Below are 56618 nucleotides of genomic sequence, written 5' to 3' on the forward strand. Positions count from 1 at the left end.
ATCGTCAAGGCCCAGCACTGGACCCGCGACCACCGCGCCGAAGCCGCAGCGCTGCTGTCCAAGGCCGGCCCCAACAAGTACACACCACACGAGCCTGCGGTGCTGGCCAAGGTGCTGGCCCCGGCCGCCGAGGACCGCGCCGCCTACATCGCCAGCGGGGCCATCCAGCACCAGCAGTGGGACGAGAAGCGCATCGACTTCCAGCCGTACCCGTTCCCCAGCTACACCGAAGAACTGGTCAAACGCCTGAAAGGCACCCTGATCGAAGGGGAGAGCGGTTTCCTTGCCGGCCTGGACCCGGCGCAGACCGCGCGCGACCTGGTCGACGACCGCTTCGTGCGCAATGCCATTGCCGCCGTAGGCGGCCCGTCGGTGTTCGGCATTGCCGACAACTTCGAGCGTAGTGAGGAGTTCGCGGTCTGATGCGCAAACATGTTGTACATGCCGGCCTTGGGTTGGCCGGGCTGCTGGGGTTGCTGCTGCTGTGGTGGGCCGGGGTGCGGTTGTTCGGCGAGGCCGATGGCCTGTCGGCGCGCTTTTCGCCCCAGGCGACACTGGCCAGCCTGGTGGAGTTGCTGGGCGAAGGCGAGGTCTACGGGCACGTCTGGGTCAGCCTCAAGCGGATTCTTGTCGGCCTGTTGCTGGCGTTGCTGATCGGTGTGCCGCTGGGCCTGCTGGTGGGCAGCTACCGGCACCTGGAGGCGGCAACCACGCCGGCGTTCCAGTTTTTGCGGATGATCTCACCGTTGTCGTGGATGCCGGTGGTGGTGATGCTGATGGGCGTGGGCGACCAGCCGATCTACTTCCTGCTGGCGTTTGCGGCGTTGTGGCCGATCCTGCTCAACACCGCCGCGGGCGTGCGCCAGCTCGACCCGCGCTGGTTGCAGTTGAGCCGTAGCCTGAGTGCCACGCGCTGGGAAACCTTGTGCAAGGTGATCATCCCCGGGGTGATCGGCCATGTGCTGACCGGCGTGCGCCTGGCCATCGGCATTCTGTGGATCGTGCTGGTGCCGTGCGAAATGCTTGGCGTGAGTGCCGGGCTTGGGTATTTCATTCTCGATACCCGTGACCGGCTGGCTTACTCGGAGCTGATGGCCATGGTGCTGCTGATAGGGGTGCTGGGGTTCATGCTCGATGCACTGGCGCGTGGGCTGCATCGGCGCTGGGTGCATGCCTGAAGGGCCAGTGTGGCCTCATCGCCGGCAAGCCGGCTCCCACAGTTGCCCCACAGCATTCTGGACTCGTGGCTTACCTGTGGGAGCCGGCTTGCCGGCGATGAGGCCGTCAGGTCAATGCACGGTCTTGCGCTGGCGCACGCAGTCGCGTGCCGATTCTGCCAACTCATCCAGCCACTCATCGCGCTGCTGCTCGGCCTCGATCATCGCATCCTCACCCTGCTGGTTGAGCAGGTAGGTGTGAATCTGATGCACTTCGGTGGTCTGGTAGATCGGCGCAATGTCCAGCCGGCCGATCAGCGCAGCGCTGGCCTGGCCGGTGCTGCTCATCAGCACCTGTGGCCCGCTGGCCGCCACCACCTGCATGCCCATCGCTTCGAACCAGGGCACCTGGTGGGCAAAGGCATTCAGCTCGACACTGGCAAAACGCGCCTGCACGTCACCCAGCAATGCGCGGGCGATGCCCTGGCGGCGGTGGTCCGCGACCACGGCCAGAAACGCCACTGCGCAAGCCTGGTCGTTGTCCTGGGCGGGCAAGGTCAACGCAAAACCCAGCATCTGGTCCGGCGCATCGGCGTCCAGGGCCAGGGTCAGCTCCACGGCCAGGCCGCGCGTGCCGTCCATGGCCTGCAGGTATTGGTGGACCTCCATGCCGACACCGTACTGATACAGCGGGTACAACGGGTTTTCGGCACGAATGGCGACACTGCTCAGTTCGCCGACGTGGTGGATCACCAGTTCGCGGATCTGGTTCTGGAAGGATTCGGGCGGCACGCTGTCGAGGCGGCTCAGGATGAACATCGGTGGACGGGCTCCGGCTGCGGTTTGATCACCCCGCGCCGGATTGGCGCGGGGTGCACAGTCTAAACCCTTTTTGCCGTGTCAGCCTTGTGCGTGCATGGCCGCAAGCATCAGGTCGAGGTTTTGCACCGCCGCGCCCGAGGCGCCCTTGCCCAGGTTGTCGAACACGGCCGTCAGCAGCACCTGGCCGTGCTCTGGGTTGGCGTACAGGGCCAGGCGCAGGTCGTTGCTGTCGTTCAGCGCCTCGGGGTCGAGCGGCGTGGCCGGGCCGTGCTGGTGCAACGGTGCGACTTGCACGTGGCGGGCGCCCTGGTAGTGCCGTTCAAGGCACGCCTGCAGCTGTTCGGCGGTGGCCTGGCCAGGCAGCAGGCGCAGTTGCAGCGGGATGCTCAGGACGATGCCCTGGCGATACGCGGCATAACCGGGCAAGAACACCGGCCTTGCCGACAGCCCAGCGTGCAGCTGGATTTCCGGCACATGCTTGTGCGCCAGCTCCAGCCCGTACATCTGCAGGGTGGGTGCCTGTTCGGCGCCGGGCTGTTCATGCTGCTCGACCGCCGCGCGGCCACCCCCGGAATAACCGGAAATGGCATGGATGCTCAGCGGGTAGTCGGCCGGCAGCAGGCCGGCCTGGACCAGCGGGCGCAGCAGCGCGATGGCGCCGGTCGGGTAACAGCCGGGGTTGCTGACGCGCTTGGCCTGGGCGATACGCTCGGGCTGCTGCTCGTTCAGCTCCGGTAGCCCATACACCCAACCGGGCGTGGTGCGGTGCGCCGAGCTGGCATCGATCACCCGAACCGCCGGGTTGTGGATGGCCGCTACGGCATCGCGGGCGGCGGCGTCGGGCAGGCAGAGCAGGGCGATGTCGGCGCTGTTGATCGCCTCGCGGCGGCGCTGCGGGTCCTTGCGTTCGGCTTCGGGCAGGGTGAGCAGGTGCAGGTCGTCGCGGCCGTGCAAGCGGGCGTGGATCTGCAGGCCTGTGGTGCCTTGGTCGCCATCGATGAAGACAACAGGGGTGTGCATGGTCAGGGTCCGGTCAGGAGGAGAAGAACCATGGTCGCCTCTGGCGGTGGTAAAGGAAATTTGAATATCATGACTGCGATGTTCATTTTTTCTGAATTACAGTTGTCGGTGCCTTGCCCCTGCGCAGTACCCGCGCAGAGGCCGTAGCTGCCACAACAGGACCGATGCCATGCGCGAAATCAGCCTCGACCGCCTCCGTACCCTGGTGGTCATCACCGACCTGGGCTCGTTCGCCGAGGCCGCCCGCCAGCTCAACCTGGCGCCCCCGACCATCAGCCTGCACGTGGCAGAGTTGGAGGCGCGGGTCGGTGCCCCGCTGCTTACCCGCAACCGCAACCAGGTACGGCCGACGGCCATCGGCGAAACCCTGCTGGCGCGTGCCCGGCGCCTGCTGGCCGATGCCGACCTGGCCCTGGACGAAGTGCGCCGGCAAGTCGAAGGCCTGACCGGGCGGGTGCGCCTTGGCGCCTCGACCGGCGCCATTGCGCATCTGTTGCCCAAAGCACTGGAACACTTGCGCACAGCGCACCCCGGCATCGATGTGCAGGTGCAGGTACTGACCTCGCAGGCGTCGCTGGCGCGCTTGCGTGAGGGCGCGCTGGACATCGGCCTGGTGGCCTTGCCGCAAGTGGCAGGCAAGGGCGTCAGGCTCACCCCGTGGCGGCGCGACCCCATCCTCGCCTACGTCCCGGCCGACTGGCAGCCACCGGCCAGGGTCACACCGGCCTGGCTGGGGCAGCGGGCGCTGATCCTCAATGACAGCAGCACGCAACTGTCGCGGGTGACCGCTGAATGGTTCGCCGCCGCCGGGCTGTACCCCGAGCCGCGGATCGAGCTGAACTACAACGATGCAATCAAAAGCCTGGTGGGCGCCGGGTATGGCGCCACCTTGCTGCCCCAGGAGGGCGAAGTGGCCGAACTGGACCGGCGCATCGCCCGCCGACCGCTGCGGCCGGGGTTGTGGCGGCAGTTGGGGATTGCCTGCAGGGAAGGGCCGCCCGAGCGGGCGACCGGGTTTGTGCTGGAGGCCCTGGAGCGGTTGCGGCAGTAAGGGGTATATGCCGCAGCGGGTCACGATCATCGGCCTGAGCAGAGGCGTCGGGGCGTTTGGCCTACTATGCTGTTGGCTGCGTCGAGCCAATGTCTCTCGATGAACCTTCCGATTTCCCAGGAGAACGCTCCATGAAATCCATCGCACTGCTGGTGATTGCGTCTGTGTTGAGTTTTGCGGCCCATGCGGACCCGGCGAGCAACTGTGAAGCCAAGATCAAGGAACTGGAGGACTTCCACAAGGCCAGTGGCCAGGCGATGCATGGTGGCATGGCCCATGACTTCAAGGTGCATCTGCAAAATGCCAAGGATGCCCAGAAGGCTGGCGACATGACCAAGTGCCAGGCTTCGGCGGACCAGGCCAAGACCATCTACAACAAGGCGCGAAGCAAGTGAGTGAGGGGTAGGGTTTGAGCGCTTGTCTTGATTATTGAGGCGGGGCGTAGATCGCGTGGCGCATCGCGAAGCGCTTGCCTTGGGATTTTCAGCGTCCTTGAGATCGAGCGCCGCCCGCGCGGCGCATCGCGGGCAAGCCCGCTCCTACATTTGTTGCAACGTGCCGTTCCAGTCAGGCCATGGTTGTTCGCCTTGGCGCATGGCTGAAGACAGGTGGGGCGCCGGCCACGCCAACCAAAAAATCGCGTCGTGCTAACAGGGCTGGCAACTATGGCCTATCAGGCCATGGCACGTTGCAACAAATGTAGGAGCGGGCTTGCCCGCGATGCGCCGCGCGGGCGGCGCTCGATCTACGCCCCACCACAACGCTCAAGGCATGCACCCCAATCTCACCACAACACTCAAGGCATGCACCCCAATCTCACCACAACACTCAAGGCATGCACCCCAATCCCACCACAACACTCAAGGCATGCGCCCCAATCAAGGCATGCGCCTCAACCCACCCTCACCCCTCAAAACCAGCGATCGTTCTTCTTCCGCCCACGGGTCAACGCCGGCAGGATCAACCCCATCAACAGCCCCGCACCGGCAATGCTGCCGCCGTACACCATGTAGCGCATCATCACCTGCTTGTTCTCGTCGCCCAGGCGCGCCTGGGTGTCGCGCAGGTTCGACTGGGTCTGGTCGAGCTGTTCGTTGAGCGCCTTGTTGCGCGCTTCCAGTTCGTCAACCAACTGTTTGCGTGAGTCGAGGGTTTCCTGCATGCCCTGCACGCGGTTCTTCCAGCTGTCGTCGATGGTCTTGAGCTGCCCGGACAACTCTGCCACCTGGGCATCGAGCTGCGGCAGCCGTTCATTCTGGCCGGGCACCGCTTGCAGGTCGCTGGAGAGGATCCATACCAGGTCGCCGTTCTGCCCGCGTACCTGGCTGTAGTTGCCCTGGCTGCCGACCAGGGTGAGCTTCTGCCCCGACTTGAGGGTGCCAACGATGCGGTGGCCATCGGTCGGGCCGCTGCGCACATAGGTGCTCAGGCTGTCACTGACCCAGCGCGCATCGCTGGCCGGCTCTTCGGCGTGCACGGGGGCGGCGAGGGCCACCAGGGCGGCGATCAGGCTGCCGCGCAGGGCAGGGAGGGCGAGGGAGGCTGGGCGGGATTCAGGCATGTGGGGTCTTCGCTGCAACGGGGAAAATAGGCCCCCTACGGTGGATCGTGGGTAGGCCGGCGAACCGGTCGGTTAATTGACCGTCAGCGAAAGACCGCATTTTTGTAGGCAGGTTCACTGCTTGGTATAGGAATTGTCTGCAGGATGTTGCAAAAGACAGGCTAGCGATGTCTAAACCGGACTCTCGCGGGCAAGCCCGCGCAGAGCCCGCTATTGCTCAACTTTCAGGCTGGGGAATGATGGCCAGCGCATCCGGCTCCGGCCCGGCCTTCCAGCGGGCCTTCTCGCTCCAGTTGGCAGTATCGATCACCGCCACCTGGTCACCGCCGCTGATCGCCACGTACGCCCGCTTGCCATCCGGCGACACCACCGCGCCGATCGGCAACGCCTCGGCACCCAGCAAGGTCTCGCGGTATTCGGCGCCTGCCTGCGCCAGGCCTATGCGCTTGATCTCGCGCTTGGCCGCGACGTCGATGACGGCCAGTTCCGCCGACTTGGCGCAGGAGACCAGCGCGTACTTGCCATCAGGTGTCATGGCAATGCGGATCGGGAAGCGGCCGGTACGAATACGGTCAGTGACCTCCAGGCGTTCGGCATCGACGATCACCACCTCATCGTCGTCATGGTTACTGACCCACACTTGAGTGCCGGTGGGAGCCACGGCAATACCTTCGCTGCCGTTGCCGGTAGGGATGTCAGCGATCTTTTTCTTGTGCAGCAGGTCGACCACCGACAGCGTGCCTGAACCCATATGGGTGACATAGGCGCGGTCGGCACCGGGAGACAGCGCGACCATGTGCGGCTTGCCACCACCGACGTCGATACGGTCCAGCACCTTGCCTTGGGCCAGGTCGACGATCAGCAGGCGTTCGCTGTCCTCGGTGGTCACCACTACCCGTTGGCTATCCGGCAGAAAACGGATGCCGTGGGGGCGCGAGTCCTTGCCCAGGTCGATGGTGCGCACCACCGCGCGAGACGGCCAGTCGATCACGCTCAGGCTGTTGTTGGCCGTGCCTTGCACGCCATAGTTGCCGACCACCGCCAGCTGCCCATTGCCGGCCACCACCACTTCATGCGGGCCGGTACCGACTGGCAAGCGTGCCAGCTCCTTGCCGTTGCTGATATCCAGCGCCGAAACGCTGGCGTCGGCCTTGTTGCCCACCAGCAGCACATCGGCGGCCAGTGCCGGTGCGGTACAAGCCAGCAGTGCGCTGGCCAGGGCCAGGCGGCGGATGTGCGGGATCATCGGGTTGTGAGGGAAGGGCATGTGCAGTCTCCTTGGGTTTGCAGTCCATGTTGCATGCTCAAGGCTGTGACCGGGCCTGGCCTCAGGCGTTTAGATTTTTTTCCCGTGGCTGGTGCCAGCCCCTAGGGCGCCGCAAGGAAGGTACGCGCCATGCAGTCCTTGCAATTGACGATGGTCTCTTTCGGGCCGTGCTGCACATGCACCAGGCGCGAGCCGCAGTGTGTGCAAAAGCGAGTACCTGCGCTGGTCGTGGTGCCCGCCCTGGCCCGCGGCAACTGCTCGATGTACTCGCCAATCTTGCGCCGCATACCGTGATCATCCTGTTTCAGCAACACGTCGAACAACACCCGGTTCAAACTACAGCGCGGGGCGTTGCTGTCGTAGCTGCACGGGTTGAACTGCCACTGTTCCCTGACGGCCCGTTCGGCCATCGCCAGCATGTTCCCGGGGATGGTATTGCTGGCATGAAGGCGGGTGACACGGCTGCGCGCAATGAATGCCAGCGCGCCGCGCACTGCGGTATTGGCAAGTGACTTGATAGCGTGCAGCGCATGCATCCCAAGCAGTTGAGTGGCGACCTCCGTGGCCTTTTTCCTGGCTTCGAAAGGCAGGCCATGCTCGGCACAGCGTGCGGCGATGAACGCGCAGACTTCTTCTACCGACAGCGTCTCGATGAGCTCGGCCAGCGCGTCGCGCCATTGCGGTTGCGGGCCGCTGGACAATGCCTCGTGCAGGGCCCGATACAGTGATGACAGGCTTGCACGTTGCCGGCCCTCCAGGCTGACATTGGCGACCCAGTACACCTTGTCGCGCCAGGCCTTGGGTGTGGGGTCGTCACTGAAGGCATCCTGCGGTGAATCGGGGTCGGCCAGCAGGATCAGGTCTTCGTGCAACGCCTGCAGGATTGCCGCATCCATGGCCGCGCTAGGGCTGACCCGCGCGTCACCGGTGGGTTGCTCGGCCGGGATCAGGCGGCTGCGCTGAATATCCATGCGCACTTCGAGCATGGCCATCAGTTGCAGCTTGCAGGTAATGGACAAGCTGTGAAGGGGTACAGGGTCCCGCTTGGTCAGGCACCAGTGCTCCTGGATGCGCTTGCGCTGCTGCGCCTGCTGCTCAAGCCGCGCCTGCTGACGCGCCTGCAGGCAGGGCGGGCACGCGCAGTCACGCCGCCAGCGGGCACGCCCGGGAAAGTAATGGCGATGTGCGCAGGTTTTGCAGAAGGCCATGTTGTCCGGGCGACTGGACGCGGTCTTGCTTTTGCGCCGCTCGTACAGGCTTGCGTGGCAGTAAGGGCAGCACAGGGTTGCGCATGGCACCGGCGGGAACGCCTTGATCAGGCTGCTGGGCGGCAGGTCGATGGCGTAGCGCTCCAGCAGCTGCGCAATTTTCTCTCCACCGATGTACTCGCTGTACAGCGTTTCGACCTGTTCAGCGGTGAGGTGCTGCAGTTTTGCTTCGAAATCCGACAAAGCTGAATCTCCCTGAGTAAAGTCGGTAATGACGCACTCCTGGCATGATCGTGCTTGTCAGCTAACCCTGTGAAGTTGGCAGCGGCTGGATAATTCTCTGATGCGTGTAGTCCTTTTCTGATTAGTGCCAAACCCTGCACTGTTTGCCATTGACGCCAGGCGACGAAGCGTGGGTAACCGCCATCGTCAGCCGAGGGCGAGGGGCTAGACTCAAGGTTCCCTGCTCACCCCTGGAGCCTTGCCATGACTGCCAAGAACACGATCTGCCTGTGGTTCGACCACGATGCGCAGGACGCGGCCAACTTCTACACCAGCACCTTCCCGGACAGCCAGGTGGTGGCGGTGCACCAGGCACCCAGCGATTACCCGTCGGGCAAGGCGGGTGATGTGATCACCGTAGAGTTCACCGTCATGGGCATCCCTTGTGTAGGCCTCAATGGCGGCAAGGCGTTTACCCATTCCGAGGCGTTTTCGTTCCAGGTGAGTACCGAAGACCAGGCCGAAACCGACCGTCTCTGGCACGCCATCGTCAGCAACGGTGGCCAGGAGAGCGTCTGCGGCTGGTGCAAGGACAAGTGGGGGATCTCCTGGCAGATCTGCCCGCGGATCCTCATCGAAGCGCTTGGTAACCCAGACCGGGCCGCGGCCAAGCGGGCGTTCGACGCGATGATGGACATGGGCAAGATCGATGTGGCCGCGATCGAGGCGGCGTTGCGCGGCTGAAGCAGGCTATGCCTGGGTCAGCCGAATGATCTGCCGTGCACAGAACGCGCCGGTCAGGATCACGCCAAACAGGCGCAACGTCTGCATCGCCAGCACCAGGCCGACATCGGCGTGGGTTTCAACCGCGATGATCGCCATGGCATCCAGCCCACCCGGGCTGGTTGCCAGATACATCGACAGGAAGTCCGTGCCCATCGCCAAGGCCAGCACCCAGGCACAGGCCGCGCACAACACGATCAATACCACCGCCCCGGCAATCATGGTCGGCAGGCGCTTGCACACATAGCGCACGGTCTGGCGGTCGAAGCGCAGGCCGATGTAGCAGCCGATGGCGCCGTAGGCGAGGGCCAGCAGCGGCTCTGGCAGGCTGATGGTCAGCAACCCGCTCAGCTGTAGCGCGCCGCCCAGCAGCAGCGGCATCAACAGGGCGCCTGCGGGCATGCGGCTACCGGCCAGTACGCCAACCGACACCACCCCAAGGCTGAGCAAGATGTCGCTCACATGCGCGCCTGTCATCACCACCGGAGCGCTGGCCGCAGCGCCAGCGCCCGGTGTGGCGCCGAGCAGGTGGCTGACCAGCGATCCGATCATCACCACGCACACCACCCGTACATACTGCATGGTCGCCACTACCCTGGCGTCGGCGCCGTTTTCCTCGGCCATCGACACCATGGCCGAGGCCGCGCCCGGGGCGGTGCCCCAGGCGGCGGTGCTGCCGGGAATGCCGCCGAAACGCACGGTGCCGAGGCCGACGAGAGCGCTCAGGGCAACGGTGATGAAGGTGGCCACCAGCATCAGGTGCCAGGACTGCGCCATTGACACCAGCACGGCCCAGCTCACCGAGTGGGCGACCAACAGGCCGACGCAGCCCTGGCCGAAGCGGAACACCTGGCGGTGCAGGTTCAGGCGCGCACCGGAAACAGCAAACACGATGGCCACCAGCATGGGGCCGAGGAACAACCCGGCCGGTACGGCCAGGGCATGCAGGAACTGGCCGAAGGCACCGGCGCAGGTCAGTAAAGCGAGCCATTGGAAGAGGGTTCTGGAAGAGCCTGAAAGGGCGGTTTGCAACGGCGATACTCCTTGCGCAGCGATAACGCGGGCTGGCAGCGCCAGCGCAGAAAATTATCGACGGAGCAATCGATCAAGTCTATTTTCTACTTTTGATGAATCCATAACTGAAATTCATGAATCATGGACCTGCGCGACCTCACCTATTTCGAAACCATCGCTGAGCTCGGCCATTTGGGCCGCGCTGCAGAGAAGCTCAACCGCAGCCAGCCGGCACTGACCAAGAGCATTCAACGGCTTGAGGAATCGTTGGGCACACGCCTGTTCCAGCGCGATGGCCGGCGCATCAAGCTCACCGATGTCGGCAAGCTGCTGCTGGCGCGGGGCAAGCAGCTGCAGTTGAACATTGCCGAAACCGAACGCGAGGTGCGCGACTTCGCCAGCGGGCTGGTGGGCAATATCCGCCTGGGCTGCGCGGCGAGCATGGCCGACCACTTGCTGCCTCACCTCACCGCCGCGTTGCTGGAGCGCGCGCCGGAGGTGACGTTGAAGCTGTCCATCGCGCAGGACGATGTGCTCAAGGAGTCGCTGCGCGCTGGGCGGTTGGATGTGATCATCTCGCCACAGATTGCCGTCGACCCGGAGTTCACCACCTACCCGATCCTCGAAGATGAGGCGATCGTGGTGGCCAGTGCCGAGCACCCGGTGTTCGCCGGCCCCATCGCACTCGAGGACCTCTGCCAGTACCGCTGGGTGCTGGCCGGGCCGACGGTGACTGCCCGGCGCTGGCTCGACAATGTGTTCATCGCCCATCAGCTGCCGGCGCCCCAGGTGCAGATCGAGACCAATGCAATTTCGCTGTTGCCGCGGCTGATCGCGCGCACCCAGTTGCTCAGTTTTGCCGCGCGGGAAACCCTGGAGCATGGGTTGGGGATGTCGTGGTTGCGCGAGGTGCCGTTGAAGGCGACCACCATGCGCCGGACCGTGGCGGTTTCGGTGCGTACCGACGGCTACCTGTCGCCTGCGGCGGGGGCATTGGTGGCTTTGCTCAAAGACAAGGGCAGCAGCTTTTTCGAGCGCGATTGAGCTAGCGCCCGCGCCGCCGCGAGACACGTGCCTCGATGTTCTTGCGGCCGATCAGCAGTGGCGGTTTTTCCACCACCGGCTCGTCGGCCAGCCACTTGTACATCACCAGGCAGTCGACCAGGCCCAGGCGGGCGTGGCGGTAGGCCTTGGGCAGGCGGCCGACGGTGTCGAAGCCCAGCTTGTGCCAAAGGGCCACGGCTACTTCGTTGCTGGCCACCACCGAGTTGAACTGCAGCGCCAGAAAGCCCTCCTGGCGCGCCAATTTCTGCGAGTGCTCGCACATCAGCCGGGCAACGCCACGGCCACGGGCAGCTTCGCAGACCATGTAGCCGCAATTGCCGACGTGGGCGCCCGGCCCTGTGGCGTTGGCCTTGAGGTAGTACGAGCCCAGCAGTTCGCCGTCTTGCTCGGCCACCAGCGTGCGCAGGGGCAGCTCCAGCCACAACTGGCGTGCCTGTTCGAGGCTCAGGGCTGGGTCGTAGGCGTAGGTTTCGCGGGCCTGGACAACGGCCTGGAAGGTGGGCCAGAAACGCTCGAAGTCGGCGGGCGTCATGGGGCGGATGTGGATCATGGCGGTACCTGCAATGGCTAGGCCGCCAAGTCTGGGTGGCGCGGCGCCGTCGCGCAAGGGTAACGACGCCGCGTTGGGTTAGCTGTTGGCCTTGCCGACGGCATCCATGGCGCGGGCCGAATAGACCAGCGCGGCACCCGCGTTCATCGCCACCGCCACACCGAGGGCTTCGGCGATCTCTTCGCGGGTGGCACCTTGCTTGACCGCCTGCTGCGAATGCACGGCGATGCAGCCGTCACAGCGGGTGGTGACGGCCACGGCGAGGGAGATCAGTTCGCGGGTCTTGGCGTCCAGGTGGTTGGTCTTGGCACCGGCGCCGCTGGCGGTCATGTAGCCGGCCACGGTGTCGGGGGACAACTGCTTGAGATCACCGATGCCCGCCATCAGCTGCTTACGGTAGGCATCCCAGTCCATCATGCTCATCGTCTTCACCTTGGGGGAGGTTGCGAGTGGAGCTATCAGGCTAGTTGAATATGTGGGGAAGGGTGATGGGCTTGCCTTGGGATCTTCAGCGCCCTTGAGATCGAGCGCCGCCCGCGCGGCGCATCGCGGGCAAGCCCGCTCCTACATTTGTTGCAACGTGCCATGGCCTGATAGGCCATAGTTGTTAGCCTTGGTGGCTCGACGAGATCTTTCGGCTGGCACTGCTGCCGCCCCACCTGTCTTCAGCCATGCGCCAAGGCGAACAACCATGGCCTGACTGGAACGGCGCGTTGCAACAAATGTGGGAGCGGGCTTGCCCGCGATGCGCCGCGCGGGCGGCGCTCGATCCCACAGGCGCCATCAACCGCCCGACATGCTCAGATATAAACAAACACCAGCACCAGCGCCGCTACCACCAGCCACTTCTCCAGGTAGTAACGCATGCGGTTGCGCTTCTTCAGCGCCTTGCCACGTTCACGGATCTTGTAGATGCGGGTGAACAGGCGGTTGATGCCGCCGGTCTTGTCGTTGGCATTGTTCGGCGCGGCCGCTGCGGCCATCACATTGCGGCTGAACCAGCGATTGAACGCGGTGGCCCAACGGTACTTCAACGGGCGCTCGATGTCGCAGAACAGGATGATGCGGTTATGTTCGGTGGTGTTGGCCGCATAGTGGATGTAGGTCTCGTCGAACACCACCGCTTCACCGTCGCGCCACGAGTATTTCTCGCCGTCCACGTCGATGTAGCAGCCGTCGTCGTTCGGCGTGTCCAGGCCCAGGTGGTAGCGGTAGGAGCCGGCATACGGGTCGCGGTGGCGTACCAGCTTGGCCCCTGGCGGCAGGGTGGCGAACATCGCTGCCTTGACGGTGCCGATGCCTTGCAGCAGTTCGGTGGTGCGTGGGCACAGGTTCATCGCCGACGGGTGGCTCTCGCCGTACCACTTCAGGTAAAAGCGCTTCCAGCCGGTCTTGAAGAACGAGTTGAAGCCTACGTCGTCGTAGTTTTCCGACTTCTTGATCTCGCCCACATGCAGCAACTGCTGGGCTTCCTGGCGGATTTCCTGCCAGTGGTCCTTCAGTGGTTGCAGCTCAGGGAAGGCCTCGACCGGCAGGTAGGGCTTGGCCGGGTGCCGGGAGAACAGGTAAAGGAAACTGTTGACCGGGGCCAGGAAGCTGGAGTGGTCACCCAGCTGGCGAGTCAGCTTGTGACGTACCCGACCGCGCAGGTGAACATAGGCGATCGAGAGGGCGAAGATCAGTACGAGTGCAATTTTCATGGACGATTACTTGTCGAAAAAATGGCCATGCGCCATGGCATAAGCCCGCCAGCATAAACAATCATTGGGGTAGTTTGTACATATTGTTACGTGAATTCCGGGCGACTTAGGTGTAATGCCCTGCAGACTGCGCAAACGTTTAAGGTCAAGGAGCACCCATGGTTCAGGATATCCGCCCCAGTGGCGCCCCCTTCAAACGGCTGTTTTTTGCGTTGCCCGTGGCGGACGCCCAGCGCCGCGCCATCGCTCAGTGGCGGCGTGGCCTTGAGCTGCGCAGCGGCAAGCCAGTGCCCAGTGAAAACTTCCACCTGACCTTGCTGTTTCTCGGTGATGTAGATGCGGCGCAAGTGCCGGCGATCTGCGCCGCGGTAGACAACCTGGCGCGCCCGGCTGCGCCGCTGCGCCTGCTGCTGGACCAGCTCAAGGCCTGGCCGCGCGCCAATGTGCTGGTGCTGGAGCCGCAGGATACGCCGGCGGCGCTGCGCCAGCTGGTGTATGGGCTGCAGCAGGCGCTGCTGCCCATGGGGGTTGCCGAGCAGGCCCGTGAGTACCGGCCACATCTGACCTTGTCTCGGGAGTTTCGCGGCCAGGCGCCTGAGGCCAGCGTGGCGCCAGACTTCTTCGTGACGGCCCGGCAGTTCACGCTTTATGAATCACGCAAGGGCCAGTACTGGCCACTGGCGCAGTGGCCGCTGGGGGCATGAGGCGGGTCAGAACTGCGGCGTGTACTTGACCGTGAACATGAAGTTGCGCGGCTCGCCGTAGTTGTTGCTGCCGTTGAGCTGGTTGAAACCGGCCACCCAGTACTTCTTGTCGAACAGGTTGTTGCCGTTGACCGCCAGGCTGACTTCAGGCGTCAGCTGGTAGGCCAGGCGCGCGCTCCACACGGTGTAACCGGGCACGGTATAGGTCCGCTCGTAGCCCAGGGTGTGGCTTTGGGTAGTGAAACCAAGGCCGGTGCTCCAGCGCTGGCCGTCCAGCGGCAGGGTGTAGTCGGCCCAGGCGCGCAGCATGTGCTTGGGTGTCCATTGGCTGAATACCCGGCCTTCCTCATCCGGGTCGTCGAGGAACTTGGTGGTGTTGTAGGTGTAGCCGGCAAACAGCTGCAGGCCGCTGAGCACTTCGCCACTGATCTCGGCCTCGATGCCCTGGCTGCGCACCTTGCCCGCTGCGGTGGAGCAGTACCAGTCGTCACAGGCAAAGCCTGAGGCCACGTCGGTAACCGCGCGGTTTTCCTGGTCGTAGCGGAACACCGCCAGCGAGGCGTTGACCCGGCCGTCGAACAGCTCGCCTTTCAGGCCCGTCTCGTAGTTGCTGCCGATCACCGGCTTGAGCGGCGCGTTGTTGACGGCGCGTTCGGTCTGCGGCACGAAGACATCGGTGTAGCTGGCGTACCAGGCCCACTCGCGGGTCAGGTCGTAGACGAAACCGGCATAGGGCGTGACCTCGCCCGACTCGGTCATGCGGCTGGTGGGGTAGCGGTTGCCCGGGTCAGTGCGGCTGTTGAAGTCGATCGAGTCCCAGCTGTAGTCGAACCAGCTGACGCGCGAACCGACGATCAGGGTCAGGTCGTCGATGGGCTTGACCCGCCACACCCCATACAGGCCTTTTTGGCGAATGTCGTAGCTGGCCCGGTTGGCGCGGGCGAGTTCGCCGTCGAACATGCTGTCACGGCTGGGCTCGGGGCGGTTGTGGTCGATGTCGAAGATGTTGTCGTCGGAGGCATCGAAGTTGCGCCAGTAGGCGTCGTCCGAGGTCAGCTTGGAGTAGTTGCCGCCTACGGTGATTTCGTGCGCCACGGAGCCTGTGTCGAAGTGGCCTGTCACGTTCATGTCCAGGCCCAGCTTGGTGTTGTGAAAATCGGTGATCCAATCGGCGTAGGTGATGCCGCTGCCGTCAGGCTCCACGCCCTGGCCGGTGGTCTGCACACGCTGGTGCGTGGAGGTGTTGGTTTCGTCCATGCGCACGGCGGCGGCCTTGAACGCCCAGTCGTCGTTGAAACGGTGCTCCAGGTCCAGGTAGTAGGTGGTGACCTCGTTTTCTGCCCGGCTCCAGCGGGCGCCGGTGTAGGTTGAGCGCGGCAGGTCGATGGGCTTGCCGTCGGCATAGCGGGGCAGGCCACGCAGCATCGGCCGCGACTGCTGGCGGTTGTAGCTGATGCCAGCGCCAACGGTGGTAGCGTCGTTCAGGTCGATGTCCAGCGCACCGTACAGGGAGTGGGACTTGCCCCATTGGTAGTCGATGAAGCTGTCGCTCTGGTCTTCGTCTGCCACCACCCGGCCGCGCACGCGACCGTCGTCGGTCAACGGGCCGCCGGCGTCCAGTTGCAGGCCATAGTGGTCCCAACTGCCGGCCTTGCCGGTGACGGTGACGGTCGGGGTGGCCTGGCCGCGCTTGCGCACCAGGTTGATCGCGCCGCCCGGGCTGCCGGTGCCCTGCAGCAGGCCGGAAGCGCCACGCAGCACCTCCACGCGGTCGAAGAACACCAGGTCCTGGGTTGCCCAGTTGCCCAGTGAGTAGTTGTTGCGTGGGATCGGCACGCCGTCGTACTGCCAGTCGTCGATCTGAAACCCGCGTGAGGTCACCACCACGCCCGGCCCGATACCTTGGGCGCCGACGATGCCGGTGGTGTGGTTGAGCGCGTCCTGCAGGTCGGTGATGCCTTGGTCGTCCAGCTGTTTGCGGGTAATCACCGTGATCGACTGGGGGATTTCCTTGAGCGTGTGGGTACCTTTGCCCAGGGTGACTGCGCGTGCGGCGTACGAGCCGCTGCCCTCGCTGGTGGCGTCCAGGTAGTCGTCGGTGATGCTGGTGCTCCCCAGCTCCAGCGCATCACCGCTCTGGGTGGCCGGGGCCACACTGAAATGCCCGCTGCCGGTGACCCGCAACTGCAGGCCACTGCCGGCCAGGGCCGCCTGCATGGCTTGCTCGGCGCTCATCTGGCCGACCACGGCGGGGGCCTGCTTGCCACGTACCAGCGCAGGTTCCAGGGCGATGATGGTGCCGCTCTGGCTGGCAATGCGGTTGAGCGTTGCCGCAAGGCTTGCCGGCGGCAGGTTGAACGCCAGGGTTGGCGCCTGGGCGAGGGCGTTGAAGCTGGTCAGGGCGGCGACCAGGGGCAGGGCGCGGGGCCAGAGGTTGTGCACGGAGTTCTCCCGATTGTATTGGCTTGTCAGGAGATAGGTGGGACGAGAAATGAAAACCGGACACGCTTGCGAATGATTTTCATGATTTTGTTGGCCGCGGGTGGGCTGGGCCGATCAAGGTCAGCCACGGGCCATAGTGTTCAATGCTGATCGGCAGGGTTTCGGCCAGGGCTTGCAGTGCCTCGCTGGGCTGGTCAAGCGGGAACACGCCTTGTACCCGCAGGGCGCGGATGGCAGGGGCCACCCGTACGTAGCCACGCTGGTACGGGCGCAGGGCATCGATCACAGCGTGCAGCGGTTCGTCGAGCACTTCCAGGCGCCCCTCTACCCAGGCGGCCCGCTGCTGTTGGTCGTCCTTCAGCGGCTCGATGGCATTGCTGCGCAGCAACGCGGCCTGGCCCTGCTGCAGGTCCAGCCAGCGGCCATCGGGCAGGCTGGTGCGCACGCTGTGTTCCAGCACCACGACACGGGTGGCGGTGTGCTCCTGGCTGACCAGAAAACGTGTGCCCAACGCCTGAACCTGGCCCTGGGCCGTGCGCACCCGCAACGGGCGGCGAGGGTCGGCGGCCACCTGGATCAGCAATTCGCCACGGCGCAGCACCAGCAGGCGTTGCCCGGCATCGAAGTGCAGGTCGACGGCACTGGCGCTGTTGAGGCTCAGGCGGCTGCCGTCGGCCAGGATGAAACTGCGCCGTTCGCCACTGCCGGTGTGCAGGTCGGCCCGCCAGTTCTGCGCGGTGTCACTGCGCCAGGCGCCCCACAACGCGCCACCTAACAGGCCAACGCTGGCCAGCGCGGCGAGCACTTCGCGGCGCGAGTGGGTAGGTTGCAGCAACACCTGGCGCGCTTCGGCGGCCTGGCCGGGGGCACGCTGCTCCAGCGCGCGCAAGGTGGCGAGCGGGCGGCCAAGGCGGCGCTGCAGGCGCTCCCAGGCCTGCTGGTGGGCGGGGTCTTGCTGCAGCCAGTGCGCCAGGCGCTGCAGCAGGGCGTCGTCGGGTGTGCGGGCGTTGACTGCCACCATCCAGTCGATGGCCTGTTCGCTGATCGCATCCAGCGGCCGGCTGCTCATGGCTGCACCTCGCACAGGTAGCACTGGCGCAGGGCCTGCTTCATGTAGCGGCTGACGGTGCGCTCGCTGATCTGCAGCTTGCTGGCGATGTCGACATAGCTCATGCCGTCCAGCTGGCTGTACAGGAACGCCGCCTTGACGATGGCGGGCAGGCCGTCGAGCACCTGGTCGATGGTGACCAACGCCTCGATCAGCAGCAGCTGTTCTTCAGCCGAAGGGGCCACCGGTTCCGGCAGCTGCCCCAAGCGCTCCAGGTAAGCCTGTTCCAGCTGGCGCCGACGGTGGCGGTCGAAAATAAGCCGCCGCGCGATGGTCGACAAGTAGGCACGAGGTTGCTGGATGCTGTCGGGGTCGACACGGGCGCCGAGCATCTGGCAGAAGGCCTCGGCAGCGGTATCCTCGGCATCGGCGCGGTTGCGCAGGCGCTTGTGGATGTGTTGAAGCAGCCAACGGTGATGGTCGCTGAAGAAAAAGCCCAGCTTGCGGGTCGAAGTGCTGTCCAACGCCTGGCATCCAGTTGTGAGTGTGAATCGTTCTCAATATTAGCCGGGTCGCTGGATGCCTCGCAATGGGGTGGCGCTGAACAGGTGTGCCCTCAGACAGGCAAACTCTGATACGGCAGTTCATCACCCGGGCTACGGGCAAACTGGCGCTTGTACTCGCGGCTGAACTGCGAGGTGCTCTGGTAACCCACCCGGTGCGCCGCCTGCGCCACCCCCAGGCCTTCGCCGATCAGCATCTGCTGGGCCTTGAGCAGGCGCAAGCGCTTGAGGTATTGCATCGGCGCCATGTCGGTGCAGCGCTTGAAGTGCTCATGGAAGGTCGACACGCTCATGTTCGCGCACGCTGCCAGTGCTTCGACGCTCAGCGGCTCGCTGTAGTGTTCGCGCAGGTGGGCGAGGGCGGCGCCGATGCGGGCGAAGTGCCCCTGCTGTTCGACCAGTGCCCGCAACACCCCGGCCTGTGGGCCACGCAGTGCCGTGTACAGCACCTCACGGACCCGCGCCGGCCCCAGCACCTTGGCGTCGACCGGGTCCTGCAGGCAGCGCAGCAGGCGCTCGACGCTTTCGCGCATCGGCTCATCGAGCGCTGCCGAGGTCATGGACTGCGGTGTTTGCGCCTGCACTGCGGCGTCGGGTGCCAACTCCATGCTCTGCACCAGTTCACCCAGCACGCCACGGTCGATGTCCACCGCCACGCCCAGCAGCGGTTCTTCTGCGGTGGCAAAGGTTTCGCACATGAACGGTACCGACAGCGCTTGCACCAGATAATGCCCGGCACCGTACTCCAGGGTGCGCGGCCCCAGGCGCGCAAGCTTGCTGCCCTGGGCCAGGATCATCAGGCTCGGCTCGTAGATCTGCGGGCTGCTGGCCACGTAATGGTCCCAGCTCAACACCTGCACCTGGGGCAGGTGCGTGGGCACGAAGCCCGGGCGGCTGGCGAGGCTGCGAATAAGGGTGCACAACGGGGCGTTGGCGTCGACGTGGCGGGTTAGCTGCATGATGAACCAGGGCAGAGAATCAGACAGTTGCATCATCGCAGATCGGCAGGCCAGCGCCAGATGGCGAATGCTAGGTTCGGAGAATCAGGCATGCATGCCGGAGAATCTGCCGTGGGCACCGCAGCCGAGGGCGCGCAGAATGCGTCGCCTGAATCGTTTCACTTCTCATGAGGTCCCGCATGTATACCGCCATCGGTTACGCCGCCCAAACCCCGACCAGCCCACTGGCCCCCATGACGTTCGAGCGCCGCAGCCCGCGCCCGGATGACGTCGCCATCGAGATCCTCTACTGCGGCGTGTGCCACTCCGACATTCACCAGGCCCGCAACGAGTGGGGCATTGCCGTTTACCCGCTGATGCCTGGCCACGAAATCATCGGCCGCGTAACCGCGGTGGGCGACAAGGTGTCGGCGCACAAGGTCGGCGACCTGGTCGGTGTCGGCTGCATGGTCGATTCGTGCCGCCATTGCGAGGCCTGCGCCAAGGACCTGGAGCAGTACTGCCTGGAAGGCCCGACCATGACCTACGCCACCCCGGACCGGGTCGACGGCAGCAACACCATGGGCGGCTATTCCAGCAGCATCGTGGTCAGCGAGCACTTCGTGGTGCGCATCCCGGCCGGCATGGACCTGCCTAGCGCTGCGCCCATCCTCTGCGCCGGCATCACCACCTATTCGCCGCTCAAGCACCATGGCGTCGGCCCCGGCCACAAGGTCGGCATTCTCGGCATGGGCGGCCTGGGCCATATGGGCATCAAGCTGGCCAAGGCGCTGGGCGCCGAGGTGACCCTGTTCACCCGCTCGCAGGCCAAGGCCGACGAAGCCCGCCGCCAAGGTGCGGACCACGTGATCGTCTCCACCGATGCCGAGCAGATGCGCGCCGCCGCCGGGCGCTTTGACTTCCTGCTCGACACCATTCCGGTGCAGCACGACCTCAACCCGTACCTGGAAACGTTGAAGTTCGACGGCGTGCATATTCTGGTGGGCCTGATCGAGCCGATCGACCCGGCGGTGCATGCAGCCAACCTGGTAATGAAGCGCCGAGTGCTGGCCGGTTCGTTGATCGGCGGCATCGCCGAGACCCAGGAAGTGCTGGATTTCTGTGCCGAGCACGACATCCGTTGCGACATCGAGATGCTGGACATCCGCAACATCAACCAGGCGTATGAGCGGATGATCGCGGGCGATGTGAAGTACCGCTTCGTGATCGACATGGCCACGCTGCAGGGCTGATTAGGGGGGGTGGCTGGCCGGCCTCATCGCGGGCAAGCCCGCTCCTACAGGAGCGTGCTTGCCCGCGATGAGGCCGGTGCAGGACTACCAGGCCATCGCCTTGTCCCAACCCTTCCAGAACAACCACCGCCGCACCTCGCCATGTGCCCCGGTGCCGATCTGCCACTCTGGCCGCCCGCTGCCCAGCGCGATCACCGAAATGAACCCGGCATGGCTCGCAGCAACCAGCGTGCGCCCGTCCGCGCTGAGGTCCATGGCGCTGATGGTCGAACCCAGGTAATGCTGCCAATGTTCCGCGCCATCCTCGCCAAACGCCCGCAGGTAACCGTAGGCATCGCCAACGATGTACTCGCCCTCACCGGCTACCCCGGCATAAACCCGCGCGCCATCCTGCAGCAACGGTGTGCGCGGGTCTTCGCTGTAGTATTCGGTATCCAGCCCCGGCAGGTCCGCCACGCGTACCCCCAGGGTGCCGCCGTTGTAGAAGTGGCAGGCATTGATGATCAGTTGGTCGCCGCTGCGGTTGAACAGGGCGAAATGCGGGTACTCGCCGCCTGGGCCGATCTCTGCCACGGCTTGCAGTTGGTCGTTCAGAACCAGATGGCGGCTGCTCTGTTCGCCGACCACGATCAGCCGGCCATCCGGCGACACCGCGCCATGCTCCATGGCCAGCCCCAGGCCGATATCGTCCGGGTCGGTGCCTTCGGCCAGCGCTTCGAGCACCTGCGACTCACGTGGCAGCAACCGCGTAGCCCCCTCGGCGGCAAGCAGGAAAATGCCCTCGGCGCTGACCAGCAGCACCCGCTGGCCGTCCGCGAAAGGCACCAGCGTGGTGGGTGTCGGCGGCAGGTCGAACGGTTCGAACGGGTAACCCGCTGGCAGGCCTTCCAGCCCGTTCGGCCAGGGCAGGCGAGCAACCTGCGGGCCGCCCCAGCCATCGGTAACCCGTACCCCCTCGGCGTTGGCCAAGGCAAAGTAGCGGCGCTGCGGGCAGCGGCCAAAGTGCTCGATACCAATCACCGGGGTCACAGCCTGTTGATCGATGCGCACCACCTGGCCCTTTTCATGCGGCATGCCGATGCGCGCCAGCAGGCTGCCATCGTCCAGCAGCAGGACGTTGCAGATGCCTTGCCCGTGGGCGTCGAGCAGGGGCACCAGCGGCAGGTGCGCTGGCGGCCAGGCCGCGCGGAAGGCCTGGCGTTGCTCTTCGTCGACACCCGGCCGGTTGACGGCCTGCAGGGCGTCCTGCCAGGCATCGAGCAGGTGCTCGGTGGCGGCGTGTTGCGGTTCTTCGAGGTCGTCCCAGCCTTGGGCGCAGCCTTGCGCGACGTAGCGGTTGATGGCCTGGGCATAGGCAGTGACCGCTTGCTGCCATTGCTGCTGGGCATGTTGATCGTTCATGGGCGGATCGGGCTCCTTGTTCCGCTTGCATTTCACACACAGCGCGCATGGTACCTGCAATACGCGGCGGGTTGTGAGGCACGATATTGACGCGTACCATGCGGGCATTCCCTCCAATAACAAACCCGTGCCTCAGCGCGGCCGATACTTGGCCCCTGACGCGCGTCCTTTCGCCATGCCTGCGGAGAACAGAATTCCACCCATGAACGGACCCATCCCCACCGACGTGCCAGCGGCCAGCGATGGCGGCAGCTGGCTGAGCGTGATCGCGCTGGCCCTGGCGGCCTTCATTTTCAACACCACAGAGTTCGTCCCGGTGGCGCTGCTCAGCGACATCGGCAGCAGTTTCGACATGACCACCGCGCAGGTTGGCCTGATGCTGACCATCTACGCCTGGGTGGTAGCCCTGGCCTCGCTGCCGATGATGCTGCTGACACGCAACATCGAGCGGCGGCGCCTGCTGTTGTTCGTGTTCATGGTGTTCATCATCAGCCACCTGTTGTCGTGGCTGTCGCAGAGCTTCGCCATGCTGCTGGTGAGCCGTATCGGCATCGCCCTGTCGCATGCCGTGTTCTGGGCCATCACCGCCTCGTTGGCGGTGCGCGTGGCGCCGCCCGGCCAGCAGGCGAAGGCGCTTGGCCTGCTGGCGACCGGCACCACCCTGGCGATGGTGCTGGGCATCCCGCTGGGCCGCGTGGTCGGCGAAGCGCTGGGCTGGCGCGTGACGTTCCTCAGCATTGCCGGGGTCGCGCTGGCCACCATGCTGTGCCTGATGAAATCGCTGCCGCTGCTGCCCAGCCAGAATTCGGGCTCGTTGCGCAGCCTGCCGATCCTGTTCAAGCGCCCGGCGCTGGTCATCACGTACGTGCTGGTGACGCTGGTGATCACCGCGCAGTTCACCGCCTACAGCTATATCGAGCCGTTCGCCTTGCACGTGGCGCAGATCGGTGGCGAGCGCACCACGCTGCTGTTGTTGCTGTTCGGTGGCGCCGGGGTGTTCGGCTCGCTGCTGTTCAGCCGCTACAGCGACCGCTTCCCGCATGGCTTCCTGGTTGGCTCGATCGGCCTGCTGGCGGCGTGCCTGCTGCTGCTTTTGCCGCTGTCAGGCAACTTCTACCTGTTCGCCGGGCTGAGCATGCTCTGGGGTATTGCGATCCTCAGTTTCAGCCTGGCGCTGCAGTCCAAGACCCTGAAGCTGGCGTCCGATGCGACGGATGTGGCCATGGCACTGTTCTCGGGCATCTACAACATCGGCATCGGTGGCGGGGCGCTGCTGGGCAGTATCGTCAGCAGCCAGATGGGCGTGGCCGATATCGGCATGGTCGGCGGCAGCGTGGCGGTGGTCGGGTTGCTGTTGGCGGTGGCCAGCACCCGGCGGTTTCGCGAGGCGCTGAGCCACTGACACTCGGTGCCAGTGGTGTTTTTTGTGGGTGCGGCGCGCAGCTGCCGCACCAGCGAACAGTGAAATCAGCCAAGCAGTGCAGCCCAGGCCGACACCAGCAGCAACCCCGCCAACCCGCGGTTGAACCACAGTAACCGCCCCGGCGCCTGCAACCAGCGCGCACTGCCCACCCCAAGCAATGCCCAGGCCGTCATGCACGGCAGGGCGATCAGCAGAAACACCAGCGCAAGTTGCCACACCGGCAAGGAAGGCGCCGCAAACACGCCGATCACCGCCACGGCCATCATCCACACTTTCGGGTTGACCACTTGCAGTGACGCTGCACTGAGGGCACCGAACGGCTCGGCTGCGCCTACATCCAGGGGCTGCCCGGCGCTGCGCAGAATGCGCCATGCCAGCCAGCTCAACCACACTACGCCGGCCCAACTCATCACCTGCCTGGCCAGCGGATGGCGCATCAGCACCTCGCCCAGCCCAAGCCCGACCAGCAGTACCACCGCCGCCGCCGCACCGCAGCCCGCCAGGATCGGTGCCACGCTGGCGCGCATGCCTTGCCGCGCGCCATGGGCCAGGATCAGCAGGTTGGTTGGCCCCGGGCTGATGCTGGCGACCAGGGCGAAGAGGATGAACGGCAACAACGAATGCGACATGGCGAAAGGCTCCGATTGAACAGAGGACCATGCTCGGGCATCGCCGCGCGTCAGTCTGGAAGGTTTGTGCAGCGGCGCCGGTAGTCTGCCGGGGTGAGCTGGTAGGCACGGCGGAACCAGCGGCCCAAGTGGCTCTGGTCGGCAAAACCCAGGGCCATGGCCACTTCGGTTGGTGTCTGGCCCTGAGCAAGCAGGCGCCGGGCGCGCGCCAGGCGCAGCTGGATCAGGTAGGCATGCGGCGCCAGGCCGAAGGCGGCCTTGAACGCGCGGGTAAGGCGAAAGCGATCGACGCCGCAGGCCAGCGCCAAGTCGTCCAGGCCGATGTCCTGGTCCAGGTGGGTGTGCAGGTAATCACGCGCCCGCTGCGCGGTCAGCGGCAGGCGCGGGTCGGGGTTCAGGCGCTTGCGCCAGTGCAGGTGGCCGGTCAGGCAGCCGAGCAGGTCATCGGTGGCGGTTTGCCGCACGATACGCAGCTCTTCGCCGTGCACGGCCTGGAAGGCGCGCGCGGTGGCGCCGACCAGGCGGGGGTCATGGCACAGCGGGGAGGCGATACTGGGCAGGCTGTCGCTCGGCGCCTGCTCGAACAACGCCCGCAGTTCGGCCTCCAGCCACTTCGGCTCCAGGTACAGCGTCGAATAGGTAAAGCCCTCATCTGTGGGGGCATGGCCGTTGTGGATATCACCGGGCTCGAGCAGGAACACATGCCCCGGCGTGCTGTGGTGGCGCACCCGCCGGCAATCGAACTGCTGCACGCCCTGTTCGGTGTAGCCGACCAGAAAACTGTCGTGCCAGTGCGGGTCGTAGGCGTGGCCAACGAAATGCGCGCGGACCGACTCGATGCCGGTGTCGGCGTCTTGCTTGAGGTCGATCCAGTTGGGCAGGGCGGCAAGGCTGCAGAGGGGTAGGGCAGTTCACCTTATCGCAGAAGCTGGCAGCGGTTTAGAACATTTGTGCAGCGCGGCGCTTCATTGCGGCTGCTGGGCGGCGAAGCGGTCACGCAACCAGATGTGCAACTGCGACACCGCAGGCGACAGCTGCTTGCGGTGCGGGCACACCAAGGTCACCGGGGTGAGTTCGCCCGGGTGCTCGGGCAGCAGCACTTCCAGCTCGCCTGAGGCGACGTTGGCACTCACATCCAGCCATGACTTGTAGGCAATGCCCTCGCCCAGCAGTGCCCAGCGCCGCACCACGTCGGCGTCGTCGCTGAACAGCGGGCCGCTGACCTGCACGGTGCGGTTGCCCAGCCGCCATTTGTCGTAGGTGCGCCCCAGTTGCAGGTACAAAAGGCAGGCGTGTTGTTGCAGGTCATCGAGTGCCTGCGGCCTGCCGTGGCGCGCCAGATAATCAGGCGATGCTACCAGCACACGGCGGTTCCACGGCGCCAGGGGCAGGGCGATGTAGTTGGCTTCCTGGTTGAGGCCATAGCGGATGGCCACGTCCACCGGGTCGCGGAACAGGTCGGCCACCTGGTCGGAGAGGTGGAAGCGCAAGGTCAGCTCGGGGTGTTCGCGGCGGAACTCGCTGAGCCACGGCAGCAGGATGTTGCGCCCAAGGTCCGAGGGCGCCGACACCTGCAGCACGCCGCGCAGGGTAGTGCGCGCACCGTGCAGGTTATCGCGGCCCTGACGCAGGCTCTCCAGCACGCTCAGCGCCGTGGGCAGGTACAGCTCGCCCTCGGCGGTCAGGCGCAGGCTGCGCGTGGTGCGGGCGAACAGGCGTACATCGAGGTCGCGCTCCAGGCGCTTGATCGCGGCGGCAACCTGGCCGGGCAGCAAGTCAGCCTCGTGGGCAGCGGCGGTGAAGCTGCCCAGCGCGCTGCTGCGCACGAACAGCTCGAGATCAGTGATGCGCAGCATTTTCATTCCGTGGGAGAAAGTGTTGCTGCATTCTGCCGCTTTTTCGAATTATCAGGAAAGATACTATGCGCTCCACATCCCGTTCCGTTTAATGGAGTTGCAGCATGGATACCGTCTCCCTGGCCAAGCGCCGCTACACCACCAAGGCCTACGATGCGGCCCGCAAGATTCCCCAGGCCACCGTCGATGCGCTGCTTGAGCAACTGCGCCATAGCCCGTCCTCGGTCAACTCGCAGCCTTGGCACTTCATCGTTGCCGACAGCGCCGAGGGCAAGGCGCGCCTGGCCAAGAGTACGGCCGAGGGTTATGCGTACAACACGCCGAAGATTCTCGATGCCTCCCACGTGATCGTCTTCTGCACCCGTACCGAAATGACCGAAGCGCACCTGGACAGCGTGCTGGAGCAGGAAGCGGCTGACGGGCGTTTTCGTGACGACCAGGCCCGTGCCGGGCAAAACAACAGCCGTCGTCACTACGTGAACCTGCACCGCTTCGACCAGAAAGACCTGCAGCACTGGATGGAGAAACAGACCTACCTGGCCTTGGGCACGGCGTTGCTGGGCGCCGCGGCCCATGGGCTGGATGCCACGCCGATCGAGGGGTTCGACAGCAAGATCATGGACGCTGAGCTGGGCCTGCGTGAGCAGGGTTTCACCAGTGTGGTGGTGTTGAGCCTGGGTTACCGCAGCGAGGCCGATTTCAATGCCGGGCTGAACAAGTCGCGCTTGCCGGCTTCGAAGGTGTTTACTTTTCTTTGATGCGGGGTGGGGCCTAGGTGCCCGCCGAGGTTCTTGCGGGGATATTGAGGCCGGGCGCCGCCCGGCGAAGCGCTTGCCTTGGGATCTTTAGCGCCTTTGAGATCGAGCGCCGCCCGCGCGGCGCTTCGCGGGGCAAGTCGGATCGCCGCACCGCCGCTCCCACATTTGTTGCAACGTGCCATGGCCTGATAGGCCATAGTTTTAGCCTTGGTGGCTCGACGAGGTTTTTCGGCTGGCACTGCTGCCGCCTCACCTGTCTTCAGATCATGCGCCAAGGCGGACAACCATGGCCTGACTGGAATGGCACGTTGCAACAAATGTGGGAGCGGGCTTGCCCCGCGAAGCGCCGCGCGGGCGGCGCTCGATCTCAAGGGCGCTGAAGATCTCAAGGCAAGCGCTTCGCAATGCGCCGCTCGGTTCCCAACCCGCTGAACCTCTAACAGCGAACCGCCCAAAATGTCACCACAACGCCACAGAACCCGCCGCCACCACCCGCCCGAACACCTCGATGGCTTTCTCCACCTCCGCCTGCTGGGTAAACCGCCCGATACTCACCCGCACACTCTTGCGTGCCCGCTGTTCATCCAGCCCCAACGCCAGCAGCACATGCGACGCTGCATTGCTCGCCGAGTTGCAGGCCGAGGTGGTCGACAGCGCCAGCTCGCTGGCCAACGCCGCGCTGTTGAAGCCTGGAGCCTCGATGCAAAGGTTGAGGGTATGCGGGATGCGCTGAGTCGCGCAGCCATTGAGGCTTACTCCAGGCAGCGCCAGCAGCCCGTCACGCAGGCGCTTGGCGAGCTGCTCGATGCGCTGGTGCTCGCTGTCGCCGGGCTGGCCGGCGAGGGCGAAGGCAGTGCCCATGCCGACAATCTGATGGGTCGCCAGGGTGCCGGAGCGCAGCCCGCGCTCATGGCCACCACCGTGAATCTGCGCGCGCATCAGCCCGCGTGCACGTGGCCCGACGAACAACGCGCCGATGCCTTTCGGGCCATACACCTTGTGCGCCGAGAATGACATCAGGTCGACCGCCATCGCTTGCAGGTCGATGGCCAGTTTGCCCACCGCCTGGGCGGCATCCACGTGCAGCAGGGCCCCGTGGGCCCGCACGCGCTGGCCAATGGCGGCGAAATCGGTGACGGTCCCCAGTTCATTGTTCACGGCCATCAGCGACACCAGGCGGGTATCGGCGCGCAGGGCTGCCTGCACGTCATAGGGCTGAATCAGCCCGCCGGCATCTGGCGCCAGGCGGGTTACTGCCCAGCCTTGGCGCTCCAGCTCGTTGACGGTATCGAGCACGGCCTTGTGCTCCAGTTGGCTGGTGATCAGGTGGCCCGGCTGGCCGAGGCCCTGGGCAATGCCTTTGAGGGCGAGGTTGTTGGACTCCGTGGCGCCCGATGTCCACACCAGTTCATCGGCACTTGCAGCGATGCGCTCGGCTACTTGCTGGCGGGCCTGCTCGACGGCGTCACGGGCACTCTGGCCATAGGCGTGGCCCATCGAGGCGGGGTTGCCGAAGTTCACTTGGCGGCCCAGGCAGGTCAGCATGGTTTCGATGACGCGGTCATCTACCGGGGTGGTGGCGGCGTAGTCGAAATAGAGTGGGGCACTGGGCATGGTGGGCGGGTCCTTGGCTGTGGCCGTGAGGGTCGGCGGTCGTTGCAGCAAGGGTACCGGTGGCAGTGAAGAAGGTTTTGCCCTTTTGTTTGAGCTAGTTGGCGTTGGTGGAGAAAAATATTCTCCATTTGCTGCGGATCTTAGAACTTTTCTTACGGCATGGGCTTTTCGCAAGCCCACGCAACGTAGCGGTTACTACACGGACGCACGCGCGCGGCGGCGCGGCTTCCTGATGCGATGGGGGATGAGCTGTCGACGGTAGCATGGGGCCTGGGTGCAGGCGGATAGTACGGGTGTGCTAGCGGCACCTGGCTGTGAGGGGCCTTACGCCGGCTCCAGCGCCCGTTCCTCCTCGGCCACCACCCGTTCGCACAGCTCGATGATCTGCTCGCGCATCCAGCGGTTGGCCGGGTCCTGGTCGGTGCTTTCGTGCCAATACAGGTGCGTCTCCAGCGCGGGTACGTCCACCGGCAGCGGCTGGTAGCGCAACTGATGGCGGCGGGCGAAGCGCTCCGGCACGGTCATCACCATGTCGGTCTGTTGCAGCACCTGCGAGGCCATCAGGTAATGCTGCGAACGCAGCGCGACCTTGCGTTGCACGCCCATCTTGCCCAGCGCCAGGTCGACGTAGCCCAGCCCGTTGCGCCGGCTGGAAATATGGATATGGGTCATGCTCAGGTAGTTGTCGAGGGTCAGTTTGGCGTCCGCCAGCGGGTGGCCCTGGCGCAGGGCGCAGACGTAGCGGTCCTGCATCAGCTTGACGTGGCGCACCTGTGGGTCGGTGTTCAACGGCGCGTCCACCGCAAAGTCCAGGCGCCCGGCGGCCAGCTCCTTGGTGGTCTCGCGGCGCTTGCACAGGAAGCTCTCGATCAGCACCGCGGGTGCCAGGCGGCGCAAGCGTTGGAACAGCGGCGGCAGGATCACCGCCTCGGTGAGGTCGGTCATGCTGATGCGGAAGGTCTTGTTGGCTTGCTGCGGGTTGAAGATGCGGCTTTCCTGCACCGACGTGCGCAGCAGCGCCAAGGCGTTGCGCACCGGGCCGATGATGTTTTGCGCCATGGGCGTAGGCACCATGCCTTGGGCGGTGCGCACGAACAGCGGGTCGTTGAAGGTTTCGCGCAAGCGCGACAGCGCGTTGGACACCGCCGGCTGGGTGATGCCGACGATCTGCCCGGCGCGGGTCAGGTTGGCTTCGGTGTAAATCGCATCGAAGACAATGAACAGGTTGAGGTCGACCTTGCTGAGGTTCATGGGCGCCGCTCTTTGTTGGAATTATTGCCCGATCATATATCGGTTATGAATGTTAATACACGCGGAAAATAGACTAGGTAGATCGAGGTGCGCTGCTCTAGGCTCTGCCCATGTACTTCGAACCGTGAAGGTAGCCCCGATGGATTTCGCCTATTCGCCCAAGGTCCAGGCACTGCGCGAGCGCGTCACCGCGTTCATGGATGCCCATGTCTATCCCGCCGAACCGGTGTTCGAGCGCCAGGTTGCCGAAGGCGACCGCTGGCAGCCCACCGCAATCATGGAAGAACTCAAGGCCAAGGCACGCGCCGAGGGCCTGTGGAACCTGTTTCTGCCCGAGTCGGAATACGGCGCTGGCCTGAGCAACCTGGAGTACGCGCCGCTGGCCGAGATCATGGGGCGTTCGTTACTGGGGCCCGAGCCGTTCAACTGCTCGGCGCCGGACACCGGCAACATGGAAGTGCTGGTGCGCTATGGCAGCGAGGCGCAGAAGCGCCAGTGGCTGGAACCGCTGCTGCGCGGTGAGATTCGCTCGGCCTTCGCCATGACCGAACCCGACGTGGCCTCCTCGGACGCCACCAACATGGCCGCCACGGCCGTGCGTGACGGTGACGAATGGGTGATCAATGGCCGCAAGTGGTGGACCTCCGGCGCCTGTGACCCGCGCTGCAAGGTGATGATCTTCATGGGCCTGTCCGACCCAGAAGGCCCGCGCCACCAGCAACACTCGATGGTGCTGGTGCCGACCGATGCACCTGGGGTGAAGATCGTCCGGCCCTTGCCCGTGTTCGGCTACGACGATGCCCCGCACGGCCACGCCGAAGTGCTGTTCGAAAACGTGCGCGTGCCCTACGACAACGTGATCCTCGGCGAGGGGCGCGGCTTCGAAATCGCCCAGGGGCGCCTCGGCCCAGGCCGCATTCACCACTGCATGCGCTCGGTAGGCATGGCTGAACGTGCGCTGGAGCTGATGTGCAAACGCGCCGTTGCGCGCACCGCGTTTGGCCGGCCGCTGGCGCGACTGGGCGGCAACGTCGACAAGATCGCCGACTCGCGCATGGAAATCGACATGGCCCGGCTGCTGACGCTCAAGGCGGCCTACATGATGGACACGGTTGGCAACAAGGTCGCGCGCAGCGAGATCGCACAGATCAAGGTAGTGGCGCCGAATGTGGCCCTGAAGGTGATCGACCGGGCTATCCAGATTCATGGTGGGGCAGGGGTGAGCGGTGATTTCCCGCTGGCGTACATGTATGCCATGCAGCGCACCCTACGCCTGGCCGATGGCCCGGATGAAGTGCACCGGGCGGCGATAGGCAAGTATGAGATTGGCAAGTATGTGCCGGCGGATATGTTGCGTAGCGGGCGGTAAGCCCTCGCGCGAGCCTGTGGTCCTGCGCCACTGGGCTCGTGCCGCCACTCAGACCCGCAACTGCGGGTCTTCCTCCTTTTCAGCGCCCTTGCTTTCACCAGCAGCCACCTGCTCGTGTTGAGCTTCACTCGGCGCAGGCTTCTCTCCCCGCGTCTTGATCAGGGACACCACCACCCCACCCAGCAACAACCCGAACGTCACCCCCAGCGACAGCAACGCGGGCACCTTGCCCACCATGCCGTGGTAGAAAATCTTGCAGCCAATGAAGATCAGCACCAGTGCCAAGGCATACTTGAGGTAAACAAACCGGTGCATCAACGCCGACAAGGCAAAGTACAGCGACCGCAGCCCCAGAATGGCGAAGATGTTCGAGGTGTATACGATGAACGGATCCTGGGTAATGGCGAAGATCGCCGGCACGCTGTCGACCGCGAACACCAGGTCAGCCAGTTCGATCAGCACCAGCGCCAGGAACAGTGGCGTAGCGTAGCGCAACGCCTTGCTCTGGCCCGGCGGGGTAAGGCGCACGAAGAAATGCGAGCCGTGTATCTGGTCGGTCACGCGCATGTGCCGCTTGACGAACTTCAACACCGGGTTGTTGGCCAGGTCGACATGGCTGTCCTCTTTGGACAACGCCATCTTCACCCCGGTAAACAGCAGGAACGCGCCGAAGATGTACAACACCCATTCGAAGTTCTGCACCAGCGTCGCACCCACGCCGATCATGATCGCGCGCAGCAGCACCACGCCCAGGATGCCCCAGAACAACACGCGGTGCTGGTAGCGGCGGGGGATGGAGAAGAAACCGAAAATCATGGCCATGACGAATACGTTGTCCATCGACAACGATTGCTCGACCAGAAAGCCCGTATAGAACTCCAGCGCCGACTGCGCACCCAGCTCGAACCAGACCCACGCGCCAAACAGCACGCCCACGCTGAAATAGCCTGAATACAGCAGCAGGCTCTCGCGCATTTCGATTTCACGGTCCTGGCGGTGCAGCACACCCAGGTCAAGCACCAGCAGGCCGACGACAATGGCCATGAACACCAGCCACAACCAGGTGCTGGTGCCGAGAAAAGGTGTGGTGAGGAATGTCTGTAGAGCTGTCATGAGCCCCTCCTGAGTTGTCGACGTTGCTTGGCAACAGTGATCCGACATGGCGGCGCAGTAGCCGTCAGAGGGGCCCGGTATCACATGGGCTTGAGCCTAGACCCATTTCCCGGTGATGCCGAATGGCGCGCTGTTACAAAACTTTGCTCAGGCATACCCCTGTTGCGCCGGATGAGTAACTGTTGAATACCCGCTGCCATGCCAACAGCTGGCTGGGCAATCAGTACACCCACACTTCCACCCGGCGATTGCGCAAGCGCCCTTGCTCCCGCTCATTACCCGCCACAGGCAGTTCATCGCCCAAGCCCGTCACCTCCAGCACTTCAACGCCGTCGCGCGCCAGCTCGCGGCGTACTGCCTGGGCTCGCAGGCGCGAAAGCAGGGCGGCGCGGCCGGGTGTTTCCTTAGGGTCGCCAAACCCCACCAGCACTGCCTTGCTCTGCAGCTTGCCGGCCTGGCGCAGGTACGCGGCCACCCGATGCACATCGCGCAGGGCCTTGTTGTCGAGGCTGGCGCTGCCTGCCTGAAAGCGAAAGTTCACGCTCAGGCGCTGCGCCTGCTGTGCCAGGTTGCGGTAGCGCGGCGGCATGTCGGCCTGCGCCGGCACCGCAAGGGCTTTGACCTGCTGCGACACGAACCCCTGTTCGGCGACGATGGCCTGGCCGGCCGGGCTTTGGGCGAATTCGGCCAAGGCCTTGGCCTGGGGCTTGGCATTGGCGGGCAGATAGAAGTACAGCCGGCGTGACAGCGGGTAGTCTTCGCTGGCCACCATCGGCCGCTCCGGGAGCATGGCCGGGGCATCGCCTTCGGCAACGGCCAGCACCTTGGCCCCGTGCACGGCAGCCAGACTGCTGAAACCGATGGCCTGGCGGTCGGCGCCGACCCGTTCGGCCAGCGCGTCGCTCGACTCGAAGCGCTGGGCCCAGGCGGCCAGTTCGCCATGGTTGGGTTCCAGCACCAGGGCCTTGAACGTTTCGAAGGTGCCGGAGCGGTCGTCACGGGCATACAGGTGAATCGCGCCGCCTGCTACGCCCAGCTGTTCCCAGCGCTGGATCTGCCCGGAAAAGACCTGCGCCAGTTGCGCGGTGGTCAACTGCGGCAACGGGTTGTCGGGGTGGACGATCACCGCCACGCCGTCCAGCCCGATAACCTGCTCGGCGCTGGCCGCTCGCAGGTCGCCCAGTGCCTTGAGCTGATGCACTTCGGCATCGGTGATGGGGCGGGAAGCGGCGGCCAGGTCGGCCTCGCCACGGCCGAGTGCGCTGAAGCCGGTGCTCGACCCGTGCGCCGCGATGTCGATGCGCAATGCCTGGCCGTGGGCATCGCGGGCATCGATCACGGTTTCGTTGGCCGCGGCGCCGGGCCGATGCTCGATGGCTGTGGCCTGTTGCGCCCGCAATTGCCCCTGCACCAGCGCAGGCACCAGGGCCGCGCCGATGGTGTTGGAGCCTTGCACACGCAGGTGCACAGGCTCGGCCACGGCCGCAACGGGGAGCAGGGGAAGCAGCAAGAGCAGCAGGCGGAGCATGCCGGGCGACCTTTGGCATAGAGTTGCCCGGCAGATTACGACGGTAGCGTGACCGAAATGTGACGGTCAGGCAGCGCCCAGTGCGTCGACGATCGCTTGGCCGACGGCCTGCGTCGAGCGGCTGCCGCCCATGTCGGGGGTAGTTTCACCTTTGCCGATAACGGCCTCGATGGCCCGCAGAATGTCATCGTGCGCTACCTGGTAGCGGCCATCGGGCGCGGCTTTGCCGAGGAACTCGAGCATCATCGCACCGGACCAGATCATGCCGATCGGGTTGGCGATGTGCTTGCCAGCGATGTCCGGTGCCGAGCCATGCACCGGCTCGAACAGCGACGGGAACTTGCGCGAGGGGTTGAGGTTGGCCGACGGCGCAATGCCAATGGTGCCGGTGCAGGCGGGCCCCAGGTCGGAGAGGATGTCACCGAACAGGTTCGACGCCACCACCACGTCGAAGCGCTCCGGCTGCAGCACGAAACGTGCACAGAGGATGTCGATGTGCTGCTTGTCCCAGCTGATCTCGGGGTAGTGCTGCGCCATGGCCGCAGTGCGCTCGTCCCAGTAGGGCATGCTCACAGCCATGCCGTTGGACTTGGTGGCCGAGGTCACATGCTGGCGGGGGCGGCTTTGGGCGAGCTCGAAGGCGTATTCGAGGATGCGGTCGACGCCGCGGCGGGTGAACACCGATTCCTGCAGGACGATTTCGTTGTCGGTGCCTTCGAACATGCGCCCGCCCAGGGACGAGTACTCCCCTTCGGTGTTTTCCCGCACCACCACAAAATCAATGTCGCCCGGCTGCTTGCCGGCCAGCGGGCAGGGTACGCCCGGGAACAGGCGCACCGGGCGGATGTTCACGTACTGGTCGAAGTCGCGGCGAAACTTCAGCAGTGAGCCCCACAGGGAAATATGGTCGGGCACCTTGTCCGGCCAGCCGACCGCGCCAAAGTACAGCGCGTCGAAGCCCTTGAGCTGCTCGAACCAGTCGTCCGGCATCATCTTGCCGTGGGCCAGGTAATAGTCGCAGCTGGCCCACTCGAAATATTCGAACGCGAGGTCCAGGCCGTGCTTGCGCGCGGCTGCCTCAAGCACGCGAATGCCTTCGGGGAGCACTTCGTTGCCGATGCCGTCACCGGGGATGGCGGCAATCTTGAATGTCTTGTTCATGGAGCACCTAGTGGCTGGGGAGTAGAGGTGGCCCATGCTATAAGGTGGCTGTTTAGAGATAATCCCCAAAACCATGGATTCTTAGTGTACGTATCGTGAACAATCTACCGAGCCTCGACGACCTTGATATCTTCCTTCAGGTGGCCCGCCGCGCCAGCTTCGCGGCGGTGGCCGAGGCGCGCGGCATGTCGGCGGCGTTCGTCAGCAAGCGCATTCGCCAGCTCGAAGCGGACCTGGGCGTGCGCCTGCTGCACCGCACCACCCGGCGGGTGACGGTGAGCGAGGAGGGCGAACGGGTCTATCAATGGGCGCAGCAGATGTTCGAAGCGTTGCAGCGCATGGGTGATGAGCTGGATGCAGGCCAGCGCGAGCCGGCCGGGCAGTTGCGCATCGCCAGCAGCCTGGGCCTGGGTCGGCGCCTGGTGGCGCCGGCGTTGTCGGAGCTTGCGGCGCGTTACCCACGGCTGGATATTCGCCTGGATGTGCATGACCGCCTGGTGGACCTGGCCACCGAGGGCATCGACCTGGATATTCGCGTGGGCGATACCCTTGCGCCAAACCTGATCGCCAAGCGCCTTGCCCGCAACCGCCGAGTGCTGTGTGCGTCGCCTGACTACCTGGCCCGGCGCGGTACGCCAAAGACGCTGGCCGACCTGGCCGGCCATGATTGCCTGGTGATCAAGGAGCGGGATCACCCGTTCGGCCTGTGGCACCTGCAGGGGCCGGCCGGCGAGGAAAGCGTGCGGGTGACCGGCGCGCTGTCGAGCAACCATGGTGAGGTGGTGCACCAGTGGTGCCTGGACGGGCGTGGGATCGTGCTGCGCTCGTGGTGGGATGTGCACGACAGCCTGGACGATGGCCGGCTGGTTCGGGTGCTGGAGGGGTATCAGCAGGCGGCGGACATCTGGGCGGTGTACACCGCACCGTTGGCCGGCTCGGCCAAGGTGCGGGTGGCGGTCGAGTTCTTTCGGCAGTATTTTGCCGACCGCTATCGGTTGCCGGGGGATTGATCAGCGCTCGGGCACAGGCAACGGCGCCTCGCTGTTCCAGCTGCTGGCCGGACGGTTGAACAGGTTTTCGGTCTGGAAGTGCGCCACGCGCCAGCGTCCTTCTTCGAGCACTAGATACACCGTCCTGCAGCACGCCGATGCGCACCTGGGCCGGGACCTGGGCTGCGACGAAGGTGGGATCGATCATGCTCATCGCGCGCACCAGCATTGGCAGGCTGGCGGCGAACGGGCCCACGTGGTTGAGGCCGGTGCGCGCCGGCATCAGGCCTTTACGGCTTATGCGGCCCAAGGTCGGCTTGAAGCCGAACACGCCGCAGCAGCGGGCCGGGACGCGCACCGAACCGCCGATGTCGGTACCCAAGCTGAAATCCGACAGCCCCGCGGCCACTGCCTCCGCCGAGCGTGCGGCGCCATGCTCATCGCCAGGTTCTGCAGGACGATGGAGATGCCGATGGAGAGGACTGCAGGTTCCTTGTAGGCTAAATTCCTAACAAATGTAGGAAGCGTCTATTTTCCCCTGGAAGGGTGGCCTACCTGAGTATTGCGCGGCAAGGTTCGAAATTTCACTGCTGTGGAGTTTCGATAAATGTCGCGGGGCTTTGTAGATCACAACCGGCAAAAACTGGACGTCGACGGCATGGAAACCGAACTCGACGTCCTCCGATTCAAGGGTGAAGAGTGGCTCAGCCAGCCTTTCCGCTACACCATAGCGTTCACTTCTACAGAGCAGGATATCGCTGTCGAGCGCGTGCTCGCAAAGCGCGCTACCTTCAGCCTGCACGCACCTCCCAGGCATCTGCCGCTGCTGGGCCTGTCGGCCCCACAGACCAAGCTGCTGCGAACCGTCCACGGAGTGGTCACCGGCTTCCAGCGCCTGTCGGGCTCTCGCGACGAAGCCCGTTATCAATTGACCCTTCAGCCTGGCCTGGCCCTGCTCGATCGCGGGTTGCAGTACCGCCTCTATCAACACCAGTCGGTGCCGGAAATCGTCGAGCACATACTGCGCAGCCGCCACGCATTCGAAGGCCAGCACTTTATCTTCGACCTGTTGCGCGATTATCCCAGGCGCGAGCAGGTGATGCAGTACGGTGAGAGCGACCTGGCGTTCATCACCCGCCTGCTCGCTGAAGTGGGTATCTGGTATCGCTTCAGCAGTGATGACCGGCTGCACCTGGACGTGGTCGAGTTCCATGATGACCAATGTCACTACCAGTTTGACGTCGCGCTGCCTTGTCGGCCGCAATCCGGCCTGAGCAGTTCAGGCCAGGATGCGGTGTGGGCATTGCAGGCCCATCATCAAGTGGTAGAACAGCACGTGCACGTGCGCACCTATCAGCACCGTGATGCTGCAGCCTACCTGGAGGGCGATGTCGACCAAAGCTGCGGCGCCACTACCACCTATGGCGAGAGCTACCTGTATGCCGAACCCTACGTTGCACTGGGGGATGCTTATGATCAGGACGAACATCTGCTCACCGAGAGCGGCTATTTTTATGCCCGATTGAGGCACGAACTGCAGCTCAATGATTGCACCCGGCTCAGCGGTGCCAGCAGCAGCGCTGCTTTGTCGCCAGGGCAGGTGCTGAGGGTTTCCGACGGTGCACCTGAGGCCTTTGCCCCGGGTGCGGTCATTACCGCCGTGGGCCTGAGCGCTGCACGTGATCGCAGCCTGGAGGTCATCTTCGAGGCCATTCCCTATTCAGAAAACCTGTGCTTCCGGCCACCGCTGCAGCGCAAGCCGAAAATTGCGGGCACAGTGCCAGCCAGGGTGACCAGCTCGCGGCAAAACGACCCCTATGGCCACATCGATCCGGACGGGCGCTACCGGGTCAATTTCCTGTTCGATCGCGACTGCTGGCACGCCGGTGAAGAGAGTGCCTGGCTGCGCCTGGCCCGGCCCTATGCCGGCGATACCCACGGCCTGCACCTGCCGCTGATCTGCGGCACTGAAGTGGCGGTGGCGTTCGAGCAGGGCGACCCCGACCGTCCCTATATTGCCCATGCCCTGCATGACAGCCAGCACCCGGACCCCGTCAACCTGCGCAATTACAAACGCAACGTGTTGCGCACGCCCGCCAACAACAAGCTGCGCATGGACGACACCCGTGGGCAGGAGCACATCAAGCTCGGCACTGAATATGGCGGCAAGACCCAGCTCAACCTCGGCCATCTGGTTGACGGGAACCGACAAAAACGTGGCGAAGGCGTTGAGCTGAGGACCGATGCCTGGGGCGCGATTCGCGGTGGCAAAGGGGTCTTGGTTAGCGCTGATGCCCAGACCAGCGCGCAGGGCCAGATGCTGGACATGCAGGCAGCGGCGAGCCGACTGCAGCAGGCGGGTGAACAGGTGCAGAAACTTTCTACAGATGCCCAGGCCAGCAACGCGGAACCCGCAGACGTACAGGCGCAACTGGCACTGCTGCGCGAGCAACTCGATGGGCTGAAGGAAGCGGTGCTGTTGCTCAGCGCACCCAAGGGCATCGCGATGAGCAGTGGCGGGCATCTGCAGCTGGCGGCGCAAGACAACCTCATGCTCAACGCCGGTGGCAGAGCCGATGTAAGTGTGGTCAAGCGCCTGTTCATCGGCGTTGGCCAAGGGGTTAGCCTGTTTGTGCGCAAGCTCGGTATCAAACTGATCGCCAACCAGGGCCCGATCAGCGTCAAGGCGCAGAACGACACCTTGGAAGTCCTGGCGCGCCAGGGGTTGTCGATTATTAGCACGGAAGACGAAATCAGTATCACGGCAAAGAAGAAGATCACCCTCAATGCCGGTGGCAGTTACCTCACCCTGGACGCTTGTTGCATCGAAGCGGGCACCGAGGGTGACTACAACGTCAAGTCGGCTCACTTCGATTACAGCGGCCCGGCGAGCATGAAGGCTGCGCATCCGGACTACCCGAAGAGCCTGTCGAAGCAGCCCTTGCGCGTGCGTATCCCTGCAGCGTCAGGGGCCTCGGACCAGGGTTGGGTGGGCATGCCGTATGCGTTGTACGCCGACGGCGAGTTGCTCAAGCAAGGGGTGTTGGATGAAGGCGGCGAGCTGCAGATTGATCATCAGGTCGTGACGCAGCAATACCGTTTGCAGTTTGTCAACGGTACCACTTTCCAGATCCCCATCCCCACCGAATATCGCAATCCCGAGCAGGCCAGGCTGGCGAATCTCGGGTTACATAACCACAGCGCGCAGACCACCGCCACAGTGGGTTTGCCCTCGTCGCATACCGACCACCGACTCCAGTACGCAGCGGTGCTTGAAGGGCTGATGGATAAGAAAGGGAAATCGGAATGAACCTGCCTGACATTGTTGTACCCGTTGCCCTCAAACAAACCAACACAGCGACGTGCACGCCACGCTGGTTTGTATGTAATTCCGAATACCACCCGGTCATCGCGACCTTCAAACCCCTTATCAACGGCGAAGAAGCCTTCAGGGCGGTGCATCAGGCCATCGCTAATGCAAACCGCACGGTCGACATCACCTGTTGGGGCTTCCAGCCATCGATGTTTTTCATCCGTGATGGCAAATCCCCCAGCATTGGCCAGTTGCTCCTACGCAAAGCTGCGCAAGGTGTACGTGTACGGGTCTTAGGTTGGGAAATGCCCGCCAACCTGGCGGGAGCAGGCGGCGAGGCCAACCTGCCGGGGAAGAGCGATCACTTCGGTCGAGTCATGCTGAATTGGGACCGGACGCTTCAGAGTTCCAATGATCGGCAATATACCGAGGACGTGGACTGGTTCCGGGCGTGTGCAGTCAAGGGCAACAAAGCCGCCCGGCACCCTAGGCAGATCCCGCTGTTTGTCAGCCGTGGTTTCAGCGTTGATGAGCGCAGGCGGATCTACGAAGAAATCGGGCGCAGCCTGGACCCAAGCATCAGTACCGGGATGGCTTTCGCCCTGGTAGGCGTGCCCACCCACCATCAGAAAAGTGTCCTGGTTGACTATGAACTACCGGAACAGGCGCTTGGCTTTGTCATGGGCCACAACATGCTCGACGAGTACTGGGACACAGACGCGCATTCAGCCGTCATTCGCTCGGACTACCAGCGGCCCGCGCCCAACCGGGGGCCGCGCGGTTTCACACCGCGCCAGGATATCTCCAGCCAGGTCAGCGGGCCGATACTGGAGCACTTGCATGAGAACTTTGCCACGGCTTGGGCCAAGGAAACCGGCGAAGATCTGCTCATCGCCCGCGACGCCATTGCCGTAGGGCGCAAGCTCAGGTGCCTTCAGGGAACACCACAGATGGCCCAACTGCTGCGCACCCAGGCGCAGACCGGGCGGCGCGATATCGAGCAGCTCTACCTGCAGGCGGTCAACAACGCGACGCAGTTCATCTATATCGAGAACCAGTACTTCCGTTGGCCACCGCTGGCCGAAGCGATCAAGCGCATCGCGCTCAAGCAGATCAGGGGTGGCCGCGACCCGGGACTGCACGGGGCATTGCACCTGTTTGTGATTACCAATGCGACTAACGACGGCATGGGCGCCGGGACGCTGAAGACCCAGCAAATGCTGGAGAGCCTGGGGCGGGCTGACACCATTCCTGGCGTGACGAAATTGAGCCGCATCCAGAAGGTCAGGGAGCAGGCACCCGCGCCGCGCGACCCGCGTGACCGCCTCGGCAAGCTGGATGTTGAACAGCAGGTTGCGGGTATTGAGAAAAGCACGATTGTGCCTGTGGAAATCCCAGGTCTGAAAATTCATGTGTGCTCGTTGGTGGCACCCGACTCGCCAGCGGGGAAACCGTGGATGCCGGTGTATGTCCATTCCAAGTTGATGATTGTTGACGATGTGTTTACCACGCTCGGTTCGGCAAATATCAATACGCGAAGTATGCAGGTAGATACTGAGCTGAATATTGCGCATGAGTGGGGAAGTGTAACCAGGGATATGAGGCAGCGGTTGTGGCGGCTGCATACTGGAGGGGAGGGGGCGCAGGATAAGCCGGCTGAAGCATTCCAGGCTTGGGAGTTCTTGCTCGATAAAAATCATTCGCGCCAGAGCGCGGGTGTGGAACCGCTGTGTTCGCTAGTTGAGTTCTATTATGGCGACTCAGTTGTTAAGGACCTCGATTGATGCCCTGGCTAATGCTTGCTCTCAGCGTGTTTTTGGTCGCTTGGGACAACGCTGGAAGCCTGGTGATTACTAATAAGGATGATGAGTTGAATTTTTTGAGTGACGTCAAGGCGAAACTGGAATACAAATGCGCTCATGAGAAAATACCTGAGCCATCGGCTGCTATTGATAGCGTATTTCAATATGCGCGGTGGCTTCAGAAGAACAATCAGCTCAAGCAGGATAAGAATGTAATACTCGAAGTCGAGCGCTTGTACCGAATTGCGAGTGAACATGATCATTACAAGGCGAACATAAACTTGCAGAATGGTGCGATGCGCGGGGAATATGCTTTGCGTGATGGTGAGTATCTGCGATTAAGTCAGCGTTTAATCGAGGCTAACGTTGCAACAGGTTACTATTTTATCGCAATCCTTCTGAACCAAGGGGGGGCGGGTCTGAAAAAAGATCCAGATACCGCACTGCGATACTATAGAAAAGCTGCCGACGAAGGAAATGCCATGGCCCAGTACTATCTTGGACGAAAACTGGAACCAAAGGGTGTTGCGCCAGAAATAGCGATGGAAATGTATAGGTGCGCCGCCGAGCAGGGGCACGGCAAGGCGGCAGTGGCACTTGCGATAAGTTTAGAGATGAGGAGAAGCTATCAAGAGGCGCTGAAAATGTATCAGCTGGGTGTTGCGGGTGGTGCTGCAGTTGCTGCGTACGCTTTAAAAGAAGGATTCAATGGGGCTGTTCCGTCTGATAAAGTTAACTATCTTGGGCAATCCAAAGACTTAGAGCGCGTCGAGCGCTACAAAAAAATAGAACTCATACTTAGTAATTACTCTTACGCAAACCCTACGGTGCTAGAAATCGACCACATTGTCCCGCTCCCCCCTGCCAAGCTGCCGCCATGGGACGGCAAGCTCCAATGGCTGGAAGCACGCTTGGCCAACATTCCGCCGGAAAAACCCACTGAGGCCTTGATCCATAATCTTGCCAAAGAAAAGATCCTCGACCCGGCCACCGGCAAACCCATCCCAGGCTCACCCGCATTCAGCCAGGCCGATTTTCCGATCATAATATGCGCAAGCGGGGAGCCTTGCCCAGAAAGTGGCTATTGGAAAGTCATGAATAACAGCTGGGAAAATCATATCAAGCGTTTCGAAAAGGGTGAAATCATGCCCACCTATCAGATGACTTGGTCTGAGCCCCGCCTATGGCCGTTACGGGACAAGATCATGCAGCGCGAAACGCGTGTTAATTGGGGGCTGCTTGGATAAATAACGCTACATTTTTCCCCAGCGGAAATAGGCGCGAAGTTATCCATGGGCTGCCGCCAGCGTCAGGTGTGCGGCACCTGCTTGGGCGCTGCTCCTCCGGCATACTGCGGTTTCAGGTGCCCCTGCTCATCCAGCAGGTAGGCATCCATCACCTCGCGCACCACCGGCCCCGCCACACGGCCACCGGCCTCGCCGTTCTCGATCATCACCGCCACCACCACGCTGGGATGGTCGGCGGGGGCGAAGCCGACGAACAGGGCGTTGTCGCGGTGGCGTTCGAGGGTCTTGTTGCGGTTGTAGCGCTCACCCTGCTTGATCGCCACCACCTGCGCCGTGCCGCTTTTGCCGGCGATGCGGTACTGGGCGCCGGCGGCGGAGGCGCGGGCGATGCCGCGCGGGTCGTGCATGACCATCTGCATGCCCTGGCTGACCTGGTCCCAGGCACGCCGGTCGTGCAGCACAATGTCTGGCATCGGGTTGGGGTCGACCGGGGTCACGCCGCCCACGGTCATGGCCAGGTGCGGGCGGTGCCACACGCCCTTGCTGGCCAGCAGGCTGGTGGCCTGGGCCAGCTGCAGCGGGGTCACCTGCATGTAGCCCTGGCCGATGCCGAGGATCAGTGTCTCGCCAGGGAACCACGCCTGGCGGCGGGTGGCGCGCTTCCACTGGGCCGACGGCATCAGCCCGGCCGCCTCTTCGTTCATGTCCAGCGAGACCTTCTGGCCGAGGCCGAATTCGGCCATGTAGTCGTGCAGGCGGTCGATGCCGAGCTTGTGCGCCAGGTCGTAGAAGTAGGTGTCGTTGGAACGCATGATGGCGGTGTACATGTCCACCCAGCCGTCGCCGCTGCGGTTCCAGTTGCGGTACTTGTGGTCGTAGTTGGGCAGCTCGTAGTAGCCGGGGTCGAACACCCGGTTGCCGGGCGTGATCACACCGCTGTCGAGGCCGGCGATGGCCACCTCCGGCTTGACCGTCGAACCCGGCGCGTACAGCCCGCGCAGCACGCGGTTGAACAGCGGCCGGTCGATCGAGTCGCGCAGGGCCGCGTACTGCTTGAAGCTGATGCCCTTGACGAACAGGTTGGGGTCGAAGCTGGGGTTGCTGACCATCGCCAGCACGTCGCCGTTGGCGGGGTCGAGCACCACCACCGAACCGCGGCGGTCGCCCAGGGCTTTTTCGGCGGCCACCTGCAGGTGGCTGTCGATGCTCAGGATGATGTCCTTGCCCGGGATCGGGTCCTGGTGGTTGAGCACCCGCATCACCCGGCCCTGGGCGTTGGTCTCGACTTCTTCGTAGCCGACATGGCCGTGCAGCTGGGCTTCATAGAAGTGCTCGATGCCGGTCTTGCCGATCGACTGGGTGCCGCGGTATTCGGTGCTGTCGAGGGTCTTGGCTTCTTTCTCGTTGATGCGCCCGACATAGCCGACCGAATGGGCGAAGTGTTCGGCCAAGGGGTATTCGCGAATGAACTGCGGCTCTACCTCCAGGCCCGGCAGGCGGAACTGGTTGACCGCCACCAGGGCGATCTGCTCTTCGGTCAGGCCGACCATCAGCGTCACTGGCTCGAACGGTTTGCGGCCGCGGCGCAGGTCCTTGTCGAACTGCTTGCGGTCGTCCTCGCCCAGGCTCAGGATTTGCGCCAGGTTATCGAGCACCTTGGCCGAGTCGCCTGCGCGTTCGCGGGTCATGGTCAGGTCGAAGCTGGGCTTGTTGTCGGCCAGCACCACGCCATTGCGGTCGTAGATCAAGCCGCGCTCGGGGGCGATGGGCAGTACATGCACGCGGTTGTTTTCCGACACCGCGGACTGCTGGTCGTGTTGCAGCACCTGCAGCACGTAAAGCCGGCCGATCAGGACGGCAACCAGGCTGAAGACCAGGGCCGCGCAGGCGAGCAGCCGGCGGTTGACCAGGCTCTTTTCCTTTTCGTGGTCCTTGAGGGGGATCGGTTGGGGCATGGGCGATGGTGTGTCGGCTGAACGCGAAACCTGTGGGAGCCGGCTTGCCGGCAAATACGCCAGGCCAGCCAACATGGATGCAGACGAGTGCTACGCACCCGAATCGCCGGCAAGCCGGCTCCCACAAGCATGCGGGGCGGCGATGCTACGCGGGCTGGCGCCTGCTCTCAAGGCAAACACCAGCGCCTGCGCCGCCGGGGTCGGCGCTTCAGCCCGCCGTCAGGGGGTTCACGGCCACATGAAGATTTGTTCATGCACCTTCGGAGACGCCCACGGGTTGCGCGGCTCGCACTTGAGGTGCATGTCGTGCGAGTTGCGGTGTGGCGTATATCGAGCGCCGCCCGCGCGGCGCATCGCGGGCAAGCCCGCTCCTACATTTGTTGCAACGTGCCATGGCCTGTGAGGCCATAGTTGCCAGCCTTGTTGGCATGACGCGATTTTTCGGCTGGCGCTGCCGGCGCCTCACCTGTCTTCAGCCATGCGCCAAGGCGAACAACCATGGCCTGGCTGGAACGGCACGTTGCAACAAATGTAGGAGCGGGCTTGCCCGCGATGCGCCGCGCGGGCGGCGCTCGATCTCAAGGGCGCTGAAGATCCCAAGGCAAGCGCTTCACGCGCTGCGCAAAAGCGATCGACCTGTACTAGGGTGAAGCAGTGCTCCATGCACCGCGATGTCAGGTCGCGCTTTTGAGGCCTGGGCAAACAGGCTCCACTGCGCGCAGATTGGGCTACCTGGAGAATCCCATGGTACGAGACTTCACGGGCGGCTTCATCGGGCTGTTCATCGGGCCGGTGATCCTGGCGGTGGGTTACATGCTGTTCTGGCAGTGGGTCGACGACGGCCCTGCCAGCGGCCCACGAGTCGTCGCGCCATGAAGGGTACTGATGCAGGCGCAGCGCTGCACAGGGCAGATGACGTGATCATTTGCGAGTACTGCGACGCGGTCTACCAGCGCGCACCCCTGCAGCGCCACCAGAGCGCGTCATGCCTGCGCTGCGGCGGCGTGCTGTACCGCCACAACCCGTTGAATATGCAACAGCGCCTGGCGCTGTGCGTGACCGGTGGGGTGCTGCTGGTGTTCGCCAATGCCTACCCGGTGATGACCATCAGCATGGGCGGCCTGAGCAACTCGGCGACCTTGTGGGATTCGGTGCTGGTGCTCAGCCAAGGCAGCATCACCTTCATTGCCCTGGTGCTGGCGCTGGCGATCATTTTCGCCCCGGTGCTGCAGATTGCCCTGCTGTGCTGGGTGCTGGGTTTTGCCGTGGGTGGGCGCCGTGCCCCCGGCTTTGCCAGCTGCATGCGGGCGCTGGAAAAACTGCGGCCCTGGAGCATGCTGGAGGTATGCCTGCTGGGGGCGATGGTTGCGGTGATCAAACTGGCGGGCCTGCTCGATGTGATTCCGGGCATCGGGCTGATCGCCTTGGCGGTGTTGAGCGTGTTGATGATCTTCATTGCCGGGCGCGACATCCGCGACCTGTGGGGGCAGGTATGAGTGCCCCGGCGCTGGCCGGCGAGCTGGGCCTGTGCCTGTGCCATGGCTGCGGGCAGGCCTGTGACCTGCGCCTGGGCCAGCACCAGTGCGACCGCTGTGGCGCGCCACTGCACCGGCGCAAGGCCAACCCCATCGCCCGTGGCTGGGCGTTTCTGTTCGCGGCGTTGATCTTCTATGTACCGGCCAACGTGTTGCCGGTGATGAACACCGAAATGCTCGGCCAGGGCAGCGACAGCACTATCGTTGGCGGCGTGTTGGAGTTCTGGGAGGCCGGCGCGTGGGACATCGCGCTGATCATCTTCATCGCCAGCATCGGCGTGCCGGCGATCAAGTTCGTCTCCCTCGGGCTGCTGCTGTTCACTGCCCAGCGCCATAGCCAGTGGGCACGGCGGCAGCGCTCGCAGCTGTTTCGCTGCGTCGAGCTGATCGGCTACTGGTCGATGCTCGACGTCATGGTGGTGGCGCTGGTGGCTGCGCTGGTGCAGCTGCGCGGGCTGGGCACCATCGAGCCGCGCCCCGGCATTCTGTTTTTCGGCCTGGTGGTGGTGCTGACCATGTTCGCGGCCATGAGCTTCGACCCACGCCTGATCTGGGACGACCAACCACACCATGGGGAGCACGGCGATGGCGCTGGAGACTGAGAACCACGCACGGCCCGGCCAGGCGCAGGTGCGCACACGGCGCTTCAGTGTCTCGCTGGTGTGGATCGTCCCGGTGCTGGCACTGCTGGTCGGCGCCTCGCTGGTGGTGCGTAACTGGATGGAGCAAGGGCCGGTGATCAGCATTTCATTTCGTAGCGGCGAGGGCCTGGTGGCGCACAAGACCCAGGTGCGTTACCGCAGCGTGGTGATCGGCGAAGTGACCACGGTGGAGCTGACCGAGGACCGCAAGGGCGTGGTGGCCAAGGTCGAACTGTCCAAGGAGGCAGAGTCGTTCGCCACCGACGGCGCGCGCTACTGGGTGGTGCGCCCGCGCATCGGCGCCGGCGGCATCTCGGGGATCGACACGTTGCTGTCGGGCAGCTTCATCGGTGCCGATGCCGGCGAGTCGAAAAAGCCTGAAAAAACCTTCGTCGGGCTTGAGTCGCCACCGCCCATCACCTACGGCGAGAAGGGCAAGCGCTTCGTGCTCAGCGCCAATGACCTGGGCTCGCTGGACATCGGCTCATCGATCTATTTCCGCCGTATCCCGGTGGGCGAGGTGGTGTCTTATGCGATCAAGCCCGACGGCAGGGGTGTGGCCATCGATATCTTCGTGCAGTCGCCCTACGATGCGTTCGTCACGCTCGACACGCGGTTCTGGAACGCCAGCGGCATCGACATGCAGATCGGGGCCAACGGGCTGAAGGTCGAGACCCAGTCGTTATCGTCGATCCTCATGGGCGGGCTGGCCTTCGGCACGCCCGAATACGCAGCGCCCGCAGAGGCCGCTGTCGACCAGCAGGCCTTCGAGCTGTTCGCCGACCGCGATGCGGCCCTGGCACCGCCAACTGGCAAGGCGCAATACCTGCGCCTGCGCTTTGACCAGTCGATGCGTGGGCTGTCAGTGGGGGCGCCGGTGGAATTCAAGGGCGTGGAGTTCGGCCGGGTGACGTCGATCACCCTGGATTACGACCCGAAAAAACAGAGCTTCCCCGTTGTGGTGGATGCGGCCATCTACCCCCAGCGCCTGGGCCCCGTGCACCAGAAGATGCTCAAGGTGTTCAAGCACACCGAGGGCGACGCCGCCGGTGCCCGGCAACTGATCGGTACGTTCGTCGAGCACGGCCTGCGCGCCCAGGCCCGCAGCGGCAACCTGATCACCGGGCAGATGTTCATCTCGCTGGACTTCTACCCTGAGGCGCCCAAGGTCGCCTTCGACATGAGCGCCGACCCGATCGTCATCCCCACCGTGCCCGGCAGCCTGGAAAAACTCCAGGAGCAGCTGCAGGGTGTGCTCGAGCGCATCGGCAAGCTGCCGCTCGAAAGCATCGCCGGCAACCTCGATGGCACGCTGCGCGAGCTGCGCAGCGCCGCCAAGCGGGTTGACGGGCAGACCCTGCCGGGCCTGACGACCACCCTGGATGAACTGCAGAAGACCCTGCGCACGGCCAATTCGGCGATCGCCGAAAACTCGCCGCAGCGGGAAAAACTCGGCGATACGCTGCAGGAGCTGGAACGCATGTCGCGCTCGTTGCGCGACTTGGCGGACTACCTGGGCCGTCACCCTGAATCGCTGATTCGCGGGCGGCCGAAGGCTGCGGGCGCGGACGACGTCAAACCCTGAGCATGCCCCAAGGAGTATGAGCCAATGCGCACGCTGCCTACCCTGTTGCTGGCCACGCTGGTGGTGCTGACCGCGGGCTGTCGCAGCGCGCCCAACAACTATCACACCCTGGTTGCCGCTCAGCCGAGCCGCAGTACGGGAGAGAAGATCCTGGTCGAGCGGGTCAGCGTGCCGCCGCAGGTGGACCGCCCACAACTGGTGATACGCCAGGGCACGAGCGGGCTGGTGATCCTGGAAACCGAATGGTGGGGGGCCAACCTGGTCGATGAGTTCCGCAGCGCCTTGCAGGACCAGCTCGGCGGGCCGGCGGGCGGCACGCCCAGGGCACTGTTGCGGGTGGATGTGCAGCGGTTCGACTCGGTCCCGGGGCAGTACGCACTGCTGGAAACGGTGTGGCGCCTGCAACGCCCTGGCCAGGCTGAGATGACGTGCCGGACCTCGGTGCAAACCCCCGCGCAAAACAGCATCGGCAGCCTGGTCGGCGCCCAGCAGGCCAATCTGCAGAAGCTGGCCAGCGCGGTGCGCGCGAGTGCAGCCGGTTGCCCGAGATCGTAGCGTTCAGCCGCAGCAGGCAGGTTGCTGATAAACGGGTTGTGCACACGACAGGCAGGTTTTCCGCTAGAATGCCGCCCGGGTGCTAGCTGCACGGAGCAGTGATGCAGGTTAAACAACTACGCCGGTCGGGCCGCCAGCGGGAGTTCTTGCACCCATGCAAAAACATGTAATCCCTCGCGCCCAGCGCATTGCCCTGCGCGCTTTTGCCAACTTCGAGCGCTTCCTGCACATCGAGGCCGTGAGCGGTATCGTGCTGCTGATCGCCGCCGTGGCGGCGTTGATCTGGGCGAATTCGCCCGCCGCTGACAGCTACGATGCCCTCTGGCACACGCCCATCACCTTCGGCATCGGCTCGCTGGTGTACTCACAGTCACTGCACTTCTGGATCAACGATGGCCTGATGACCATCTTCTTCCTGGTGGTGGGCATGGAAATCCGCCGCGAAATCCATGAAGGGGCGCTGTCCAGCCTGCGCCAGGCCACGCTGCCGATGGCCGCGGCCGTCGGCGGGGTGGCGGTGCCTGCACTGATCTACCTGGCGTTCAACCATGGCCCGGCCGACCACCAGGGCTGGGCGGTGCCCACCGCCACCGACATCGCCTTTGCGGTGGGTGTGCTGGCGCTGCTGGGCAAGTCGATCCCGTCCAATGTGCGGGTGTTTCTGCTGGCCCTGGCGATCATCGACGACATCATTGCCGTGCTGATCATTGCCTTCTTCTACTCCGGTGGCCTCGATTACAGTGGCCTGGGCGTTGCCGCCATCGGCCTGCTGCTGGTGCTCGGCCTGCAGAAGATCGGCGTCGGCTCGGCCTATGCCTACATCATCCCCGGCTTCATCACCTGGCTGGGCGTACTGATGACCGGTGCCCACCCCACCTTGGCGGGTGTGGCGTTGGGGCTGATGACGCCGGTGAAGGCGATGCCGCTGAGCGAGCGCCCGCTGGAGGCCGTCAGCCGCTTCACCGACGACCTGCTGGGCCGCGCAAAGGCACCGGAGCGTGATGCCAGCCAGCTCATGAGCCCGCTGAAACACCTGCGCCTGGCCCAGCGTGAGCTGGTGCCGCCAGTGACCCGTGTGCAAGGCACCCTGCACCCATGGGTGGCCTACGCGATCATGCCGCTGTTTGCCCTGGCCAACGCCGGTGTCGGGTTGTCCGGTGTCGACCTGTCGGCCGATGGGCCGTTCTGGGTGATGGTTGCCGTTGCCGTTGCGTTGGTCGCCGGCAAGCCGTTGGGTATTGTCAGCGTCAGTTGGCTGATGGTGCGCCTGGGTTGGTGTGCGCTGCCGGCCGGTGTCACCTGGCGTGGCATCACCCTGATCGGGCTGCTGGCGGGTATCGGCTTCACCATGTCGATCTTCATCGCCAACCTGGCCTTCGCTGACCCTGGCGCGCTGGGCGCAGCGAAACTCGGCGTGCTGTCGGGCTCCGTCACCGCGGCGGTGATCGGCCTGGCGTGGGGCGTCTGGAGCCTGCGCAAGGCAGCCTCGGCTGTGCGGGCTGCAGCCGGCTGATTGCAGCGCCCCTCGAAATAGTTATCGGAGGGGTGCATCCAAACAGCATCCTGGCGGGTATTACAGGCAGCGCGACTTCGCGCTGTCGATTACTCGCCAGGAGATGTGCCCCATGAATAGCCCCGTTACCCTGCTGATGCTTGCCGGCGGCCTTGTGCTGATACTGGCCAACCAGGCCGCCCACGCTCAATCCTCAGTACCTGACGCCGTCAAGGTGCCGGACGGCCATTCGGTCATGCTCGAGACCGTCGGTGTCGGCCAGATCACCTACGAATGCCGCGACAAAGCCAATGCGCCGGGCCAAACCGAATGGACCTTCGTCGGCCCCAAGGCCGTGCTCAACGACAGGGCCGGCAAGCCAGTGGGCGACTACTTCGGGCCGCCCGCCACCTGGCAGGCGAAGGACGGCTCGAAGGTCACCGGCACCCAGTTGGCCATCGCGCCAGCGGCCAAGGGCGACCTGCCTTACCAGCTGGTGCAGGCCAACCCGGCCGAGGGCAAAGGCGCCATGACCGGCGTAAGCTTCATCCAGCGCCTGGCCACCCGTGGCGGCGTGGCGCCGGCAAGCGCCTGCGCGGCGCAGAACAAGGGCGAGCGCAAAGTCGTCGACTACCAGGCTGACTACATCTTCTGGGCGGCAAAATGAAGGTGACCGAACCAGGCAGGTGAGTGGCTGGCGTCTACGCTATCGACAAGCCCCGGTCACTTGGCTGGGGTGCCGCCCAGGGACCTTGCATTGAACTCACCTTTGCCTCCGTTCGATTATCAACGTTGCCTCCAGGCTTGCGCGCAGGGTGACCGGCGCGCATTGCATGCACTCTACGAGGAGGAGGGCGCACGCTTGCTGGGCGTCGCGCGGCGTATCGCCCGCGACGATGCGACGGCCGAAGATATCTTGCACGACGCCTTTGTCCGCATCTGGACCCGGGCCGCCAGCTTCGACCCTGCGCGCGGCTCGGCGCGTGGCTGGATCTACAGCGTTACTCGCCATCTGGCGCTCAACTTCATTCGCGATACCCGGCGGGAAGTGGTGTTTGACGAGGCGGCTTTCACCCCTGCGCCCTTTGCCGGGGATATCGACCTGCAAGCGGATTCGGCCAAGGTTCATCGCTGCCTTGAGCAGCTGGAGCCTGCACGCAAGCTGTGCATCCTGCATGCGTATGTCGACGGGTGCAGCCATGCCGAGATCGCCAGTTTGCTGAACACGCCGCTAGGCACCATCAAGGCCTGGATCAAGCGCAGCCTGAAGGCGTTGCGGGAGTGCATGGGATGAAGAAAGCGCAGGGCGAAACGGCAGAAGCGCTCGACGCGCTTGCCGGGGAATATGTGCTGGGCACCTTGTCGGCAGAGCAGCACCAGGCCGTGCATCAGCGCCTCGGCGAAGATGTGCAGCTGCGTGCCGCCGTGGATGCCTGGGAGCAACGGCTACTGTCGCTCAATGCACTGGCCGAGCCTGTGGCGCCCAGCGCTCGGTTGTGGCGCCGGATCAACCGCAGCCTTGATGTGCAACAACCTGCACAGCCACCGCGCTGGTGGCAACGCTTGGCGCTGTGGCAAGGCATGGCCGGGGCCGGTGTGCTTGCGAGCCTGCTGCTGGCATTTACGCTGCTGACCACCCAAGCGCCGGCGCCGTCTTACCTGGTGGTGCTGGTTGCACCGGCTGACAGTGCTGCAGGTTGGGTGGTGCAGGCCAGCGACGCGCGCAGCATTCAGCTGATTCCTCTGGGGCAGTTCCCGGTACCGAGCGACAAGGTGCTGCAGTTCTGGACCAAAGGCGAGCAGTGGCAGGCGCCGGTATCGTTGGGCCTGGTCAAGCCGGGTGAGCAATACCGCGTGCCCGCGCACGACCTGCCGCCGCTGGAAGCCAACCAACTGTTCGAGTTGACCCTGGAGAAGGCCGGCGGCTCGCCAACCGGCCGGCCAACGGGGCCTGTGCAGTTCATTGGGCGAGCGGTGAAAGTGCTGTAAAACCGGCCCCGAAAAAAAGCGGCGCCTGGGCGCCGCTGCCAGTCAATGCACGTGCTCAGGGCGCTTCTTGCGCGGCGCCGGAGCCTCGCCGTGGCCGTCGTCGGCCTCGGTGATCGGCACTTCTTTACCGTCACAGTCGAACAGCTTGCCATCACGGAAAAAGTCACCTTCATTGAGCCCGGCAATGTCGCGGTAGCGCAAGGTGCGCTCGCTGGCGGCGACGAACACCGACTGCTGGTCGGAGTTGCCGGCACGCAGGTGGTTGAACAGCAAATTCAGCAGGATCGCCATGATCGCCGCCGAGCTGATGCCGGAGTGGAAGATCGTCTCGAACCAGGCCGGGAAGTGGTGGTAGAAGCCTGGCGCGGCGATCGGGATCATGCCGAAGCCGATCGAGGTGGCAACGATGATCAGGTTCATGTTGTTACGGTAGTCCACCTGGGCCAAGGTGCGGATGCCGCTGGCCGCGACGGTGCCGAACAGCACCACGCCCGCGCCGCCCAGCACCGAGGTAGGCACCGCGGCAATCAGCCGGCCCATTACCGGCAGCAGGCCAAGGGTCACCAGGATCAGGCCGGTGGTGGCCACCACATAGCGGCTCTTCACGCCGGTCACGGCAACCAGGCCGACGTTCTGCGCGAAGGCACTTTGGGTGAAGGAGCCGAACACCGGCGCGAAGACGCTGGAAATCATGTCGGCGCGCAAGCCATTACCCAACCGTTTCGAATCGACCTTGGTGCCGATGATTTCGCCGACGGCGAGAATGTCGGCAGAGGTTTCGACCATGGTTACCACGATCACGATCAGCATCGAGATGATCGCCGCAACCCGGAATTCGGGCGCGCCCAGTGGCATCAATTGAGGCAAGGCGACCAGCGTGCCGTCCAGCACATGGGAAAAGTCGGCCATGCCAAAGGCCACGGCCACCAGCGTACCGATCACCATCGCCAGCAAGATCGACAAGCGTGAGAGGGTGGCGCTGCCCAGCTTGCTCAGCAACAGCACGGTGGCCAGGGTGAAGGCCGCCAGGGCGATGTTGGCGGTGCTGCCAAAATCTGCTGCCTGGCTGTTGCCGCCCATGGCCCAGCGCGCCGTGACCGGCATCAGGGTCAGGCCGATGGTAGTGATGACGATGCCCGTCACCAGGGGTGGGAAATATTTCGTGATGCGCGAGAACAGCGGTGTGATCAGCAGCCCGATCAATGACGCCGCGATCACAGCGCCAAACACCACCGACAGGCCAACCCGGCCGTCACTGCCGATGATCGCGATCATGGTCGCCACGCCAGCGAAGGACACCCCTTGGACCAACGGCAGCTGGCAACCGAAGAACGGAATACCGAGGGTCTGCAGAAGCGTCGCCAGGCCGCCGGCAAACAGCGAGGCGGCGATCAGCAGGCCGATTTCAGCCGGGGTCAGGCCGGCCGCCTGGCCGATGATCAGCGGTACGGCAACAATGCCACCATACATCGTCAGCACATGTTGCAGCCCATAGGCCACATTGGCGCCAACGCCGAGGTTCTCGTCTTCCGGACGAGGTGTAGCGGGTGAAGTCATGGTGAGTAGCTCGCTTTTGTTTTTTTAATGCGTCTAACAGCACGGTTTCAGTCGCGGTGGGTGAACTCTTGAACAGGGGTTGGCCGTTACGCGCTTTGCAGTGCGCAACGGCCGTTTTGCATTACTCGCCGATGACCAGGTGGCGGGCCAGTTGGTTGTGGCGCTCGAGCACCAGGGGCAGGTCGACGGTGGTGATGCGGCCATCCTTGACCACCACACGCCCGTTGATCACGCTGGTGTGGACCTGGGTCGGGGTGCAGAACACCAGCGCCGCCAGCGGGTCGTGGTGAGCACCGGCGTACGACACATGCCCGAGGTCGAAGGCCACCAGGTCGGCGACCATGCCTGGCGCCAGGGCACCGATGTCGTTACGGTTGAGCACTTTGGCGCCGCCGAGCGTGGCGATTTCCAGCGCCTCGCGAGCGGTCATCGCGTCGGGGCCAAAGCCGACACGCTGCAGCAACAGCGCCTGGCGCACTTCGCCGATCATGCTGGCGCCATCGTTGGAGGCCGAACCATCGACGCCCAGGCCTACCGGCACACCGTGGTCGCGCATCTTGCGGATCGGCGCGATGCCCGAGGCCAGGCGCATGTTCGAGCATGGGCAGTGGGCCACGCCGGTGCCGGTGCGGGCGAACAGCTCGATGCCGTGCTGGTCGAGTTGCACGCAGTGGGCGTGCCACACATCGTGGCCGACCCAGCCCAGGTCTTCGGCGTATTCGGCCGGGGTCATGCCGAACTTCTCGCGGCTGTAGGCGATGTCGTTGACGTTTTCGGCCAGGTGGGTGTGCAGCGACACCCCGTAGTTGCGCGCCAGCACCGCGGCTTCGCGCATCAGGTCACGGCTGACCGAGAACGGCGAGCAGGGCGCCACCACCACCCGCAGCATCGAGCCGTGGCTGGCGTCGTGGTAGTCCTCGATCAGGCGCTGCGATTCCTTGAGGATGTCGCTTTCCTTTTCCACCACCGAATCCGGCGGCAACCCGCCCTGGCTGCGGCCGACGCTCATGCTGCCGCGCGCGGCGTGGAAGCGCATGCCGATTTCGCCGGCGGCGTGGATGCTGTCGTCGAGCTTGCAACCGTTGGGGTAGATGTACAGGTGGTCGCTGGAGGTGGTGCAGCCCGAGAGGATCAGCTCGGCCATGGCCGTCTGGGTCGACACCGCGATCATCTCGGGGGTCAGCCTTGCCCAGATCGGGTACAGATTGGTCAGCCAGTTGAACAGTTCGCCGTCCTGGGCTGCTGGCACCACACGGGTGAGGCTCTGGTACATGTGGTGGTGGGTGTTGACCAACCCCGGGATGACCACCTTGCCGGCCATGTCGAGGATTTCGTCAGCGTGCTGGGGCAGCTCGTCGCTGGGGCCGACCTGCTTGATCAGGTTGTCTTCGATGTACACGCCGCCGCGTCTGATCTCGCGGCGTTCGCCGTCCATCGTCACCAGCAGTTCGGCGTTTTTTATCAGCAAAGTCTTGGGCATTGGTGTTCCTTCCCGTGAGGGGTGCGGGTTGCAATCTGTGTGTATGGACACCCGGTTTTCGACTAGAGCCAGGCCCTGGAAACCAGGTGCAGTGTGGCAAACACTGCGTGGTTGGCAGGGTAGGTCAGGGCTGCAGCGCGCGCGTCGACGCCGTCGAGGCGCATAGGCTCGACGTGGGGCGAAGGGTGGGCTGCCGGGGTAACGAAATAGCGGCGAATGCATCGATTCGCGCAGGGGGCTCGGAGAGGGCGAGCGGGTAGGGGTAGTGCATGGCTTCAGGCCTGTCGCAATACGCAGCGGCGATTACCGGTGTCGTAGGCGCGGGGGTAATGTAACCAGGAATGGTTGATTTTGTATACGAAAAAGTTGGGGTGGGGCTGGCGGGAGATAAGGGGTTGGCTGCCAGGTGCCTGCCTTGGGATTTTCGGTGATGCATAAATCGAGCGCCGCCCGCGCGGCGCATCGCGAAGCGCTTGCCTTGAGATCTTTAGCGCCTTTGAGATCGAGCGCCGCCCGCGCGGCGCATCGCGAAGCGCTTGCCTTGGGATCTTCAGCGCCTTTGAGATCGAGCGCCGCCCGCGCGGCGCATCGCGGGCAAGCCCGCTCCCACATTTGTTGCAACGTGCCATGGCCTGTGAGGCCATAGTTGCCAGCCTTGTTGGCATTACCCAATTTTTCGGCTGGCGCTGCCGACGCCCCATCTGTCTTCAGTCATGCGCCAAGGCGGACAACCATGGCCTGACTGGAACGGCGCGTTGCAACAAATGTAGGAGCGGGCTTGCCCGCGATGCGCCGCGCGGGCGGCGCTCGATTTGTGCATCACCAAAGATCCCAAGGCAGGCACCCCCACCCCCCATACAAAAAAAAGAGGCCCGCAGGCCCCTTCGAGGAAAACCGTTCTCGCGCTTACGCCGTTTCGACCTTGCGCGGCGCCATGAAGTACAGCCACACCAGCGCGATGAAGTACATCGTCGGGATCATGGTGAACAGCACGCCGTAGTTGTTGTGGGTGATGGTCAGCACGCTGCCGACGATCTGCGTCATGAACATGCCGCCGATGGCCGCGCACATGCTGCCGAAGCCGAACACCGTGCTTACCAGGTGCTTGGGCGTGTAGTCCATCAACAGGCTCCAGATGTTTGCCGTCCAGGCCTGGTGCGCGCCGACCGCCACGGCAATGGCCAGCACCGCGACCCACAGGTCGCTGGCGTGGGCGGCGAAGGTCACGCTGATGATGGTGCAGGCGAAGATCAGCATCGAAATCAACCGTGCCCGCGTGGCACGCACGCCGCGGCCGATCAGCCACGACGAGAGGATGCCGCCGCCAATGCTGCCGAAGTCGGCCGTCAGCCAGATCAGTATCAGCGGGATGCCCATCTGGGTGACGCTGATGCCCAGGTTGTACTGCTGGTTGAGAAACGGCGGCAGCCAGTACAGGTAGAACCAGAACACCGGCGCGGTGATCGCGAACGCCACGGCGAAGGCCCAGGTGCCGCGCATGCGCAGGATGCGGCTGAAGGGCACACGCACGGCCTCAGGCTCCGGCTCTTGCTGAATGTAGTCCAGCTCGCTCTGGCGCACGCTCGGGTGGTCTTCAGGGTTGAAGTACTTCAGCCCCCAGAAGATCACCCAGACCAGGCCCAGGCAGCCCATGGCGATGAAGGCCGCCTGCCAGCCCCAAGCAGCAAGGATCACCGGCAGCAGTGCCGGGGTGATCATCGCGCCAACGTTGGTGCCGGCATTGAACAGCCCGGTGGCGATGGCCCGTTCACCGGCAGGGAACCACAGGCGCGTGGTCTTCACGCAGGCGGGGTAGTTGGCGGCTTCGGTCAGGCCGAGGATGAAGCGGCAGACCATGAAACCGGCGGCCGAGGTGGCCAGGCCGTGGGCGCCCGTGGCCAGGCTCCAGAGCAATACCGCGACGAAGAAGGCGCGTTTGACCCCGACCTTGTCGATCAGCCGGCCCTGCAGCAGGAAGCCGATGGCATACCCCACCTGGAACCAGAA

General features: G+C 64.3%; 50 protein-coding genes and 2 pseudogenes (2 of these 52 cut by a window edge). 24 read left to right on the forward strand and 28 right to left on the reverse strand.

Annotated elements, in window-relative coordinates; all coding sequences use genetic code 11:
• Positions 1-423, forward strand: partial view of an ABC transporter substrate-binding protein gene (locus tag ABEH27_RS04275; protein ID WP_346612357.1) — the final stretch only. It extends 783 nt beyond the left edge of the window; 423 of the gene's 1206 nt are visible here — the last part of the coding sequence; the start codon falls outside the window, past its left edge; the stop codon is at positions 421-423.
• Positions 423-1178 carry an ABC transporter permease gene (locus ABEH27_RS04280; protein WP_346612358.1) on the forward strand — a complete coding sequence of 252 codons (756 nt, stop codon included), beginning with the start codon at positions 423-425 and terminating at the stop codon, positions 1176-1178. The genes ABEH27_RS04275 and ABEH27_RS04280 overlap by 1 nt, the downstream gene beginning before the upstream one ends.
• Positions 1179-1289: 111 nt before the next feature.
• Here ABEH27_RS04280 and ABEH27_RS04285 read toward each other — a convergent pair whose 3' ends face one another.
• Both ABEH27_RS04285 and argC read right to left on the reverse strand, forming a co-directional pair.
• Complete coding sequence (locus ABEH27_RS04285) at positions 1290-1976, reverse strand: GNAT family N-acetyltransferase (protein ID WP_346612359.1); 687 nt, start codon at positions 1974-1976, stop codon at positions 1290-1292.
• Between the two features lie 81 nt (positions 1977-2057).
• Positions 2058-2999 (reverse strand): N-acetyl-gamma-glutamyl-phosphate reductase, encoded by a 942-nt coding sequence (argC, locus tag ABEH27_RS04290; RefSeq protein WP_346612360.1) that lies wholly within the window; start codon positions 2997-2999, stop codon positions 2058-2060.
• A gap of 169 nt (positions 3000-3168) precedes the next feature.
• Between argC and ABEH27_RS04295 the strand changes: the two genes are divergently transcribed.
• Together ABEH27_RS04295 and ABEH27_RS04300 are read left to right on the forward strand one after the other, a co-directional pair.
• Positions 3169-4050 (forward strand): LysR family transcriptional regulator, encoded by an 882-nt coding sequence (locus ABEH27_RS04295; RefSeq protein WP_346612361.1) that lies wholly within the window; start codon positions 3169-3171, stop codon positions 4048-4050.
• Positions 4051-4181: 131 nt separating this feature from the next.
• Positions 4182-4445: a hypothetical protein gene (locus ABEH27_RS04300; protein ID WP_346612362.1), complete on the forward strand. Its 264-nt coding sequence runs from the start codon at positions 4182-4184 to the stop codon at positions 4443-4445.
• Between the two features lie 515 nt (positions 4446-4960).
• Here ABEH27_RS04300 and ABEH27_RS04305 read toward each other — a convergent pair.
• The 3 genes from ABEH27_RS04305 to ABEH27_RS04315 form a co-directional block, all read right to left on the reverse strand.
• On the reverse strand, positions 4961-5611 hold the full coding sequence (locus ABEH27_RS04305) for a TIGR04211 family SH3 domain-containing protein (protein WP_346612363.1): 651 nt from the start codon (positions 5609-5611) through the stop codon (positions 4961-4963).
• Between the two features lie 217 nt (positions 5612-5828).
• On the reverse strand, positions 5829-6878 hold the full coding sequence (locus ABEH27_RS04310) for a cytochrome D1 domain-containing protein (protein WP_346612364.1): 1050 nt from the start codon (positions 6876-6878) through the stop codon (positions 5829-5831).
• Between the two features lie 101 nt (positions 6879-6979).
• Positions 6980-8329, reverse strand: a complete 1350-nt coding sequence (locus tag ABEH27_RS04315) for a hypothetical protein (RefSeq protein WP_346612365.1) — start codon at positions 8327-8329, stop codon at positions 6980-6982.
• Positions 8330-8572: 243 nt separating this feature from the next.
• Between ABEH27_RS04315 and ABEH27_RS04320 the strand changes: the two genes are divergently transcribed.
• Positions 8573-9052 (forward strand): VOC family protein, encoded by a 480-nt coding sequence (locus tag ABEH27_RS04320; RefSeq protein ID WP_346612366.1) that lies wholly within the window; start codon positions 8573-8575, stop codon positions 9050-9052.
• Positions 9053-9058: 6 nt separating this feature from the next.
• Here ABEH27_RS04320 and ABEH27_RS04325 read toward each other — a convergent pair whose 3' ends face one another.
• Entirely contained in the window at positions 9059-10123 is a 1065-nt protein-coding gene (locus tag ABEH27_RS04325) for an AbrB family transcriptional regulator (RefSeq protein ID WP_346612367.1), read from the reverse strand.
• 123 nt (positions 10124-10246) lie between these two features.
• Here ABEH27_RS04325 and ABEH27_RS04330 point away from each other — a divergent pair, with 123 nt between their 5' ends.
• The gene (locus ABEH27_RS04330; RefSeq protein ID WP_346612368.1) at positions 10247-11149 is read left to right on the forward strand and encodes a LysR substrate-binding domain-containing protein; all 903 of its coding nucleotides are present in this window, start codon (positions 10247-10249) and stop codon (positions 11147-11149) included.
• Between the two features lies 1 nt (position 11150).
• Here ABEH27_RS04330 and ABEH27_RS04335 read toward each other — a convergent pair whose 3' ends face one another.
• The 3 genes from ABEH27_RS04335 to lpxO form a co-directional block, all read right to left on the reverse strand.
• Entirely contained in the window at positions 11151-11720 is a 570-nt protein-coding gene (locus ABEH27_RS04335; RefSeq protein ID WP_346612369.1) for a GNAT family N-acetyltransferase, read from the reverse strand.
• Between the two features lie 78 nt (positions 11721-11798).
• Positions 11799-12143, reverse strand: coding sequence for a carboxymuconolactone decarboxylase family protein (locus ABEH27_RS04340; RefSeq protein ID WP_346612370.1), 345 nt, complete (start codon positions 12141-12143; stop codon positions 11799-11801).
• A gap of 377 nt (positions 12144-12520) precedes the next feature.
• The gene (gene lpxO, locus ABEH27_RS04345) at positions 12521-13420 is read right to left on the reverse strand and encodes a lipid A hydroxylase LpxO (RefSeq protein ID WP_346612371.1); all 900 of its coding nucleotides are present in this window, start codon (positions 13418-13420) and stop codon (positions 12521-12523) included.
• Between the two features lie 158 nt (positions 13421-13578).
• Between lpxO and thpR the strand changes: the two genes are divergently transcribed.
• The gene (thpR, locus tag ABEH27_RS04350) at positions 13579-14124 is read left to right on the forward strand and encodes an RNA 2',3'-cyclic phosphodiesterase (protein ID WP_346612372.1); all 546 of its coding nucleotides are present in this window, start codon (positions 13579-13581) and stop codon (positions 14122-14124) included.
• Between the two features lie 6 nt (positions 14125-14130).
• On the opposite strand, the gene ABEH27_RS04355 is transcribed toward thpR, so the two are convergent.
• The 4 genes from ABEH27_RS04355 to ABEH27_RS04370 form a co-directional block, all read right to left on the reverse strand.
• Positions 14131-16566: a TonB-dependent siderophore receptor gene (locus ABEH27_RS04355; RefSeq protein WP_346612373.1), complete on the reverse strand. Its 2436-nt coding sequence runs from the start codon at positions 16564-16566 to the stop codon at positions 14131-14133.
• A 79-nt stretch (positions 16567-16645) separates the two neighbouring features.
• Positions 16646-17635, reverse strand: coding sequence for a FecR family protein (locus ABEH27_RS04360; RefSeq protein ID WP_346612374.1), 990 nt, complete (start codon positions 17633-17635; stop codon positions 16646-16648).
• Positions 17632-18138: a sigma-70 family RNA polymerase sigma factor gene (locus tag ABEH27_RS04365; protein ID WP_346612375.1), complete on the reverse strand. Its 507-nt coding sequence runs from the start codon at positions 18136-18138 to the stop codon at positions 17632-17634. Before ABEH27_RS04365 ends, ABEH27_RS04360 begins: the two co-directional genes overlap by 4 nt.
• A 92-nt stretch (positions 18139-18230) precedes the next feature.
• Complete coding sequence (locus ABEH27_RS04370) at positions 18231-19136, reverse strand: AraC family transcriptional regulator (RefSeq protein WP_346612376.1); 906 nt, start codon at positions 19134-19136, stop codon at positions 18231-18233.
• 179 nt (positions 19137-19315) lie between these two features.
• Here ABEH27_RS04370 and calA point away from each other — a divergent pair, with 179 nt between their 5' ends.
• A complete protein-coding gene (gene calA, locus ABEH27_RS04375; protein ID WP_346612377.1) occupies positions 19316-20368 on the forward strand; it encodes a vanillin reductase in 1053 nt (350 codons plus the stop codon).
• A gap of 84 nt (positions 20369-20452) precedes the next feature.
• Here calA and ABEH27_RS04380 read toward each other — a convergent pair whose 3' ends face one another.
• Positions 20453-21769: a hypothetical protein gene (locus tag ABEH27_RS04380; protein ID WP_346612378.1), complete on the reverse strand. Its 1317-nt coding sequence runs from the start codon at positions 21767-21769 to the stop codon at positions 20453-20455.
• Positions 21770-21971: 202 nt separating this feature from the next.
• Between ABEH27_RS04380 and ABEH27_RS04385 the strand changes: the two genes are divergently transcribed.
• Complete coding sequence (locus ABEH27_RS04385) at positions 21972-23171, forward strand: sugar transporter (protein ID WP_346612379.1); 1200 nt, start codon at positions 21972-21974, stop codon at positions 23169-23171.
• Between the two features lie 65 nt (positions 23172-23236).
• Here the strand turns inward: ABEH27_RS04385 and ABEH27_RS04390 are convergent, their stop codons facing one another.
• From ABEH27_RS04390 to ABEH27_RS04400, 3 genes are all read right to left on the reverse strand, one after another.
• Complete coding sequence (locus tag ABEH27_RS04390; RefSeq protein WP_346612380.1) at positions 23237-23821, reverse strand: LysE family translocator; 585 nt, start codon at positions 23819-23821, stop codon at positions 23237-23239.
• A gap of 50 nt (positions 23822-23871) precedes the next feature.
• On the reverse strand, positions 23872-24702 hold the full coding sequence (locus ABEH27_RS04395; protein ID WP_346612531.1) for an AraC family transcriptional regulator: 831 nt from the start codon (positions 24700-24702) through the stop codon (positions 23872-23874).
• Between the two features lie 84 nt (positions 24703-24786).
• Positions 24787-25677: a LysR family transcriptional regulator gene (locus tag ABEH27_RS04400; RefSeq protein WP_346612381.1), complete on the reverse strand. Its 891-nt coding sequence runs from the start codon at positions 25675-25677 to the stop codon at positions 24787-24789.
• 104 nt (positions 25678-25781) lie between these two features.
• Here ABEH27_RS04400 and nfsB point away from each other — a divergent pair, with 104 nt between their 5' ends.
• Complete coding sequence (gene nfsB, locus ABEH27_RS04405; protein ID WP_346612382.1) at positions 25782-26435, forward strand: oxygen-insensitive NAD(P)H nitroreductase; 654 nt, start codon at positions 25782-25784, stop codon at positions 26433-26435.
• A 459-nt stretch (positions 26436-26894) separates the two neighbouring features.
• Here nfsB and ABEH27_RS04410 read toward each other — a convergent pair whose 3' ends face one another.
• Together ABEH27_RS04410 and ABEH27_RS04415 are read right to left on the reverse strand one after the other, a co-directional pair.
• On the reverse strand, positions 26895-28049 hold the full coding sequence (locus tag ABEH27_RS04410; RefSeq protein WP_346612383.1) for an aminotransferase class V-fold PLP-dependent enzyme: 1155 nt from the start codon (positions 28047-28049) through the stop codon (positions 26895-26897).
• 324 nt (positions 28050-28373) lie between these two features.
• Positions 28374-29300 carry a LysR family transcriptional regulator gene (locus ABEH27_RS04415; protein WP_346612384.1) on the reverse strand — a complete coding sequence of 309 codons (927 nt, stop codon included), beginning with the start codon at positions 29298-29300 and terminating at the stop codon, positions 28374-28376.
• 139 nt (positions 29301-29439) lie between these two features.
• Between ABEH27_RS04415 and ABEH27_RS04420 the strand changes: the two genes are divergently transcribed.
• Positions 29440-30669 (forward strand): acyl-CoA dehydrogenase, encoded by a 1230-nt coding sequence (locus ABEH27_RS04420; protein ID WP_346612385.1) that lies wholly within the window; start codon positions 29440-29442, stop codon positions 30667-30669.
• Positions 30670-30717: 48 nt separating this feature from the next.
• Here ABEH27_RS04420 and ABEH27_RS04425 read toward each other — a convergent pair whose 3' ends face one another.
• The 3 genes from ABEH27_RS04425 to ABEH27_RS04435 all read right to left on the reverse strand — a co-directional run bounded on the left by ABEH27_RS04425 (position 30718) and on the right by ABEH27_RS04435 (position 34471).
• The gene (locus tag ABEH27_RS04425; protein ID WP_346612386.1) at positions 30718-31782 is read right to left on the reverse strand and encodes a TerC family protein; all 1065 of its coding nucleotides are present in this window, start codon (positions 31780-31782) and stop codon (positions 30718-30720) included.
• A 220-nt stretch (positions 31783-32002) separates the two neighbouring features.
• Positions 32003-33310, reverse strand: a complete 1308-nt coding sequence (locus ABEH27_RS04430; protein ID WP_346612387.1) for a phosphate ABC transporter substrate-binding/OmpA family protein — start codon at positions 33308-33310, stop codon at positions 32003-32005.
• A 66-nt stretch (positions 33311-33376) separates the two neighbouring features.
• Positions 33377-34471, reverse strand: coding sequence for a tartrate dehydrogenase (locus ABEH27_RS04435; protein ID WP_346612388.1), 1095 nt, complete (start codon positions 34469-34471; stop codon positions 33377-33379).
• 95 nt (positions 34472-34566) lie between these two features.
• Here ABEH27_RS04435 and ABEH27_RS04440 point away from each other — a divergent pair, with 95 nt between their 5' ends.
• On the forward strand, positions 34567-35481 hold the full coding sequence (locus ABEH27_RS04440) for a LysR substrate-binding domain-containing protein (protein ID WP_346612389.1): 915 nt from the start codon (positions 34567-34569) through the stop codon (positions 35479-35481).
• Here the strand turns inward: ABEH27_RS04440 and ABEH27_RS04445 are convergent.
• Both ABEH27_RS04445 and ABEH27_RS04450 read right to left on the reverse strand, forming a co-directional pair.
• Positions 35482-35586 (reverse strand): annotated as a pseudogene (locus ABEH27_RS04445) (nuclear transport factor 2 family protein); the annotation flags it as partial.
• Between the two features lie 22 nt (positions 35587-35608).
• Positions 35609-35890: pseudogene (locus ABEH27_RS04450) on the reverse strand (amidase family protein); the annotation flags it as partial.
• 177 nt (positions 35891-36067) lie between these two features.
• Between ABEH27_RS04450 and vgrG the strand changes: the two are divergent.
• From vgrG to ABEH27_RS04465, 3 genes are read left to right on the forward strand one after another with little or no spacing between them, the layout of a single operon-like run.
• On the forward strand, positions 36068-38770 hold the full coding sequence (gene vgrG, locus ABEH27_RS04455) for a type VI secretion system tip protein VgrG (protein WP_346612390.1): 2703 nt from the start codon (positions 36068-36070) through the stop codon (positions 38768-38770).
• Complete coding sequence (locus ABEH27_RS04460) at positions 38767-40557, forward strand: phospholipase D-like domain-containing protein (protein ID WP_346612391.1); 1791 nt, start codon at positions 38767-38769, stop codon at positions 40555-40557. The genes vgrG and ABEH27_RS04460 overlap by 4 nt, the downstream gene beginning before the upstream one ends.
• Complete coding sequence (locus ABEH27_RS04465) at positions 40557-41822, forward strand: sel1 repeat family protein (RefSeq protein ID WP_346612392.1); 1266 nt, start codon at positions 40557-40559, stop codon at positions 41820-41822. Before ABEH27_RS04460 ends, ABEH27_RS04465 begins: the two co-directional genes overlap by 1 nt.
• 62 nt (positions 41823-41884) lie before the next feature.
• Here the strand turns inward: ABEH27_RS04465 and mrdA are convergent, their stop codons facing one another.
• Entirely contained in the window at positions 41885-43777 is a 1893-nt protein-coding gene (mrdA, locus tag ABEH27_RS04470) for a penicillin-binding protein 2 (protein ID WP_346612393.1), read from the reverse strand.
• 744 nt (positions 43778-44521) lie between these two features.
• On the opposite strand from mrdA, the gene ABEH27_RS04475 reads away from it, so the two are divergent.
• The 9 genes from ABEH27_RS04475 to ABEH27_RS04515 all read left to right on the forward strand — a co-directional run bounded on the left by ABEH27_RS04475 (position 44522) and on the right by ABEH27_RS04515 (position 51574).
• Positions 44522-44653 (forward strand): hypothetical protein, encoded by a 132-nt coding sequence (locus tag ABEH27_RS04475; protein ID WP_346612535.1) that lies wholly within the window; start codon positions 44522-44524, stop codon positions 44651-44653.
• 23 nt (positions 44654-44676) lie between these two features.
• Positions 44677-45273, forward strand: a complete 597-nt coding sequence (locus tag ABEH27_RS04480; protein WP_346612532.1) for a paraquat-inducible protein A — start codon at positions 44677-44679, stop codon at positions 45271-45273.
• The gene (locus tag ABEH27_RS04485) at positions 45270-45914 is read left to right on the forward strand and encodes a paraquat-inducible protein A (RefSeq protein WP_346612394.1); all 645 of its coding nucleotides are present in this window, start codon (positions 45270-45272) and stop codon (positions 45912-45914) included. Before ABEH27_RS04480 ends, ABEH27_RS04485 begins: the two co-directional genes overlap by 4 nt.
• A complete protein-coding gene (locus tag ABEH27_RS04490; protein ID WP_346612395.1) occupies positions 45898-47538 on the forward strand; it encodes an MlaD family protein in 1641 nt (546 codons plus the stop codon). The genes ABEH27_RS04485 and ABEH27_RS04490 overlap by 17 nt, the downstream gene beginning before the upstream one ends.
• A 24-nt stretch (positions 47539-47562) precedes the next feature.
• Positions 47563-48093, forward strand: coding sequence for a PqiC family protein (locus ABEH27_RS04495; RefSeq protein WP_346612396.1), 531 nt, complete (start codon positions 47563-47565; stop codon positions 48091-48093).
• A gap of 154 nt (positions 48094-48247) precedes the next feature.
• The gene (gene nhaA / locus ABEH27_RS04500; RefSeq protein WP_346612397.1) at positions 48248-49606 is read left to right on the forward strand and encodes a Na+/H+ antiporter NhaA; all 1359 of its coding nucleotides are present in this window, start codon (positions 48248-48250) and stop codon (positions 49604-49606) included.
• 112 nt (positions 49607-49718) lie between these two features.
• Complete coding sequence (locus ABEH27_RS04505; RefSeq protein WP_346612398.1) at positions 49719-50252, forward strand: DUF3455 domain-containing protein; 534 nt, start codon at positions 49719-49721, stop codon at positions 50250-50252.
• Positions 50253-50342: 90 nt separating this feature from the next.
• Positions 50343-50879, forward strand: coding sequence for a sigma-70 family RNA polymerase sigma factor (locus ABEH27_RS04510; RefSeq protein ID WP_346612399.1), 537 nt, complete (start codon positions 50343-50345; stop codon positions 50877-50879).
• On the forward strand, positions 50876-51574 hold the full coding sequence (locus ABEH27_RS04515) for an anti-sigma factor (RefSeq protein ID WP_346612400.1): 699 nt from the start codon (positions 50876-50878) through the stop codon (positions 51572-51574). The genes ABEH27_RS04510 and ABEH27_RS04515 overlap by 4 nt, the downstream gene beginning before the upstream one ends.
• Before the next feature lie 42 nt (positions 51575-51616).
• Here ABEH27_RS04515 and ABEH27_RS04520 read toward each other — a convergent pair whose 3' ends face one another.
• The 3 genes from ABEH27_RS04520 to ABEH27_RS04530 all read right to left on the reverse strand — a co-directional run.
• Positions 51617-53131 (reverse strand): nucleobase:cation symporter-2 family protein, encoded by a 1515-nt coding sequence (locus tag ABEH27_RS04520; RefSeq protein WP_346612401.1) that lies wholly within the window; start codon positions 53129-53131, stop codon positions 51617-51619.
• Positions 53132-53252: 121 nt separating this feature from the next.
• Entirely contained in the window at positions 53253-54611 is a 1359-nt protein-coding gene (locus ABEH27_RS04525) for an 8-oxoguanine deaminase (RefSeq protein ID WP_346612402.1), read from the reverse strand.
• 906 nt (positions 54612-55517) lie between these two features.
• Positions 55518-56618: the 3' portion of an MFS transporter gene (locus ABEH27_RS04530; RefSeq protein WP_346612403.1), read on the reverse strand. 198 nt of this gene lie beyond the right edge of the window; 1101 of the gene's 1299 nt are visible here — the last part of the coding sequence; the start codon falls outside the window, past its right edge; its stop codon occupies positions 55518-55520.

Origin of the sequence: Pseudomonas sp. P39-UII1, assembly GCF_039672635.1 — a bacterium.
GTDB lineage: Bacteria > Pseudomonadota > Gammaproteobacteria > Pseudomonadales > Pseudomonadaceae > Aquipseudomonas.

Bases quoted from the DNA above. Each gene is read 5' to 3' on its own strand.
- ABEH27_RS04280 (WP_346612358.1), top strand. From the start codon at position 423: ATGCGCAAACATGTTGTACATGCCGGCCTTGGGTTGGCCGGGCTGCTG.
- ABEH27_RS04285 (WP_346612359.1), bottom strand. From the start codon at position 1,976: ATGTTCATCCTGAGCCGCCTCGACAGCGTGCCGCCCGAATCCTTCCAG.
- argC (WP_346612360.1), bottom strand. From the start codon at position 2,999: ATGCACACCCCTGTTGTCTTCATCGATGGCGACCAAGGCACCACAGGC.
- ABEH27_RS04295 (WP_346612361.1), top strand. From the start codon at position 3,169: ATGCGCGAAATCAGCCTCGACCGCCTCCGTACCCTGGTGGTCATCACC.
- ABEH27_RS04300 (WP_346612362.1), top strand. From the start codon at position 4,182: ATGAAATCCATCGCACTGCTGGTGATTGCGTCTGTGTTGAGTTTTGCG.
- ABEH27_RS04305 (WP_346612363.1), bottom strand. From the start codon at position 5,611: ATGCCTGAATCCCGCCCAGCCTCCCTCGCCCTCCCTGCCCTGCGCGGC.
- ABEH27_RS04310 (WP_346612364.1), bottom strand. From the start codon at position 6,878: ATGCCCTTCCCTCACAACCCGATGATCCCGCACATCCGCCGCCTGGCC.
- ABEH27_RS04320 (WP_346612366.1), top strand. From the start codon at position 8,573: ATGACTGCCAAGAACACGATCTGCCTGTGGTTCGACCACGATGCGCAG.
- ABEH27_RS04330 (WP_346612368.1), top strand. From the start codon at position 10,247: ATGGACCTGCGCGACCTCACCTATTTCGAAACCATCGCTGAGCTCGGC.
- ABEH27_RS04335 (WP_346612369.1), bottom strand. From the start codon at position 11,720: ATGATCCACATCCGCCCCATGACGCCCGCCGACTTCGAGCGTTTCTGG.
- ABEH27_RS04340 (WP_346612370.1), bottom strand. From the start codon at position 12,143: ATGAGCATGATGGACTGGGATGCCTACCGTAAGCAGCTGATGGCGGGC.
- lpxO (WP_346612371.1), bottom strand. From the start codon at position 13,420: ATGAAAATTGCACTCGTACTGATCTTCGCCCTCTCGATCGCCTATGTT.
- thpR (WP_346612372.1), top strand. From the start codon at position 13,579: ATGGTTCAGGATATCCGCCCCAGTGGCGCCCCCTTCAAACGGCTGTTT.
- ABEH27_RS04360 (WP_346612374.1), bottom strand. From the start codon at position 17,635: ATGAGCAGCCGGCCGCTGGATGCGATCAGCGAACAGGCCATCGACTGG.
- ABEH27_RS04370 (WP_346612376.1), bottom strand. From the start codon at position 19,136: ATGCAGCTAACCCGCCACGTCGACGCCAACGCCCCGTTGTGCACCCTT.
- calA (WP_346612377.1), top strand. From the start codon at position 19,316: ATGTATACCGCCATCGGTTACGCCGCCCAAACCCCGACCAGCCCACTG.
- ABEH27_RS04380 (WP_346612378.1), bottom strand. From the start codon at position 21,769: ATGAACGATCAACATGCCCAGCAGCAATGGCAGCAAGCGGTCACTGCC.
- ABEH27_RS04385 (WP_346612379.1), top strand. From the start codon at position 21,972: ATGAACGGACCCATCCCCACCGACGTGCCAGCGGCCAGCGATGGCGGC.
- ABEH27_RS04390 (WP_346612380.1), bottom strand. From the start codon at position 23,821: ATGTCGCATTCGTTGTTGCCGTTCATCCTCTTCGCCCTGGTCGCCAGC.
- ABEH27_RS04400 (WP_346612381.1), bottom strand. From the start codon at position 25,677: ATGCTGCGCATCACTGATCTCGAGCTGTTCGTGCGCAGCAGCGCGCTG.
- nfsB (WP_346612382.1), top strand. From the start codon at position 25,782: ATGGATACCGTCTCCCTGGCCAAGCGCCGCTACACCACCAAGGCCTAC.
- ABEH27_RS04410 (WP_346612383.1), bottom strand. From the start codon at position 28,049: ATGCCCAGTGCCCCACTCTATTTCGACTACGCCGCCACCACCCCGGTA.
- ABEH27_RS04415 (WP_346612384.1), bottom strand. From the start codon at position 29,300: ATGAACCTCAGCAAGGTCGACCTCAACCTGTTCATTGTCTTCGATGCG.
- ABEH27_RS04420 (WP_346612385.1), top strand. From the start codon at position 29,440: ATGGATTTCGCCTATTCGCCCAAGGTCCAGGCACTGCGCGAGCGCGTC.
- ABEH27_RS04425 (WP_346612386.1), bottom strand. From the start codon at position 31,782: ATGACAGCTCTACAGACATTCCTCACCACACCTTTTCTCGGCACCAGC.
- ABEH27_RS04430 (WP_346612387.1), bottom strand. From the start codon at position 33,310: ATGCTCCGCCTGCTGCTCTTGCTGCTTCCCCTGCTCCCCGTTGCGGCC.
- ABEH27_RS04435 (WP_346612388.1), bottom strand. From the start codon at position 34,471: ATGAACAAGACATTCAAGATTGCCGCCATCCCCGGTGACGGCATCGGC.
- vgrG (WP_346612390.1), top strand. From the start codon at position 36,068: ATGTCGCGGGGCTTTGTAGATCACAACCGGCAAAAACTGGACGTCGAC.
- ABEH27_RS04460 (WP_346612391.1), top strand. From the start codon at position 38,767: ATGAACCTGCCTGACATTGTTGTACCCGTTGCCCTCAAACAAACCAAC.
- ABEH27_RS04465 (WP_346612392.1), top strand. From the start codon at position 40,557: ATGCCCTGGCTAATGCTTGCTCTCAGCGTGTTTTTGGTCGCTTGGGAC.
- mrdA (WP_346612393.1), bottom strand. From the start codon at position 43,777: ATGCCCCAACCGATCCCCCTCAAGGACCACGAAAAGGAAAAGAGCCTG.
- ABEH27_RS04475 (WP_346612535.1), top strand. From the start codon at position 44,522: ATGGTACGAGACTTCACGGGCGGCTTCATCGGGCTGTTCATCGGGCCG.
- ABEH27_RS04485 (WP_346612394.1), top strand. From the start codon at position 45,270: ATGAGTGCCCCGGCGCTGGCCGGCGAGCTGGGCCTGTGCCTGTGCCAT.
- ABEH27_RS04490 (WP_346612395.1), top strand. From the start codon at position 45,898: ATGGCGCTGGAGACTGAGAACCACGCACGGCCCGGCCAGGCGCAGGTG.
- ABEH27_RS04495 (WP_346612396.1), top strand. From the start codon at position 47,563: ATGCGCACGCTGCCTACCCTGTTGCTGGCCACGCTGGTGGTGCTGACC.
- nhaA (WP_346612397.1), top strand. From the start codon at position 48,248: ATGCAAAAACATGTAATCCCTCGCGCCCAGCGCATTGCCCTGCGCGCT.
- ABEH27_RS04505 (WP_346612398.1), top strand. From the start codon at position 49,719: ATGAATAGCCCCGTTACCCTGCTGATGCTTGCCGGCGGCCTTGTGCTG.
- ABEH27_RS04515 (WP_346612400.1), top strand. From the start codon at position 50,876: ATGAAGAAAGCGCAGGGCGAAACGGCAGAAGCGCTCGACGCGCTTGCC.
- ABEH27_RS04520 (WP_346612401.1), bottom strand. From the start codon at position 53,131: ATGACTTCACCCGCTACACCTCGTCCGGAAGACGAGAACCTCGGCGTT.
- ABEH27_RS04525 (WP_346612402.1), bottom strand. From the start codon at position 54,611: ATGCCCAAGACTTTGCTGATAAAAAACGCCGAACTGCTGGTGACGATG.